Annotated in this window: 52 protein-coding genes and 12 pseudogenes (1 of these 64 only partly in view); 33 read left to right on the top strand and 31 right to left on the bottom strand. The window is 68.0% G+C overall.

Annotation, left to right across the window (positions count from 1 at the left end):
- Together ACIBL4_RS37875 and ACIBL4_RS37880 are read left to right on the top strand one after the other, a co-directional pair.
- Positions 1-561, top strand: a protein-coding gene (locus tag ACIBL4_RS37875) for an IS5 family transposase (protein WP_399416420.1) whose coding sequence is annotated in 2 segments (ribosomal slippage) — positions 1-100 and positions 103-561 — 795 coding nt in all (it extends 236 nt beyond the left edge of the window). Because the reading frame shifts where the segments join, the coding sequence is not laid out codon by codon here.
- 387 nt (positions 562-948) lie between these two features.
- Complete coding sequence (locus ACIBL4_RS37880; RefSeq protein ID WP_399416350.1) at positions 949-1230, top strand: hypothetical protein; 282 nt, start codon at positions 949-951, stop codon at positions 1228-1230.
- 109 nt (positions 1231-1339) lie between these two features.
- Here ACIBL4_RS37880 and ACIBL4_RS37885 read toward each other — a convergent pair whose 3' ends face one another.
- Both ACIBL4_RS37885 and ACIBL4_RS37890 read right to left on the bottom strand, forming a co-directional pair.
- On the bottom strand, positions 1340-1645 hold the full coding sequence (locus ACIBL4_RS37885) for a hypothetical protein (protein WP_399416351.1): 306 nt from the start codon (positions 1643-1645) through the stop codon (positions 1340-1342).
- A 518-nt stretch (positions 1646-2163) separates the two neighbouring features.
- Complete coding sequence (locus ACIBL4_RS37890; protein WP_399416352.1) at positions 2164-2337, bottom strand: hypothetical protein; 174 nt, start codon at positions 2335-2337, stop codon at positions 2164-2166.
- 91 nt (positions 2338-2428) lie between these two features.
- Here ACIBL4_RS37890 and ACIBL4_RS37895 point away from each other — a divergent pair, with 91 nt between their 5' ends.
- The 3 genes from ACIBL4_RS37895 (at position 2429) to ACIBL4_RS37905 (ending at position 5071) form a co-directional block, all read left to right on the top strand.
- Complete coding sequence (locus ACIBL4_RS37895; protein WP_399416353.1) at positions 2429-3913, top strand: PP2C family protein-serine/threonine phosphatase; 1485 nt, start codon at positions 2429-2431, stop codon at positions 3911-3913.
- Between the two features lie 8 nt (positions 3914-3921).
- Positions 3922-4299, top strand: a complete 378-nt coding sequence (locus ACIBL4_RS37900; RefSeq protein WP_399416354.1) for an STAS domain-containing protein — start codon at positions 3922-3924, stop codon at positions 4297-4299.
- Between the two features lie 292 nt (positions 4300-4591).
- Positions 4592-5071 (top strand): ATP-binding protein, encoded by a 480-nt coding sequence (locus ACIBL4_RS37905; protein WP_399416356.1) that lies wholly within the window; start codon positions 4592-4594, stop codon positions 5069-5071.
- A gap of 203 nt (positions 5072-5274) precedes the next feature.
- On the opposite strand, the pseudogene ACIBL4_RS37910 reads toward ACIBL4_RS37905, so the two are convergent.
- Positions 5275-5446: pseudogene (locus tag ACIBL4_RS37910) on the bottom strand (hydrophobic protein).
- A 2218-nt stretch (positions 5447-7664) separates the two neighbouring features.
- Between ACIBL4_RS37910 and ACIBL4_RS37915 the strand changes: the two are divergent.
- Positions 7665-7838 (top strand): CsbD family protein, encoded by a 174-nt coding sequence (locus tag ACIBL4_RS37915; protein WP_078937534.1) that lies wholly within the window; start codon positions 7665-7667, stop codon positions 7836-7838.
- 297 nt (positions 7839-8135) lie between these two features.
- On the opposite strand, the pseudogene ACIBL4_RS37920 reads toward ACIBL4_RS37915, so the two are convergent.
- Together ACIBL4_RS37920 and ACIBL4_RS37925 are read right to left on the bottom strand one after the other, a co-directional pair.
- A pseudogene (locus tag ACIBL4_RS37920) lies at positions 8136-8483 on the bottom strand (transposase); the annotation flags it as partial.
- Between the two features lie 255 nt (positions 8484-8738).
- The gene (locus ACIBL4_RS37925; protein ID WP_399416357.1) at positions 8739-9224 is read right to left on the bottom strand and encodes a hypothetical protein; all 486 of its coding nucleotides are present in this window, start codon (positions 9222-9224) and stop codon (positions 8739-8741) included.
- A gap of 418 nt (positions 9225-9642) precedes the next feature.
- Here ACIBL4_RS37925 and ACIBL4_RS37930 point away from each other — a divergent pair, with 418 nt between their 5' ends.
- Both ACIBL4_RS37930 and ACIBL4_RS37935 read left to right on the top strand, forming a co-directional pair.
- Positions 9643-10323, top strand: a complete 681-nt coding sequence (locus tag ACIBL4_RS37930) for a hypothetical protein (RefSeq protein WP_399416358.1) — start codon at positions 9643-9645, stop codon at positions 10321-10323.
- A 33-nt stretch (positions 10324-10356) separates the two neighbouring features.
- Positions 10357-10729, top strand: a pseudogene (locus ACIBL4_RS37935) (transposase family protein); the annotation flags it as partial.
- Between the two features lie 33 nt (positions 10730-10762).
- Here ACIBL4_RS37935 and ACIBL4_RS37940 read toward each other — a convergent pair.
- The 3 genes and pseudogenes from ACIBL4_RS37940 to ACIBL4_RS37950 form a co-directional block, all read right to left on the bottom strand.
- Positions 10763-11515, bottom strand: a pseudogene (locus ACIBL4_RS37940) (transposase); the annotation flags it as partial.
- Positions 11516-12517 (bottom strand): annotated as a pseudogene (locus ACIBL4_RS37945) (IS481 family transposase); the annotation flags it as partial.
- 71 nt (positions 12518-12588) lie between these two features.
- Positions 12589-12954 (bottom strand): VOC family protein, encoded by a 366-nt coding sequence (locus ACIBL4_RS37950; protein ID WP_399416359.1) that lies wholly within the window; start codon positions 12952-12954, stop codon positions 12589-12591.
- A 91-nt stretch (positions 12955-13045) separates the two neighbouring features.
- Here ACIBL4_RS37950 and ACIBL4_RS37955 point away from each other — a divergent pair, with 91 nt between their 5' ends.
- Positions 13046-14011 (top strand): helix-turn-helix transcriptional regulator, encoded by a 966-nt coding sequence (locus ACIBL4_RS37955; RefSeq protein ID WP_399416360.1) that lies wholly within the window; start codon positions 13046-13048, stop codon positions 14009-14011.
- A gap of 213 nt (positions 14012-14224) precedes the next feature.
- On the opposite strand, the pseudogene ACIBL4_RS37960 reads toward ACIBL4_RS37955, so the two are convergent.
- Positions 14225-15076, bottom strand: a pseudogene (locus ACIBL4_RS37960) (transposase family protein).
- 141 nt (positions 15077-15217) lie between these two features.
- Here ACIBL4_RS37960 and ACIBL4_RS37965 point away from each other — a divergent pair.
- Complete coding sequence (locus tag ACIBL4_RS37965) at positions 15218-15613, top strand: VOC family protein (RefSeq protein ID WP_399416361.1); 396 nt, start codon at positions 15218-15220, stop codon at positions 15611-15613.
- A 215-nt stretch (positions 15614-15828) separates the two neighbouring features.
- Here the strand turns inward: ACIBL4_RS37965 and ACIBL4_RS37970 are convergent, their stop codons facing one another.
- Entirely contained in the window at positions 15829-16215 is a 387-nt protein-coding gene (locus ACIBL4_RS37970) for a winged helix-turn-helix transcriptional regulator (RefSeq protein ID WP_399416362.1), read from the bottom strand.
- 113 nt (positions 16216-16328) lie between these two features.
- Here ACIBL4_RS37970 and ACIBL4_RS37975 point away from each other — a divergent pair, with 113 nt between their 5' ends.
- From ACIBL4_RS37975 to ACIBL4_RS37990, 4 genes are all read left to right on the top strand, one after another.
- Positions 16329-17264, top strand: a complete 936-nt coding sequence (locus tag ACIBL4_RS37975; RefSeq protein ID WP_399416363.1) for an NADP-dependent oxidoreductase — start codon at positions 16329-16331, stop codon at positions 17262-17264.
- A gap of 114 nt (positions 17265-17378) precedes the next feature.
- Positions 17379-18260 (top strand): ISL3 family transposase, encoded by an 882-nt coding sequence (locus tag ACIBL4_RS37980; RefSeq protein WP_399416421.1) that lies wholly within the window; start codon positions 17379-17381, stop codon positions 18258-18260.
- The gene (locus ACIBL4_RS37985) at positions 18257-18898 is read left to right on the top strand and encodes a transposase (RefSeq protein ID WP_399416364.1); all 642 of its coding nucleotides are present in this window, start codon (positions 18257-18259) and stop codon (positions 18896-18898) included. Before ACIBL4_RS37980 ends, ACIBL4_RS37985 begins: the two co-directional genes overlap by 4 nt.
- A 58-nt stretch (positions 18899-18956) precedes the next feature.
- Positions 18957-19391 (top strand): hypothetical protein, encoded by a 435-nt coding sequence (locus tag ACIBL4_RS37990; protein ID WP_399416365.1) that lies wholly within the window; start codon positions 18957-18959, stop codon positions 19389-19391.
- A 252-nt stretch (positions 19392-19643) separates the two neighbouring features.
- Here the strand turns inward: ACIBL4_RS37990 and ACIBL4_RS37995 are convergent, their stop codons facing one another.
- On the bottom strand, positions 19644-20120 hold the full coding sequence (locus tag ACIBL4_RS37995) for a hypothetical protein (RefSeq protein WP_399416366.1): 477 nt from the start codon (positions 20118-20120) through the stop codon (positions 19644-19646).
- A 645-nt stretch (positions 20121-20765) separates the two neighbouring features.
- Here ACIBL4_RS37995 and ACIBL4_RS38000 point away from each other — a divergent pair.
- On the top strand, positions 20766-21419 hold the full coding sequence (locus ACIBL4_RS38000) for an NAD(P)H-binding protein (protein WP_399416367.1): 654 nt from the start codon (positions 20766-20768) through the stop codon (positions 21417-21419).
- Between the two features lie 650 nt (positions 21420-22069).
- A pseudogene (locus tag ACIBL4_RS38005) lies at positions 22070-22470 on the top strand (RidA family protein).
- 439 nt (positions 22471-22909) lie between these two features.
- On the opposite strand, the gene ACIBL4_RS38010 reads toward ACIBL4_RS38005, so the two are convergent.
- Positions 22910-23671 (bottom strand): DeoR/GlpR family DNA-binding transcription regulator, encoded by a 762-nt coding sequence (locus ACIBL4_RS38010; RefSeq protein ID WP_399416368.1) that lies wholly within the window; start codon positions 23669-23671, stop codon positions 22910-22912.
- 148 nt (positions 23672-23819) lie between these two features.
- Here ACIBL4_RS38010 and ACIBL4_RS38015 point away from each other — a divergent pair, with 148 nt between their 5' ends.
- Positions 23820-24947: an MFS transporter gene (locus tag ACIBL4_RS38015; RefSeq protein ID WP_399416369.1), complete on the top strand. Its 1128-nt coding sequence runs from the start codon at positions 23820-23822 to the stop codon at positions 24945-24947.
- A 444-nt stretch (positions 24948-25391) separates the two neighbouring features.
- Here the strand turns inward: ACIBL4_RS38015 and ACIBL4_RS38020 are convergent, their stop codons facing one another.
- Entirely contained in the window at positions 25392-25643 is a 252-nt protein-coding gene (locus tag ACIBL4_RS38020; protein ID WP_399416370.1) for a hypothetical protein, read from the bottom strand.
- Between ACIBL4_RS38020 and ACIBL4_RS38025 the strand changes: the two genes are divergently transcribed.
- A complete protein-coding gene (locus ACIBL4_RS38025; protein WP_399416427.1) occupies positions 25642-25845 on the top strand; it encodes a hypothetical protein in 204 nt (67 codons plus the stop codon). The two genes, ACIBL4_RS38020 and ACIBL4_RS38025, sit on opposite strands and share 2 nt — an antisense overlap.
- A gap of 21 nt (positions 25846-25866) precedes the next feature.
- On the opposite strand, the pseudogene ACIBL4_RS38030 reads toward ACIBL4_RS38025, so the two are convergent.
- Positions 25867-26429: pseudogene (locus tag ACIBL4_RS38030) on the bottom strand (ABC transporter substrate-binding protein); the annotation flags it as partial.
- On the opposite strand from ACIBL4_RS38030, the pseudogene ACIBL4_RS38035 reads away from it, so the two are divergent.
- Together ACIBL4_RS38035 and ACIBL4_RS38040 are read left to right on the top strand one after the other, a co-directional pair.
- Positions 26429-26805: pseudogene (locus ACIBL4_RS38035) on the top strand (WYL domain-containing protein); the annotation flags it as partial. The pseudogenes ACIBL4_RS38030 and ACIBL4_RS38035 sit on opposite strands and share 1 nt — an antisense overlap.
- Before the next feature lie 436 nt (positions 26806-27241).
- The gene (locus ACIBL4_RS38040; protein ID WP_399416371.1) at positions 27242-27703 is read left to right on the top strand and encodes an acyl-CoA thioesterase; all 462 of its coding nucleotides are present in this window, start codon (positions 27242-27244) and stop codon (positions 27701-27703) included.
- Between the two features lie 210 nt (positions 27704-27913).
- Here ACIBL4_RS38040 and ACIBL4_RS38045 read toward each other — a convergent pair.
- Positions 27914-28271: pseudogene (locus tag ACIBL4_RS38045) on the bottom strand (DDE-type integrase/transposase/recombinase); the annotation flags it as partial.
- Between ACIBL4_RS38045 and ACIBL4_RS38050 the strand changes: the two are divergent.
- Positions 28267-28733 (top strand): annotated as a pseudogene (locus ACIBL4_RS38050) (IS5 family transposase); the annotation flags it as partial. The pseudogenes ACIBL4_RS38045 and ACIBL4_RS38050 overlap by 5 nt on opposite strands.
- A 57-nt stretch (positions 28734-28790) precedes the next feature.
- Here ACIBL4_RS38050 and aroQ read toward each other — a convergent pair.
- The 6 genes from aroQ to ACIBL4_RS38080 all read right to left on the bottom strand — a co-directional run bounded on the left by aroQ (position 28791) and on the right by ACIBL4_RS38080 (position 33987).
- Entirely contained in the window at positions 28791-29258 is a 468-nt protein-coding gene (aroQ, locus tag ACIBL4_RS38055; protein WP_399416372.1) for a gamma subclass chorismate mutase AroQ, read from the bottom strand.
- Between the two features lie 799 nt (positions 29259-30057).
- Positions 30058-30612: a carboxymuconolactone decarboxylase family protein gene (locus ACIBL4_RS38060; protein ID WP_399416374.1), complete on the bottom strand. Its 555-nt coding sequence runs from the start codon at positions 30610-30612 to the stop codon at positions 30058-30060.
- Between the two features lie 349 nt (positions 30613-30961).
- A complete protein-coding gene (locus ACIBL4_RS38065; protein ID WP_399416375.1) occupies positions 30962-31336 on the bottom strand; it encodes a nuclear transport factor 2 family protein in 375 nt (124 codons plus the stop codon).
- 57 nt (positions 31337-31393) lie between these two features.
- Positions 31394-32200, bottom strand: coding sequence for a DUF1684 domain-containing protein (locus ACIBL4_RS38070; RefSeq protein WP_399416376.1), 807 nt, complete (start codon positions 32198-32200; stop codon positions 31394-31396).
- A gap of 176 nt (positions 32201-32376) precedes the next feature.
- Entirely contained in the window at positions 32377-33249 is an 873-nt protein-coding gene (locus ACIBL4_RS38075; RefSeq protein ID WP_399416377.1) for a class I SAM-dependent methyltransferase, read from the bottom strand.
- Positions 33250-33381: 132 nt separating this feature from the next.
- On the bottom strand, positions 33382-33987 hold the full coding sequence (locus ACIBL4_RS38080) for a helix-turn-helix domain-containing protein (protein WP_399416378.1): 606 nt from the start codon (positions 33985-33987) through the stop codon (positions 33382-33384).
- A 91-nt stretch (positions 33988-34078) separates the two neighbouring features.
- On the opposite strand from ACIBL4_RS38080, the gene ACIBL4_RS38085 reads away from it, so the two are divergent.
- Positions 34079-35092, top strand: a complete 1014-nt coding sequence (locus ACIBL4_RS38085; protein ID WP_399416379.1) for an NAD(P)/FAD-dependent oxidoreductase — start codon at positions 34079-34081, stop codon at positions 35090-35092.
- A gap of 136 nt (positions 35093-35228) precedes the next feature.
- Positions 35229-36827, top strand: coding sequence for an MFS transporter (locus ACIBL4_RS38090; protein ID WP_399416380.1), 1599 nt, complete (start codon positions 35229-35231; stop codon positions 36825-36827).
- Between the two features lie 899 nt (positions 36828-37726).
- On the opposite strand, the gene ACIBL4_RS38095 is transcribed toward ACIBL4_RS38090, so the two are convergent.
- A complete protein-coding gene (locus tag ACIBL4_RS38095) occupies positions 37727-38230 on the bottom strand; it encodes a MarR family winged helix-turn-helix transcriptional regulator (protein ID WP_399416381.1) in 504 nt (167 codons plus the stop codon).
- A gap of 4 nt (positions 38231-38234) precedes the next feature.
- Here ACIBL4_RS38095 and ACIBL4_RS38100 point away from each other — a divergent pair, with 4 nt between their 5' ends.
- From ACIBL4_RS38100 to ACIBL4_RS38110, 3 genes are all read left to right on the top strand, one after another.
- On the top strand, positions 38235-39179 hold the full coding sequence (locus ACIBL4_RS38100) for an NAD-dependent epimerase/dehydratase family protein (protein ID WP_399416382.1): 945 nt from the start codon (positions 38235-38237) through the stop codon (positions 39177-39179).
- Between the two features lie 104 nt (positions 39180-39283).
- A protein-coding gene (locus ACIBL4_RS38105; protein WP_399416383.1) for an IS5 family transposase occupies positions 39284-40080 on the top strand; the annotation gives its coding sequence in 2 pieces (ribosomal slippage) (positions 39284-39619 and positions 39622-40080; 795 coding nt in all).
- 1039 nt (positions 40081-41119) lie between these two features.
- Complete coding sequence (locus tag ACIBL4_RS38110; protein ID WP_399416385.1) at positions 41120-41344, top strand: hypothetical protein; 225 nt, start codon at positions 41120-41122, stop codon at positions 41342-41344.
- Positions 41345-41516: 172 nt separating this feature from the next.
- Here ACIBL4_RS38110 and ACIBL4_RS38115 read toward each other — a convergent pair whose 3' ends face one another.
- The 3 genes and pseudogenes from ACIBL4_RS38115 to ACIBL4_RS38125 all read right to left on the bottom strand — a co-directional run bounded on the left by ACIBL4_RS38115 (position 41517) and on the right by ACIBL4_RS38125 (position 43787).
- Positions 41517-42143 (bottom strand): XdhC family protein, encoded by a 627-nt coding sequence (locus tag ACIBL4_RS38115; RefSeq protein WP_399416386.1) that lies wholly within the window; start codon positions 42141-42143, stop codon positions 41517-41519.
- A gap of 284 nt (positions 42144-42427) precedes the next feature.
- A pseudogene (locus tag ACIBL4_RS38120) lies at positions 42428-43287 on the bottom strand (ATP/GTP-binding protein).
- A gap of 74 nt (positions 43288-43361) precedes the next feature.
- Positions 43362-43787, bottom strand: coding sequence for a hypothetical protein (locus tag ACIBL4_RS38125; protein ID WP_399416387.1), 426 nt, complete (start codon positions 43785-43787; stop codon positions 43362-43364).
- Between the two features lie 183 nt (positions 43788-43970).
- Here ACIBL4_RS38125 and ACIBL4_RS38130 point away from each other — a divergent pair, with 183 nt between their 5' ends.
- From ACIBL4_RS38130 to ACIBL4_RS38140, 3 genes are read left to right on the top strand one after another with little or no spacing between them, the layout of a single operon-like run.
- Positions 43971-44354: a peptidase inhibitor family I36 protein gene (locus ACIBL4_RS38130; RefSeq protein ID WP_399416389.1), complete on the top strand. Its 384-nt coding sequence runs from the start codon at positions 43971-43973 to the stop codon at positions 44352-44354.
- Between the two features lie 17 nt (positions 44355-44371).
- Positions 44372-44758, top strand: coding sequence for a peptidase inhibitor family I36 protein (locus tag ACIBL4_RS38135; protein ID WP_399416390.1), 387 nt, complete (start codon positions 44372-44374; stop codon positions 44756-44758).
- Between the two features lie 5 nt (positions 44759-44763).
- Positions 44764-45264, top strand: a complete 501-nt coding sequence (locus ACIBL4_RS38140; RefSeq protein WP_399416391.1) for a ricin-type beta-trefoil lectin domain protein — start codon at positions 44764-44766, stop codon at positions 45262-45264.
- 1 nt (position 45265) lies between these two features.
- On the opposite strand, the gene ACIBL4_RS38145 is transcribed toward ACIBL4_RS38140, so the two are convergent.
- The 3 genes from ACIBL4_RS38145 to ACIBL4_RS38155 all read right to left on the bottom strand — a co-directional run bounded on the left by ACIBL4_RS38145 (position 45266) and on the right by ACIBL4_RS38155 (position 48778).
- Positions 45266-47434 carry an AAA family ATPase gene (locus ACIBL4_RS38145; RefSeq protein WP_399416392.1) on the bottom strand — a complete coding sequence of 723 codons (2169 nt, stop codon included), beginning with the start codon at positions 47432-47434 and terminating at the stop codon, positions 45266-45268.
- Between the two features lie 458 nt (positions 47435-47892).
- The gene (locus ACIBL4_RS38150) at positions 47893-48063 is read right to left on the bottom strand and encodes a hypothetical protein (protein WP_399416393.1); all 171 of its coding nucleotides are present in this window, start codon (positions 48061-48063) and stop codon (positions 47893-47895) included.
- A gap of 49 nt (positions 48064-48112) precedes the next feature.
- Entirely contained in the window at positions 48113-48778 is a 666-nt protein-coding gene (locus ACIBL4_RS38155) for a TetR/AcrR family transcriptional regulator (protein ID WP_399416394.1), read from the bottom strand.
- A gap of 181 nt (positions 48779-48959) precedes the next feature.
- On the opposite strand from ACIBL4_RS38155, the gene ACIBL4_RS38160 reads away from it, so the two are divergent.
- The 3 genes from ACIBL4_RS38160 to ACIBL4_RS38170 all read left to right on the top strand — a co-directional run bounded on the left by ACIBL4_RS38160 (position 48960) and on the right by ACIBL4_RS38170 (position 52162).
- The gene (locus ACIBL4_RS38160) at positions 48960-49991 is read left to right on the top strand and encodes a medium chain dehydrogenase/reductase family protein (RefSeq protein WP_399416395.1); all 1032 of its coding nucleotides are present in this window, start codon (positions 48960-48962) and stop codon (positions 49989-49991) included.
- Between the two features lie 91 nt (positions 49992-50082).
- Complete coding sequence (locus tag ACIBL4_RS38165; RefSeq protein ID WP_399416396.1) at positions 50083-51561, top strand: alpha/beta fold hydrolase; 1479 nt, start codon at positions 50083-50085, stop codon at positions 51559-51561.
- Positions 51562-51595: 34 nt separating this feature from the next.
- The gene (locus tag ACIBL4_RS38170; RefSeq protein WP_399416397.1) at positions 51596-52162 is read left to right on the top strand and encodes an ester cyclase; all 567 of its coding nucleotides are present in this window, start codon (positions 51596-51598) and stop codon (positions 52160-52162) included.
- A 130-nt stretch (positions 52163-52292) separates the two neighbouring features.
- Here ACIBL4_RS38170 and ACIBL4_RS38175 read toward each other — a convergent pair whose 3' ends face one another.
- Positions 52293-53399, bottom strand: a complete 1107-nt coding sequence (locus ACIBL4_RS38175) for a CU044_5270 family protein (RefSeq protein WP_399416398.1) — start codon at positions 53397-53399, stop codon at positions 52293-52295.
- A complete protein-coding gene (locus ACIBL4_RS38180; RefSeq protein WP_399416399.1) occupies positions 53396-53908 on the bottom strand; it encodes an RNA polymerase sigma factor in 513 nt (170 codons plus the stop codon). The genes ACIBL4_RS38175 and ACIBL4_RS38180 overlap by 4 nt, the downstream gene beginning before the upstream one ends.
- A 377-nt stretch (positions 53909-54285) precedes the next feature.
- Here ACIBL4_RS38180 and ACIBL4_RS38185 point away from each other — a divergent pair, with 377 nt between their 5' ends.
- Complete coding sequence (locus tag ACIBL4_RS38185) at positions 54286-54489, top strand: cold-shock protein (protein WP_399416400.1); 204 nt, start codon at positions 54286-54288, stop codon at positions 54487-54489.
- A 162-nt stretch (positions 54490-54651) separates the two neighbouring features.
- On the opposite strand, the gene ACIBL4_RS38190 is transcribed toward ACIBL4_RS38185, so the two are convergent.
- Positions 54652-54876: a hypothetical protein gene (locus tag ACIBL4_RS38190; RefSeq protein WP_399416401.1), complete on the bottom strand. Its 225-nt coding sequence runs from the start codon at positions 54874-54876 to the stop codon at positions 54652-54654.
- Between the last annotated feature and the right edge of the window lie 44 nt (positions 54877-54920).

The following is a 54920-nucleotide window of genomic DNA, read 5'->3' on the forward strand; positions in this document are numbered from 1 at the left end:
GGCGAAGCTGCACCGCCTCGTCCTTGACGAGTTGGGCTCGCGCGGAGAGCTGGACTGGTCGCGCTGCGCAATCGACTCGGTGAACATGCGGGCCCTGAAAGGGGGGAACTGACAGGTCCGAATCCTGTCGACCGGGGCAAGAAAGGCTCGAAGATCCACTTGATCACCGAGCGGACCGGTTTACCCTTCTCGATCGGGATCTCGGGCGCGAACCTGCACGACAGCCAGGCACTCGAGCCGCTCGTGCGCGGCATCCCGCCGATCCGCTCCCGTCGCGGCCCGCGCAGGCGACGGCCCGCCAAACTACACGCGGACAAGGGCTACGACTACGACCACCTGCGCCGATGGCTACGCAAGCGAGGCATCCGGCACCGCATCGCCCGCAAGGGCATCGAGTCCTCCACCCGGCTGGGCCGGCATCGCTGGACGATCGAGCGCACGATGTCCTGGCTGGGCGGATGCCGCCGCTTGCACCGCCGCTACGAACGCAAGGCCGAGCACTTCCTGGCCTTCACCGCCATCGCCAGCAGCCTCATCTGCTACCGCAGACTCACCAAATGAGACGACGTCTTAGAGCGTAGGCAGATGTCTCGCGCTTATCCCTATGAAAGGCGATAGGTTCACCTGAAAAACGGACGAGCTCCCGGATGCTGACACTCTGCCAGTTGCACCGTCTCCGTTTCTGATGCACGATGACGGCCGATTTGAGCGTAGATGCCCGGTGTCGATGGAGTCAGACCTGGAACTGACATCCCTGGCATACAGCGAGCCGCCGAACCACCACTGGTGTACCGCCAGCGCCCGATTGACACGGCGAATATTCCCGGCGCCCCCATGAGAGACTGAGCGCCTCCACCCCCAGGTCCCCATAGGCGTACGGGCGCAGACGGGCCCCTGTTATCCCCGCTCCGTCCTTTCGCCACGCCCTGCTGAAGTTGAGGGAGAGGGGTGGGCGGCGCGGCCGCAGCCGAGGGTCGGGGCGCGCTCGCAGCTTTGCGCGTCGGCTCCGCCGCCGCGGCAGACCCGGTGCTGGGGCCGCCGATGGTGCAGGGGCCGGGGGCAGAGTCGTCGGAGGCGGAGGCGGACTTCGGCCCTGCCCGCCCGAGGCTGAACAAGGAGATTCGGCGGCTTATCAAGCCGTCCGTTGCCACGGGCGCGTTCGACCTCGACGACCTCGCTGAAGACGGGGCGGCTGTCTTGGCCGCCAGCTTCGCCCTGACACGGGGCTGATCCAGCACTTCGCGTATCCGGAAACTCTGCAGTGTCACGCCCATTGCACGCCGAGTTCCCGCAGCGCGGTCAGCTGTCTCTGGTCGAGTTCGCCGCGACGCTGCTTGGATCAGTCCTCGAGTTCGAATTCCGGGACAAGGGTGACGTCCCTGCCTGTGCGTACGCGGTAAGAAATCTGGAGGCCCTCGGGCCCAAGGGCGCGGATTGTGCCCCAGGGGATGGTCTGAGCGGTCTTGAGGCCGGTGAAGTTGGGGTTGTCCTCGATGAGGTCGAGGTTAACGCCGTTCTTTCGGCGACTGAGCGTGAGGGTGTCGCGGGGCTGGCGGATCTCGACGGTGCATTGCTTCGCCACGGAGAGGTGAAGTTGCACGATGCCACTTCTGCCGATGGTGGCGCTTCTGTCGCGGACGGCCATGCTTGCACCTCACCTCTTGTGTGGCTTGTCGCCTGGGGGCGTGACAAGCTGCCTTCACGCAGTACCGTACGCGGCGCTTTGCGTCATCGGCTCGCGGATCGCCGACCGCAAACGAGGACCCTCCCATTGCCATCCGACCACCGGTCCGCAGCGGCCTTCCCCGCCCGTGGCTGGCCGCTGGAAGCGGCCCTTCGGCTGCCCGGTCGGACCCGTGGGCCGACGCGCTGCAGACGGCCGCCCAGAAGCATTCCCGGGTGGTCCGGGACGCTTCGGGCGTCACGTTCGCGGACTCGACATTCCTGAACCTGCTGCTGCACATCCACCCCTTGCGAGCCTGCGTGTGGCCGCGCCTACGCCACAGCTCAAGCGGGTGCTTGAGATCACCGGAGCCGACACTGTCCTGGACATCCGTGCCAGCGTCGCGGACGCCACCTCGGACTGAAGTCAGCGCTCGCACGACCGCTCTGGGCACCGGGCCGCCGACTGCTCGGCGTCGAAGGGCCGGAGTTCACCGACCGTTACACGCTGGCCTTGCGCAAGGCAGTTGCTCTGGCCGCGCTGTCACGGGGCATGATCTCGATCAGGGCCAAGGCCTCGTCGATCTCGCCCTCTTCTAGCCGAACGGGGCCGGGCGCCGCCTGGGTGGGATCACGGATTTCCTCTCGCCACAGCAGCCCGCGCAGTGCGAACACGTCCCCTGGCATTGGCTTTCGGACGTGTACTCGATCTAGGCTGCGTCGGTTCATGCCGCTCGCGGCGGCCCATCGACGGAGAGGAAAGCCGATGACCCAGCAGGCCTCGGCCACCGACCCGGCTTCCGGGCGTCGCCCCGAGCTGATCCCGGACCCGGATGTGGAGGCGGCCCGTATTGCGGCGGTACGCCGGTACGACATCCTCGATACTCCGCCCGACGGCGCGTTCGACCGGGTGGCGGCGATGGCCTCCCGCCTCTTCGATGTCCCCGTGGCCACGGTCACGATCGTGGACACCGACCGCATCTGGTTCAAGGCCGCACACGGCCTGGAGGGAGTCAAGGAGATCGGCCGCGATCCGGGCCTGTGCGGCTCGGCGATTCTGCGCGACGACGCGCTGGTCATCCCCGACACCCTCCGTGATCCCGTGGCGGCGGACAATCCCCTGGTCGCTGGGGAGATGGGTGTGCGCTTCTACGCTGCCGCACCGATCATCACCCCCGACGGCCACCGGCTGGGCACGGTCAATGTCCTGGACACCAAACCGCGATCCATCACCGAGGACGACACCGCCACACTGGCCGACCTCGCCGCGATCGTCCTGGACGAGATGGAGCTGCGGCTGTCGGCGCTGCGCGCACTACGCAATGAGCAGGAGCGGCGGGAGGCGGAGAGCCGTCAGGCCGAGACGGAACGAGCACGTGCCGAGGCGGAACGAGCGGCGCGGGAACAGGCGGAGAAGGACAAGACCGCCATCGCCGCGTTCGCTTCCACCCTCCAGCGCACCCTGCTGCCTCCGGCCCTTCCCGTGGTGCCCGGCCTTGAGCTGGCCTGCCACTACCGCACCGCCTCCGTCCACGATGTGGGCGGCGACTTCTACGATGTCTTCCCCGTCGGCGGCGGCCGGTGGGCGTTCTTCCTCGGTGACGTGTGCGGCAAGGGCCCCGAGGCGGCGACCGTCACCGCCCTGGCCCGCCACACCCTGCGCGCCGCGGCCCAGATCGACCCGGACCCGGTCACCGTCCTGAGCACGCTCAACTCCGTCCTGCTCACCGACGTCACCGCCGGAAGCCGCTTTTGCACCACCCTCTTCGGCCTCCTGGCACCCCGGGAGGACGGCGGCTTCACCGTCACCGTGGCCACCGGCGGCCACCCGCCGGCCTACCACGTGCGCCCCGACGACAGCGGCGCCGTATGGGTCAAGGCGGTACGCCCCAAGGGCGGCATGCTCGTCGGAGCCTTCCCCCAGGCACTCTTCGCCGAGTCCACCTTCTTGCTGGCCCCCGGGGAGGGTTTGTTCCTCTACACCGACGGGCTGACCGAAGCCCGCACCCCTCAGGGCACGATGCTCGGCGACGACGGCCTGACCGGCTTCCTCCACCAGCGCACCGGGCCCCTGACCGCCACCACCCTGGTCGAAGACACCGTCACGTTGCTGGCCTCGCTTCCCGAGGGAGCCAGCGACGACGTGGCCCTGCTGGTCCTGTCCGTGCCCGACGCCGAAACCGCACCCGACACGGGCGTCGCTGCCACCGCCCACACCACCGCCGTACCCGAACACTTCGGCCAGGAGTGATGACCGACGTGACCCACACACTTCACCTGACCGTCCAGCACCCCCACTCCGGCATCGCCATCGCCACGATCGTCGGGGATGTGGACGTGCACACCGCATCCACCCTGCGCTCCGGTGCCCTGGAGATCATTCAACAAGGACACCCGCGCTTGGCCCTGGACCTGACACAAGTCGGCTTCTGCGACTCCGCCGGTCTCAGCGCGATCATCGGCATCTGGCACGCGGCTCAGGAAGCGGGCGGCTCACTCAGCCTCGTCGCCGTCCCCGACCGCCTGATGCGCATGCTCAGCATGACCGGCGTCGACTCACTCCTGCCTGTCCATGCCGCAACCGCCGACGCGGTCGCCGCCTTGACCGACAGTCCACCCGCCTCCGCGAACAGGTAAGCAGCCTCTGGTCTGCCAGACCAGAGGCTTGTGCGGCGTTCCAAGGGCATGCACCAGAGACGCTGTCGCCTCGGCGCCGGGGCAGGCGTCACGGGCCCAAGAGAACAGGGCCAGGAGTCAGGCGGAATCGCCCTTTGCAGGGCAGCCGGCAGGCAGTCTGGCTCTCTACACGGCAGCGGACGCAATTCGACAGCGGTTTCAGGATGCGGATCGGCGCTGTCTGGCTGGCCGTGCAATCCTGCCGGGGCACAGCGTGGATTTCTTGTGACGGTCACGTGAGGCGGGGCGGGTTGTGGGGCAGGCAGCGGGGGATGAGGGGCAGAAGACCGGGGACAGTGATCCGCTGTCGGCGTCGGCCGCTTATGACGGCGACTCTTCCTGCATTGGTGCCGCGCGGCGTCTGGCCATCGGCTTCCTTACCGACGTGCAGGCCGTGCACGGGCTGCCGGTGTCCGAGCGAGCGCTGGGTATGACGCAGTTGGTGGTCAGCGAACTGGTTACCAACGCGGTGAAGTACGCGCCTGGGCCGCTCATGCTGGACCTGCAGATCGTCGGCGGTGCGGTACGCGTGTCGGTGTGGGACAGCGACCCGGTCCTGCCGGACGTCGCCGCCACCGACCCGCAGCGCGTGGGCCGGCACGGCCTGGAGATCACCCTCGCCGTCAGCCAAGGCTACGAAGTCCACCGCGAACCGGTCGGCAAACGCGTCACGGCGCTGATCGCGCTGGCCGATGACCCCGGCGGGAACATCGCCGGCCGCACTGCGCCATAGGGGCTATAGGGAGGCCGACAGGAGGGAGCTGGGGCCGATGGATGGAGGAGCAGGTCCCGCTGCTTCACCGGGCCCCTATGAGGCCTGATGCCCATGAAAGTGGCAATTACACCGTTTTCACGGGTGGGGCGTCCTGGTGCCGGACATGCCTGCGGCCCCGGGTGCACCAGGGGCCCGCAGTGTGGCGCGTTGCCGCTTGACGGCTACCAGCGATACCAGCGACCCTTGCGGCCGCTGGTATCCGCCGTCCGCACGACGAAGCCCAGCAGCCAGACCACCAGCACGATCACGGCGATCCACCACAGTGCCTTCAGCGCGAAACCCGCATCAAAAAGGATCAGGGCCAGCAGTAGAAACCAGAAGCAGGGGAACCATAGTTATCAACCTCCGACGCTCCGGATGTCCGGTCAATCGAAGAACGCACGGCCGATTTCCCTGGTTTCTTCACCGCTCTTGCGGACACTCGACGGACTTCCACCACCGCACACCTACCCTTTGCGTTCTCGTGGGAGGCTCGACACCACGCCGACGGCCCGCTGCCTCACGGACCGGGATGATGCCCCTGCATCCGCTGTGGGTGGCAGCCGGCCCGGGACCGGCCACGGCACACCTCGCGCCCGGTCTGGCAGGGCGACAGGGAAGCCAAGTCCGAGGCGTTGGCGCCGGCCCAGTAGCGGGCCGTGACCCGCACGAGTCGGAGCAGTTCATGTGGCTCCCACCTGCCGTCGACCTGGCAAGCGGCCTGGGTGCGGCGCACCGCATAACAGCGGCCTTCTCCTCGTCGAGGGCGATCACAGCGTTCGCGTTGAGGGCGCGTTCGAACCGCTGGCGTTGCCCTGTCCGGCCGCTGGGGTGCGGCCGACGCTGGAAGAAACCTGCGACCGGCTCCTTCACGACCTCCGGCACCCGACAACCACGACGACGCCGCGCTACTGATCGCCCGCGCACGCCCCTTCACACTGGGCCGAGGGGGAGCCTGACCAACCCAGGCAACGCGGGCCACACGTCAGCCTGCCCTGCGCCATTTTTTCCGCGAGGTAGTACCTCTCACGCCATGCCGAGCGGTCCCGTGTGACACATCGGCGCCGCGATGCGCTGGAGAAGGTGACCCGATCGCGATGGTCGAGGAGTCCGCCCTCTGCGAGGGGGCTGCGGGCTCCGAGTGCAGGGGCAGGCTGGTTCCCCCCCGTGACGGGTCTGCCCCTGCACGCGAAGGTCGCCGACGTGCCACCCGCGGTGTCGAGGGCATCCGAAGCGGTCCAGGCGGGCCGGCACCACGCCAGGGTCGGGCCGGAGAGAGCGGCGGCCCGGCGTGCGGGCCACGCGCGGCGGTTGCCGGCTCGTCCAGCAGCGGGAAGGGCCAGCTCTGGGCGGCGCGGGCCTTGGTCAGGCCGTCGCGAAGAGCGGCCTCCCTCGTGTTCGACGTACCCCGGCCACCCGGTGTGGCCGGGGTACTCGCCGGGGACCGGGACTTCCGGGAAGGCCCGGCAGGGCTTTCATGTTCCGGTTTGACCGGCTATACGATCCCGGCTGTGACGGCTCTCCCGGAAGGAACCATCGGTTGAGCGAGCGGATCAGGGCCAGGGTTCTGCTGCTGGTCGGCGACGAGGCGGAGTTGACGACCGAGTACCGCGGGGTCGAGGATCCGGAGCGCGTGCCCTTGGGTCGGCTCGTCGCGGCGCTATTGGCATGGCGCTTGTGCAGGTGGCCTACGACGTTGCCGACCAGTTCATCGTCCACCATCCGCAGCACGACCCTTGGAGGCGCTGGAAGCCGACCGGCCCCGGACAGCCGAAGCCGTGGGAGGGACAAACCCACTCTGCTCCTCAGTACATCCTCGAATATGACGTCTTCCCGCCCCATCAGAACATCGAGCGGCGCTGGACCGTCGAGCACCCACCACCTCGCTCACCAGCCGCATGAGGCGGCCTGGGGGACGCCAAGCAGGGACGCTCACGGTCAACTGAGAAGGCGAGGCCCGAGAGCATGTCAGCCGGCCGGGCCTGGTCGACGTCGCGAAGGGGCACAGACGTCTCGTCGCCTGGGGCGGCAAGGGGACGGATCCGGCGCTCGCGCCCGGACGGCAAGGGCAAGCGGACCTCATCGGCGTTTCACAGCGCCCCCGCCCGGCATCGCTTCCGGTCTGATGTCCGAGTTTCGGCACGTAGAGGTCCCGGTCCACCAGGGCCCGGCCCCGGCTGGTGGCGCATGCGGCAAAGAGCCCGATCTGGCAGTTGTCGATCTTTCCAGAGGTGCCGGTGTACTGCCTGGCGGATGTGGAGGCCGCCCGGCGGCCCCGTTCCGATGTGCTCAGTCCCGTCACGTCGTCGATCGCCGCGTAGCTGCTCCGCGGCGTCCAGCCCCTCGTCCGTGGCCGGCAGACGACCGGAACACGTGCGATCGCTAGCCAGCGACGCGGCTCGGTCGTTCCCATCGAACGGCATGATCGAGCTGCGCTATTCGGTGGTCCAGCAGCTTCGGCGCTTGTACCCGACTGGGGTGAGATGCTCAGACGCCTCGCTGTTTGCACCAACCGCAGGAGGTTACTCGACGTAGTAGCCCCAACGTCGAATGCGACTGGGAGTGATTAGCGGTGGCTCGAGAGCAGAAGGCAAAGGCCAAGGTGGAGCAGGCCAAGGGCAAGGCCAAGGGAGCCGTGGGCCGGGGGACTGGCGACGAAGGTCTTGCGGCCGAGGGTCAGACCAAGAAGTCGAAGGGTGACATGCGTCAGGCGAAGGAGAAGATCAAGGACGCCTTCCGGCGCTGACTAGCTGGACACGCTCGGTGGGTCCCGTTCACGGGACCCACCGGACAAACGCTGTTTCCTGTGCAGGAAGGCGTTTCAGGCCACCATGGATGCAAGAAGGCCCCACTTCGTACTGAGCCTCGCCCGCTCCCTCGCACCGCTCTGCGACCGCATCATCTTTGACAGCGCACCCGAAAACGACGCTCTTGAGAAGCTGGTGCTTGCCAGCGCACGGACCCTGATCGTGCCGACCCGCTAGTGCTGTGACCGCTTAGGTGCGCCGGGTTGGTGGTCGCGGCGGTTGGATGTGCGGTGACATCTGATCCGACCGCTGGAGGCGCGGTGGCCGAGCTTGGTCGGGCGGGCGGTGGCCGTCACGACGACGAAGTCCTCGTCGTCAGGGCTCAGTTGGCGGGGACGGCCTCCCGCCCACTGAGGGTCCAGGCAAGCCAGGCCGATCTCGTTGAACCGGTGGATGACGTCGCGCACGGTGTCCTCGTCGGCTTGGACGAGTTGGGCGATCACCGGCACGCGATTGCCGCCAGCCGAGGCCAGCAGCATCATCGCGCGCCGGTACCGGACCGAGTTGGTGCTGCCCCGGCGCACGATCTGCTGCAGCCGCTGCCCCTCCTGGTCGGACAGCCTGCTTTGCCACCGAGCCTCCACCTCTCGGACCGGATGTCACCCGACGTCCAAACGGCTCAGCAGCCCCGGCCGCGAGCATCAACCCGGTGAACCATTGCGGTCACAGCACTAGGCAGGTGCCCGCGGATCGTAGTCAAGTCGGATGGATCGGCCCGCATAGGCGTATCGCGTCCACCGTCGGCCACTGCTTGATGGGCACGGGCCGGCCCGATTGCGGCGGCCGGGGTCCAAGTGCCGCGCGGGCAGGCTTGTCGTTGCCCTCGGTCCGGGTGCGGGTCAGTGGTGCTTATCGATCGCCCGGAAGCTGCCTACGAGCGCGAATGGCACCGCGGCCCCGTCGAAGACCGTCGTGCCGGGGATTGCGCTGCTGGAGTTTCGGGGCCCAATAGTCGCAATTGCAGCGCCGTTGTCGCAGGTAATCCCGGTGAAGAATTCTACGGTCCTGTCGCTCTCGTTTCGGACGTTGAAGCTGGTGGCGGGACTGCTGATCACAGCGGTGCACACACCCGGCTTGGCTGAATAGCTTCGCTCGTTGACGTGGATCTGTCCAGCGTCGTCGTTCCTGTGGTCGAAGTGGGTCTGGCCGTCGCCCCCGAGGGGAACAGAGGCATCGGCCTCCTGCGCCAACGGGGCGGACTGCGGGACGGTACTCGAGGCCGAGGCGTAGTTCACACCCGTTGCGGCCATGGCCGTGATGCCCACCGACGCTGCGACCGCCACAACGATACGCCTACGCGTTCCGTTTCTCTTTCTCTCAGGCATTCCGGTTCTCCATCTCTCAGGGATGTCAGCTGAGCGGCCGACCGCGGCCGACCATCAATTAACCTACTCAGGCCTCTTTCTGTCGCCACCTCAGAATGGTCTGACGGGGTTCCGGAAAGGGGCCGATCGGGTGCTCGAAAGACCGGAATCGGTCTTCTGATGGTCCATCAAAAATATGAAGAACAACGCTCCTTGAGGGGGGATTGAGCCGCTCGGGGGACTGGGCTGACGCTCCTTCACGCTGCTGCTGGCGTGTCGTGCATTGATAACACTCCACGCAACGGCTAAGGGTTGTCCTGTAATCGATCTTGAGGTGGAGGGCGGCCTTGGCAGGACCTTTGGTGCCCTGGTCCTCGTGATCAGCGCGCTGGGGAGCACCTACCATGCCTTCGTGACGCGACCGTGGACGGTACGAAGGATGGCCGATCAGTTCGTTGAGCTGCTCGGAACGGCTCCTGCCAGCAGCGATGGTGGCGAGCTGATGTTCGTCCGGGGAAGTCTGTGCACCACGCTTTCGATCTGGAAGGACCGTTACGACCGATCGGCCTTCGGCTGGATGGTCCACACGGACTACACCGGTCTTCGTGACCGGATGGACGGCTTTGGCGGAGTGGGCATCCGGATCGACCACCCCTCGCCAACCGGTGACGCAGGTCCGTCTCACATTCCTCCCGCCGCCTGCTATCTCTGGCCGGCGGGCAGCGCTCTGTTCTCCTCCGAGGTCACCGCCGACGTCACTCGCTACGGACCGCCCTCCCTGCACTTCGTCCGCGACTCCCACGACCTGGGGTTGCTGCTCCTGGCGGACACCCATGTCCGCCGAAACGGCGTCTGGTCGTTCACGCCGGTCAACAGCGAGCCGGCACGGCTTGCGAAGGCCATGATCTTGGCTCGTCAGCGCGGTGATCAGCAGCTGGAGCGGGCGGCTGTCACCAAGCTGCGGAACCGCGGAGAGGAACCGGTGGCTCGTCGCCCTGACTACCTGTTCCGGCAGGCCGTCGCCGACTGGTCCAGGCAGTACGCCAAGGCCTCGGGCATCGATCTCGGTGACCTGGCCAAGCTCAAGGGGAGGTGCCCTCAGTACCCCGAGATCCCGTAGCCCACGGCTTCTCGGGTTCGGGAGATGATCTCCGTGACCGGTGTGATTACAGCATCGGAGCCCCGCTGGATAGGCCCGTTCAGCGGGCTGAGTCCGCAACAGTTCGGCAGGCTCCTCACCGCTCTGCGGAAGGAAGAAGCGGCTCCGACGCGCAAGGGGTGACCATGGGGTCTGCCGCTGGAGGACCGCGTGCTGCTCGTCATTGCCTACTGGCGAACCAACCTGACGCTACGGGCAGCTCGCTCCGCTGTTCGGGATCTCGAAGTCGGCTGCCGACCGCATCATCGACCGCCTCGGGCCGTCCCTCGCTCTGCGCCAGCGTCGGCGGTTCCGCAAGGATGCCGGGCTGATCGTGGACGGCACCTTGGTTCCCACCCGCGACCACAGCATCGCCGAGCGTTCGAAGACATCTCATGTCGCTGGTGAGTCAAGTAGGTGCTCAGGCGGCGAGGTCCAGAGTCGCTGCGAAGGCGCGATCGGGGTCGAACAGCGTGCGGCGCTGTAGGCAGTGGTAGAGGCAGCCGAGCAATTTGTTGAACAGGTTCCTGAGAGCTGCAGTATGGCGCTCTCCGCCGGCTCGTCGTCGGTCGTAGTGGGCGCGTGGAGCCTGGGTGCGGAGGGCTGCGAAGGCCCACATGTGCCCTGCAGCGGCCAGCCGCTGGTTCTTGACTGTCCGGGCCACGACAACGTGGCTGCGGCCGGAGGCCCGCGTGACGGGGGCCGCGCCCGCGTATGCCTTCATGGCTCGGGCGTCCGCGAAGCGTTCGCGGTCGTCTCCGATCTCGGCAAGGACGCGTGCTCCAGACAGCACGGACAGACCCGGGAAACTAGTGATGATGTCGGCATCTCGGTGCGCGAGGAATGCTTCCTCCGTCGTCACCGCGAGCTGGGCGACGCTGGTGCAGGTGGCGTCGACCTGCCGGACGAGCGCCACTGCTTGGTGTCCCAGGGCCTGTTCGACCTTGGGCAGCTGGCGGAGGTGGTCCGCGCGAAAGATATCCCGAAGCCTCTCGACCTCGGCTCCGATTCCGCAGCGGGGACGCTCGCCGCGCTTGAGTAGCGCGCGCAACTGGCTGCGGGTGAGTTTGGCGGCATCGGCTGGCGTGGGCGCGGCAGCCAGGATCACGCGGGCGCGTGGCGAGTCGAGTCCGGGTTTTCCGGGGCCGTGGAAGGCCGCGAGGGCGGCCGGGTAGTTGTATGAGGGCTCGACGTTGGTGACGCTCTCGCGGAGGCGTGCTGCTGGCGGCTTTCCGGCGGCAGCACTATGCGGCCGATGGTAGTTGTAGTGGATGTTCCACACTGCGATCGCGGCTGTCCGGGCATCCTCGCTGGTGAACTCGCGGGCGTAGAGGACTTCCTCGGCCATGATGCGCTGGTAGCGCTCCACTTTCCCGTTGTGCCGAGGTGTGTATGGCTTGGTTCTCTGATGCCGGGTGCCTTGCCCGACGATGCGGGCGAAGTCGCCGGAGCGGTAGCAAGCGCCATTGTCGGTGACGACCCGGTGGATGTGGCTGATGCCGTGGGCGGCGAACCAGACCTTCGCTCGGGCAAGGAACGCAGCAGCTGTAGCGCCCTTCTCATCACCCAGCGGTTCTGTGTAGGCGAGCCGTGAGAAACCGTCGACGACGGAGTGCAAGTAGACGTACCCACGCTTCGCCCCGGTCGACTTCGCCCGACCGACGACCTTGGCCTGATCGCTGTCCCGGCCGTGGATCCGCCACCCGCCGCCATCAGGGATCCGGCCGACCTTCTTCACATCCAGGTGCACCATGTGTCCGGGCCAGCGGGCGGTGATCTTTCCCGGCTTCCGGTTGTTCTCGCCGCATGGGTCGATGAAGCGGCGTTTGCCGAGGCCGAGCCGGGTCAGGTGTCGGCTGACGGTTCGCCGGTTGATCACAAACCCGGTGCTCACAAGTTCGTCGGTGATCCGTTGCGCGGACCACTTGTGCTCGCGGCGCCAGGACTCGATCTGCTCGATGACCCATGCTGGAGTCGCGTTTGGACTCCGGTGCGGGCTCGACGGCCGGTCTTGCAATCCCGCATCACCGTGTAGCCGCCAGCGATTTACCCACTTGCTGGCGCATGCGCGGGAGATGCCCATCTCATCGGCGACGTGGGCGATGGGACGTGTCTGGCACCGCTTCACGAGCCGCCTACGGCCCTCGACGCTCAGGGGCGCATTCGCGTGGAGCACTCGTCGTCCTCTCGAAGTCAGACAACGGCAGGCGCGCACGACAGGTGTCGCGCCTGCCGCATTCTGGCCTTTCAGCCCCGCGGTGCGACACGGATACGGTTCCCGTCAGGATCGGCTGCGAGGAAGGTCAGCCCGAACCCCGCATCATGTGGCTCCTGCAGGATCGTGACGCCCATGGACTGCCACTGCTTGAAGATCGCCTTGATCTCGTCGGGCCCATCGTTGCTGGCCAGACACACCTCACTGGTACGCGGGACGTCCGCTGACAGATCCTCGAACTGGCCAGACCACAGAGCGAGGTCAGCGCCTGGCCCGAGGTCGAAGGTGATGTATCCCGGAGACTCGAACGAGGGGCTCATGCCGAGGAGGTCGCCGTAGAAGCGCGCTGCGGCGGGAGCGTCGTTCACATAGACGATGGACACAACGGATGTGGTCACGGTTGTTCCTTCTCACAGGTCTAGGTACGCATCCACCAGCCTCACCGGGATATGCGCCGCTCCCTGTCGCAATTCCTGAAAAAATTGGTGTGTGACCCCAGACCGCTTCTTCACCCTGATGCTGCTCCTCGCATCGAGGGATGCCGTAACCACACAGGAACTCGCCTCAGCGCTCGGGGTGTCCCTTCGAACCATCACCCGAGATCTGAACTGGCTCCGCGACGCCGGTCTGCCGGTGACCGCACACCGGGGCCGCCTCGGAGGCGTGACCATGCTGCCCGGGTCCGGGCTCGACCTCACGCGACTCACACCGGACGAGCGTGATCATCTGTCGCTCACCGGGCTGGATGAGAAGCAACGTGCGGAGCTCAACGCATCCGTCGAAAGCCAGCGCGCGCTCTCCAAGATCGGCGCTACACAGCCACGTCGAGCTCATGAGCTCCTGCCCCTCACCGACGTAGTGCACGTGGACAGCCGTCCCTGGCTCCAGGCACGAGATCCCGACACGACTCCGGCTTCACTGATCGGCCCACTGCGGCGCGGTCGTCGGCTACGGATCGAGTACGACAGTCCCCACGAGTCATGCTCACGCATCCTGGTCGTGGACCCCTACGGGCTGTTCGCCAAGGCCGGCATCTGGTATCTCGTCGCCGATTGTGCCCGAGTGCCACGGATGTACCGACTCGAACGGATCACGGCCTGGACAGCAGTCGACCAGCCACGACGGATCCGCGAGAACCAGACCCTGGCCACCGTCGCTGCAGCGCTCGTTGATCAGTGGGAACACAACCATGCGATAGAGGTCAGCGCCACCATCGACCAGACCCAGATCGAGCGAGCGCAACGGATCTTTGGCCAACGACTCGTCCAGGACGACCATGAAAAATCCGCCACCGGCCACAAGGTAACGATCCGCTTCCTGCATCTGGAGGACGTGCGAGCACTCCTGCAGTTCGGAAGCGCCATCACTGTGCACGGCCCCACCGAAGCCAGGGCTCACCTCAGCAACCTCGCCACCAACCTTGCCCACCACTATGCGCCGTCACCAACGTCCTGACCCGCAACAGGTAGTACTCGCGCAGGTGCGAGCGGAGTCGGTTGGGCCTATCGATTCAGCAAGAACCAGCACTAGTGATCCACGCTGCCGATACGACCCGGAGCGCCTTCTGACTTCTGGTCATGCGCCGCCATTTGAGGTAGGGGAGCAGAGCAGTCCAGCTGCCCAGTGAGCCCTTCTCGGTAACATCTCGTGACGGTTCGTGATCTTTGTTCAGGTGGTGCGGCCGTGCTCCAGCTGGAGCAGGACGAGGGCGGCTCGGGCGATCCGGGTGATGCCGCTTGGGTCGAGGCTGACGCGGCGCAGGGCCCTGAAGGTGACCTTGAGTAAGGCGTTGGCCCGCTCGGCGACCGCGTGGACGCCTCGGATGAAGAGTTGAACGTCTGCTGCGCGTCGTCGAGTTCGCCTACCTCGGGCTTCTTGACCGGGTGGCGGAAGCCGTCGCCGGCGTTCTCATAGCCGAGGTCGGTCAGGGTGGGAATGTCGAGGGTGGAAGCGAGCCGGTTGAGGGCGTCGACCAGGCCGTGGGTGCGGGCGCAGGTGGTGTCATGATCGCGGCCGGGGCGGACCGGGGAGACCCAGATCGGCCAGCCGTCGGGGGCGGAGATGACCTGGACGTTGCCGCCGTGGTGCTTGTGCTTCCCGGACCACCAGAGGTCGGCGCCGTTGGGGCCGGGGGCAGCGACGCGGTCGGTACGGAGGACGGTGCCGTCCAGGTTGAGATGGGTATGGCCGGCGGCCACCGCCCGTTCCAGCGCAGTGGACAGATCCGGGGCGTGGTCGGCGAGTACGGTCAGCCCCTCGTGCAAGTAGCGGTACGCGGTGGGTACTGAAACCCCGTTGCGCCGGGCGAGTTGGGCCAGCCGGTACCATCGATGAACCACCGCAGTACCAGGACACCCTGCTTGAAGACGCCCAGGGACGCTTGCCCTTGCGGGTGCTGAGCCGTTCGCGGTGCTCGCGCAAGAACCGGGCGAGAGTCTCGGCGGTCTCCCTGCCGGCGTCGAGTGTTGCGGTGTGGTGATACCGGTCAACGCGTGAAGCCTCTGGGTTCCGGAACGTGATCTTCGCAGACCTATTCCTACCAGGGGCTTCTCGCGTATCTGATGCGGGGTCAAGCCCGCCTGATGTCCTTGGTCAGGAAGATCGCGGATCTGTCGGACGGGCGGCATACTCTGAACCTCGTCCGCACTATCTGGGAGAGTCATGGCAAGTAGGTTCACCGAGCTGGCCGTTGACTGCCACGATCCGGAGAGGCTCGCGGCCTTCTGGTGCGAGGTCCTGGACTTCAAGGTGATCGACCGGAGCGAGGGCAAGGTCGAGATCGGCTCCTGGGTGCCGACCGTCGAAGATGTTCGTGCCCGCCAGATGCCGCCCACCTTGCTGTTCATCCAGGTGCCCGAGGGCAAGTCTGTGAAGAACCGGCTTCACCTCGACGTCAGCCCGATCGACGGCAGCACCGAGGACGAGGTGACCAGATTACTCGACCTCGGCGCCACCAAGACGGATGTGGGCCAGGGGTCAGACCGAAACTGGGTGGTCATGGCAGACCCCGAGGGCAACGAGTTCTGCCTCCTGCGCGCCCTGGCACCGCAGAACTAGGCCACGAGCGGGCACCCGCATCCCATCACACACTGCAACCATCACGTTGCCGAGAAGACCTCACTGCCCCACTGGCCACAGAAGTCGAGCCAGAACCCGAGATCCGGCAGCGGTTATTCAGCCGCGCGGGAGGCACCCGGTTCGGGCCGATGTTCATGTCCACGAGAACGGACAGCACCCGCTCGGCCCGATAAGGCCTTCGAAGCGGAGAGGTGTCAGTCGGCGGCGTCGATGTCATAGCGTTCGCGGGCGGCCAGAACCTCGTCCATGTTCTCTTCCGCCCAGCTCTTGATCGCCTGCATGACGGGGATCAAGCCCTCCCCCAACGGCGTCAGGGCGTAGTCCACGCGAACGGGCACTGAGGGTGTGACAGTGCGTTCGATGAGACCGTCACGTTCGAGGTTCCGCAGCGTCTGCGTCAGCATCTTCTGGCTGACGCTCGCGAGCCGTCGGGAGAGGTCGCTGTGGCGCTGCGGACCTGCGGAGAGCGCGTTGACGATCAGGCTGACCCACTTGTTGCTGATCCGGTCCAGCAACTGCCGTGCGGGGCACTCGGCCAGGTACGCGTCGTAAGCGGCACGGGCGTCGGGCAGTGTCGCCATGGCTCTCCTTCAGGTGTGGTGCGCACTTTGAAGTGCCTGCTTCCCAGCGGAGAGTAGCTCTCCCTAGGGTCGTCATGCACACAGTCCCTGTGGATCACGGTGAGGAGTCGGCGATGCGTGCCGTTGTGGTGAGGTCCTTCGGCGGGCCGGACGTTCTGGAGGTCAGCGAGGTGCCGGTGCCCGCGACTGGCCCGGGACAAGTGCGGATCCGGGTCGACGCCGCTTCCGTCAATCCCGTCGATGCAGCGACGCGTTCCGGTGCGCTCGCCTCTGCGGGGCTGATGCCGCCGCGCGACGTCATCGGCATCGGATGGGATGTCGCCGGACACGTCGACGAGGTGGGCGCAGGTGTCACAACGTTCGCTCCTGGTGACAGGGTGATCGGCCTACGGGATCGACTCGACGTCTCGCTGGGCACGTACGCCGAGTTCGTCGTCCTCGACGCTGAAGCGGTCGCGCCCGCCCCCGCGGGTATCTCCGCCACCGAGGCGGCCACGCTGCCCCTGAACGGGCTCACCGCCTTCCAGGCGCTGGACCTGCTGGCTCTGGAACCGGGCGCTACGCTGCTGGTCACCGGCGCAGCAGGTGCGGTGGGCGGCTTCGCGGTGGAACTGGCCGCGCTGCGCGGGCTGCAGGTGGTGGCCGCTGCCGGTGCCGAAGACGAAACATTCGTCCGGGCAGCGGGCGCGCGGTGGTTCGTCCCTCGCTCCGCCGACCTCGCCGAAGCCGTCCGCGACCTCGTCCCCGGAGGCGTCGACGGGGCTCTCGACGCCGCTGTGCTCGGCGTGCGGGCACTTGGCGCCGTACGCAACCGGGGGGCCTTCGTCTCGGTCGTCGCCGGCGCGGCTCCGTTGCCGCTGCGCGGCATCACCGTCTCCGAGCAGTGGGTCGCCGCGGACGGCTCCGCCCTCGCGTGGCTGTCCTCGCTGGCTGAACGCGGCCAGGTGTCCCTCCGCGTCGCCGACACCTTGCCGCTGCACCATGCCATCCAGGCACACGAGGCGCTCGCCAAGGGCGGCCTGCGGGGGAGACTGGTCCTCACCCCGTGACATCGCCGGCCGCCTCCGGACACTCCCGGTGCAGCGGCCGACAACGGTCTCAGCGTCCCACTGGAGGAGTTGCTGTTCCCGTCGATCGCGGACGTGTCCGTGGTGTCGGTGGACGTGAGCAGCGAGACGATACGAGTCGAGGCCCGCAGCACAACGACCGGTTCAGCGTGTTCGGGCTGCGGGAACTGGTCGATCCGGGTTCATAGCCCCTACCTGCGGTTTCCTGCGGATGTCCCCAGCGCAGGGCGCCGGGTGGTGCTTTGCCTTCGGGTCCGTCGCTTCGCATGCCCCGTCGCTTCATGCGGGAGACGGACGTTCGTTGAGCAGGTGCCGGGATTGACCCGGAGATACGGCCGGTGGACCGAGCGTCTGCGTTCGACGCTGGCGTCGATCGGCCTCGCCCTGGCCGGCCGGGCGGGAGCTCGGATGGCTGGAGTCTTTGGGGTGTCCGTCAGCCGCAGCACGGTGCTGCGGCTCGTCGAGGCGCTGCCCGAACCGGATCTGCCAGCCCCGAGAGTGGTCGGCGTCGACGAGTACGCGACGCGCAAAGGCCGGCACTACGGCACGGTGCTCGGCGACGTCGAAACGCGACGGCCGGTGGATTTGCTGCCAGACCGGGAGGCATCGAGTCTGGCCGCCTGGCTGGCCAAGAGGCCAGGGATCGAGGTCGTCTGCCGGGACCGGGCTCCCTTCTTCGCCGAAGGCGCCACCGTCGGGGCACCGCAGGCAGTGCAGGTCGCGGACCGCTGGCACCTGTGGCACAACTCAGCGAAGCCGCCGAACGGTGCGTCGCCGACGATCGGGGCTGCCTGCGAGGCATGGCACCCGAGCCATCCCAACGGGTCAAAGAACCAGAAAAACCAGCTGACCCCACTGGCTCACCGTGGCCCACCGGCCACCGGTTCCCCGACAGAACCCGGTCCAACCATGCCGCCGTCCACGCCCTGCTGGCGGCCGGCCACAGCCGACGCGCGATCCAACGCCAGCTCGGGATGACCTACCGCACGGTCAAGCTCCTCGCCGACGCCACCACCCCGGAAGACCTCTTCCACGGCCAGTGGCAGGCCCGCCCCCTCAGTCCTCGACGAGTACGGGCCCTACCTGGACGACCGTTGGAACCAGGGCTGCACCAAGGCCTGGAGGGCATGGGAGGAGATCGTGCCACTCGGCTACAAGGGCTGCTACCAGCGAGTTCGCGCCTACTTCCGCACCAAACGCCTTTCGGCCGATCCGGGCACCGCACCCCCGCCCGCACGGTCGCCGGCTGGATCCTGCGCCACCCCGACTCCCTCTCCGAGGTCGATCAGCTCCGGCTCAAGGCCGTCATGGCCCACTGTCCCGAACTGAAAGCCCTCGCCGGACATGTCCGCTCCTTCGCCCAGATCCTCACGGAGCGACAGGGCCAACGGCTGCCCGAGTGGCTCGACGCAGTCCGCCAGGACGACCTGCCCGGTCTCCACACCCTCGTCGTCGGCATCGATCGCGACCGGGCCGCGGTCACCGCCGGGCTCACCCTGCCCTGGCACTCGGGTGTCGTGGAAGGGCACGTCAACCGCATCAAGATGCTCAAACGCCAGATGTTCGGCCGAGCCGGCTTCGCGCTCCTGAGGAAACGAGTGCTCCTCGCTCCATGACGGCTGCCAACACGTGAAACGCTTTCGACAACGATCAAACCCACCGCAGGAGCCGTGAATGTCCAGGACCGCCGACATCGATCTCGTGTTCGCACGCGCCGTCACCGTAGACGCCGTGGTGCGAGCTCTGGCCGGTGAGGGGTGGTCGCTGCAGGAACCGCTTGGTATCTCCTACGTGGTCAACAACGACGACCTGTTCGACTGGCAGTCGACTTCAACCGACCAGGCAGCTGAGGTCCTGACCTTGGTTGATTCGCCGGCCAACGTCGACCACCACGTCGGTGTCTGCATCTATCACTCAACTGCGGAAACCGGTGGCCAACTACTTTTTCATGCTGGCCGATCGCACTGTTCCTTCATCCCGACGATCGACCGGCGGAGCCTCTCCGGAGCACCAGCCCTCACGGACATGGCCTGGTATCTGAACACGCTAGTGCCGCCCCTGCTTGCCCTGGGGCTGGCCAGCTACGAAGCGAGAGACCTTGCTGACTGAGACTCGTTCGTCAGCAGCTCTCGGTCGACATCCGGGCAGCACGCGCATACGGAGAAGCCCTCGCTGCCTACCCAGCCGGTGTCACTCACAGCCACGCGATCACGGAAATTGAGCCAGAGCCCATACTCGCGAACAGAGCCAACCTCCCTCACCCTCGCACGGCAACCGTGACGGCGGAACACCCCCGCGTCGGCGGGGAGGACCTCAGCGCCTACGCCGAAGCGTTCAACACCAGGTCAAGTACCCGACGACTCACGTCTGAGCGCCCTCGTCGGTGAACTGTCCGTGCAGGATCCGCACGTCCCCGAAGTGGGCATGCCCTCGCAGGACGGACTGCGCTTCCTCGCCTCGCAGCGACCAGCACCTGATGGCTCCAGCACAGAACGCTGACACACTGGTCACGCCATGCTGCTCCGTGCGGATCGGTTCTGGTCGGTGATCCAGGACGCCAGGAGGCGTAGGCCGTCGTCGTTGCGGGTCGCCGGGGTTGCGGGCGTTGTGCATGCGCAGTTGGGCGATGGCCAGGCGGGTGACCTCCTCCCAGTCGGCGTAGAGCTCGCGCATCGCGAGGTCGGTGAACAGCAGCCTGATGTAGGTGCGGTCCTTCTCCGGGATCTTCCCGAAGTCGGTGATCAACGCCGCGCCCATGGCATTCCAAGCGAGGACGTCGGTACGGCGGCCGATAACGAACGCGGGCGTGTGGGCGAGATCGTCGAGCAGGGTCTGCAACTGCGGCTCGACCTGCTGCCGGGCGCGTACGCGCGGCTGGTGGGGATCCTCCTTGCCGGCGAGCCCGCCAGCAGTGCGACCTCCTCGCGGCGCAGGCCGGACACCCTCCGCAGCTGGCCGCCGCCGGGGAGGCCGACGTCGGCGGGGTTGGCGGCTCGGCGGGCCCTGAGGAATTCCCCCGGCTCGTCGCGGTGTTGACATCGATGTGCGTGCTATGAGGGGGACAGTTCTTCCCCAGGATGATTCTGCGACCAGGGGGCACATGTACTTCTTCGCGGGACGTGCTGTGCAGGTCCTCGCGGTCAGGAGGTAATCGGCGAGGGGTGACTTCCCGTGGCGTCGACAGTGGTTGGCGGTGCCGCGGGCTCGTTGGCACACCAGGGTGAGGATTTTGGTCGGGGCCAGCCGCTCGGCCGACAGCCGCGCGAGGTCGGTGTCGCCGGAGCCTCCATCGGGCGTCGGGCGTCCGGGGAGTAGAAGGCGTCGTAGAGGACCGGCTTGGTGCCCTCGATCGGCATCGGGGGCGCCGACTCAGTCGCGGCGGTCAGCACGGCTTCACTTTCGCCGTGCTGACGGGCCCGCTCGCTCAGGCATCGCTCTGACGACGGAGCCGAAGAGTCACATCGAGAGAACGGAGCATCTAAGGTGGACGTCTTCATCATCGGCATCACCGGCGGTATCGGAGGTCGGCTCGCGCAGAAACTGCGCTCGCGGGGAGACGCCGTCCACGGGCTCGTACGCCGAGAAGACCAGCAGGCTGAACTGGCAACGCGAGGAGTGAACGCACACGTCGGCGATCTCTCCAGTATGACGGCGGAACAACTCGCGGCAGCATTCGGTGACGTCGACGTGATCGTCTTCAGCGCCGGATCGAACGGCGGCAGCAAGGAGGTCACGACAGCGATCGACGGCGATGGGGTCGTCAGAGCGATCAAGGCGGCACGCCTCGCCGGTGTGGAGCGCTTCGTGCTGGTGTCGGTGCTTCCGGAATCTTGGCGGGAACGCGACCTCGGGGAGGAGGTCGAGTACTACTTCGCCGTGAAGAAGCAGGCAGACGTCGAGCTCAGCCGCAGCGATCTGAACTGGCTGATCCTGCGCCCCTCACTCCTCCTCGACGGCCCGGGAACCGGCACCGTATCCCTCGGGCCGGCAGAGCTCCACGGCCAGATCGCTCGCGACGACGTCGCCACCACCCTCGCTGAACTGCTCCACGAGCCCCGGATCGGCCGGCAGATCCTTGAACTCAACACGGGGTCGACACCCATCGAAGAGGCGGTCCGAGCGAACGTGCGCTCTTGACTTGTCTTCCGCGAGAGCGCCCGCCGGATGCCGCCGCAGCCTTGGAGGCCGAAGTCAACCAGTACATAGCCGAGTCGGCGGCCGAGACCGACGAGCGGCCATGCCGGCGTCTGGTGGTCCGCAACGGCCACCACCGACCGCGGACTGTGGCCATGGCGGCCGGGCCGGTCGAGGTCACCGTGGTCAGGGTGAGGGACCGCCGCGTCGATGAGCCCGCTGGCGAGCGCAAGCGGTTCTCGTCCAACGCCCTGCCGCCCTGCTGCCGCAAGTCGCCGAAGGCCTCGGAGGCGCTGCCGCTGCCTGGCCCTGCTTGGCGGCCGCTTCGACGGCACGAAGGAGCGCTGAACGCAGGTGTGCGCGCTTCTTGGCCGACGCCACGGCACGCCGCGACCTCTCCTACGACAGTGACCTCACCGGCCAGATCACCATTCCTGTCCTCACCCTGCATGCAATCGAGGACCCGCTGAGCCTCGATGGTCAGGAACGCCCACTTGTTGGCGACGTCCGCTCTCGCGCCAGAGAGTCCGCGCGCCTCAGGTCCGCGTCTTCGGGCGAGCCCGTGAACTGCTCCGAGTAGCCACAAGAGAGCACGTGCGTCTTGGTTCCGCGGAAGCGAACCCGCGGGCTCTCATGGCAAGGAGGCAGGCAGCATGACCACCATCGACGTCTTCAACCACAACGTGCCGGCCGAGAGCGACTTCGGATACTCGCAGGCGATCAAGTCCGACGACCTGGTCCACGTCTCCGGACAGCTCTCGCTCGACGAGGCGGGCACTTCCTCCATGCGGACGACTTCGCCGCCCAGCTCAAGCAGACCTACGCCAACTTCGACAAGGTCCTGAACCACTACGGCGCCACGCGCAACCAAATCATCTCGCAGACCCTGTATGTGGTGAACCTGCAGCAGAACGCCCGGGCGACGTCAGAAGGCAACCTGACGTACTTCGGCGACCACCGCCCGGTCAGCACAGTCCTCGGCGTCACTGAACTGACCTTCCCCGGCCAGGTCATCGAGACCAGCTTCATCATCGACACCAAGCTGACCGCCTGAGCCCGATCAGGTCCGGCAGGAGGTGATCACCGACGGTCCCCAGGGCGCTGCCGCCCTGGGGACCGTCGATGGTGAAAACCTGTGCCTTCGCGCGCTTTACCAGCTCCCGCCCCCCCCGGCACCGGCTGGGCCGGCCACACGCCTACCCGGGAACCCGGCCCACCGCCGGATGCACGACCGGAGAAAACGGAAGACGCGACCGCTACATGGAGCCAACGAGCATCACAACCGACCAGCAACGCAATTGGCCAGCAGGATCGGCCGTAGGCGCAAACAAGCCGGAAGCCCCGGGGAAGGCGTCCGGCGGAAGGCCCGATGTCACGCCGGGGAGTATTCCTGTCCGGATCGCGTACGACGCGCCATCGAGCCGGCTGCCCACAGAGGCTTGGACGATGCGTGAAGTCGCGGCGTTCGGTGCGGCGAAGGCGTACAGGACGGGTCAGACGATCCTGAGAGTGGTGCCGTTGTTCTCGAGCGCGGTGGTCTCGTCGGCGGGTGCAGTGGTGTCGGTGACAAGGGTGTGCACCAGGGTGGAGGGCCCGACGTAGGCGTGGGTGGTGCGGCCGAGTTTGCTGCCGTCGGCGGCGGCGATGATACGGCGCGCTGAGGAGATGACCGCCTTTTTCACCGCTGCCTCGTCGAGGTCGTAGGCAGTCATGCCGTCGCCGGCGGTCAAGCCGCAGCAGCCCAGGACGGCGGTGTCGCAGCGCAGCGCCGACAGGGAGGCGAGGGTGAGGGGTCCGGTGAGGGCTCCCTCGCCGGCGCGGGGCCGGCCCCCGGGGACCAACAGTGAGGTCGGTTCGGGGGCGTCACTGAGGATGTGAATCGCCTGTAGTGACAGGGGCATCACGGTGACGTGCCGTCCGCGCAGCAGGCGCGCGACTTCCAGACAGGTCGTGCCGCTGTCGAGCAGGACGGTTTCGCCGTCGGTGATGAGTGAGGCCACCTCCGCCGCGATCCGGCGCTTGGCATCGATGGCTTCGTGGGCGCGCAGCGCGAAGGGAGGTTCGTCTCCTCGCAGGAGGAGGGTTCGCGCGCCGCCGCGGAACCGTTCGAGGACGCCTTGCGAGGCCAAGTGGTCCAGATCGCGACGGATGGTCATCTCCGAGGAGCCCGTCAGGTGCGCGAGTTCGGTGACTGTGGCCGTTCCTGCCTCCTGGACGGCCTGGATGATCAGTCGGTGACGTTCCACGGTGCTCATACCGTGATTCAACACCACCCGCTTCGAACATCACAGATGGTTGAGGCGCCGGGTTTCGAACAGATCGGTTGTTCGTTATGGTGTCCGCATGGAAAGAGCCCTGCGCGCATCTCGCATCGTGACATTTGTCTATTTCGTACTCAATGGCATGTTGCTGGGTATGTGGGTCGTGCAGATTCCGGCCATCGAGGAACGCGTGGGCATCAGCCATGCGGCCCTGGGCGGGTTCCTTGTGCTGTTGGGGGCCGGGGCCTTCGCCGGCATGCAGTTCGGCGGGCGGCTGTCCGACCGGCTCGGTACACGCACCGTCGTTCCCGTGGCCGGAGTGCTGTGCAGCGCGACCCTGGTACTGCCCGGTCTCGCCCAGGAACCGTGGGCCCTCGGAGCTGCCCTACTGCTCTTCGGATTCGGGAACGGCACCCTCGACGTCAGCATGAACGCGCATGCGGTGCAGGTGGAGAGGGCGTACGAGCGGCCTGTCATGTCGGCCTTCCACGCCACGTTCTCCGTCGGCGGTGTCCTGGCCGCGCTCGCCGGTGCCGCGGCCATCGGCATCGGCTGGGACCCGGCCACGACGTTGGGCACCGCCGCAGGCGCCGGCGTCATCATCGCTCTGGCGTCAGCTCGTGGTCTTCTGCCCACCGGGTCGACCGTCCCCGCACCCGATGCGGAGGGTGAGCCTGAGGTGAAGAAGCGCGCTGTTCCCGCCCGGATCTGGCTCCTGGCCGTCCTGGCTCTGCTGGTCATGCTGTGTGAGGGAGCCGCCAACGACTGGAGCGTCCTGCACCTCAAGACCGTCTTGGACGCGCCGGAGAGCACCGCCGCTTTCGCCTATGGGACCTACGCGGCCACCATGACCATCGGCCGGCTCCTGGCGGACCGGATATCCGCGCGGTTCGGTCCGGTCGCCGTCCTGAGGTACGGCGCGGCCCTGGCCGCCGTCGGCATCACGGTCGTAGCCCTCTCGCCCTGGATCTGGGCGGCGCTGACCGGCTGGGCGCTGTTCGGTCTGGGCCTGTCCGGCTGCATCCCGCAACTGTTCAGCGCCGCCGGACACGCCGACCCCACAGCCGCGGGCACCAACGTCTCCCGAGTCGCCGGACTCGGCTACATCGGCATGCTCGCGGGCCCCGCCGTCATCGGCTGGATGACCCATCTCATGGCTCTCAATCACACCTTCCTGCTGCTCACCCTGTTCTGCGCGACCGCCGCGGTCGCGGCCGGCATCCTGCGCCCCTCTCCAGACCGGCCGCGCACCGTCGAGCTGACCTCCTGACCTCCTGACCGCCTGCGGGCGCGGCCTGACCATGCGCCGCGCATTCGGCGAAGGTAGGAGCGGCTTTGGAGCCCGAGTGGCCGGGTCCTTGCGCGGACGACGGCCTTTGTGCCGAGCAGTCGTAGGCGAGTAGGTCCTTCACGGCTCGCAGTCCGCCTCGGGGCCGCAGTCCCTGGGCGGCCGGACCGTGCCGCCGAGGGAACGCGGCCCTTCGGAAGCAGGCCGAAGCCAGCGGCCGTAGGGCAGCACATCACCGACGACTTCTCGGTCACCAGATTCGGCTACAGCACATATGCCGACCCCGCCATCACCTCCATGCACAGCCCGGGGTTCGAACACGGCGTACTGGTGTGGAAGTTCTTCCATACGCTGGACGGTGCATCAGCCAACTACACTCACGAACACGCCCCTGACCAGCAGAAATAGCGAACTGCAACTGGTGTACTAGGCACGCCCTCGATCGTCCTGGCGCGGCTTCAGCCCGTCGACGACGACGGTGAGCATGCGGTCGAGTTGGGCGCGCTGCTCGGGCGCGCCGGCCACGGAGAGCACGCCGGTGAGGATCCCGCCGACGTCGACCGGATCGATGTCGCTGCGCAGTTCTCCTGCTTCAGCACCGGCCTGGAGCACCATCCCCAGGATTTGCTGGATCTCATCGCAGACGGGTCCGGTGCCGAAGCGTCCGGAAGCGCTCATGGCGACCAGGGCTTCGCAGATGCCGCGCCGTTCACCGGCCGAGGTCGGCCATTTCCTCGGGCACGGTCATGTCACCCGCCCCGGCCCCGGCAAGCCGGCTCCCGCGATGATGCAGCAGATCAAGGACATGCACGGCTGCGTGCCCAACGTCTGGCCGTACGACGACGAGGGACGGTACGTCACCGGCCCCGCCGTTCCCTGAGCTGAGGGCTCAGCGCTGGTGCGGGACCATCGCGTACTTGCCGCCGAAGAAGCCGGGCAGGGTGTCCGAGCCGCCGCTGCCGAGGGTGGTGGGCGAGGCGCTGTGGTCGGTGTTCGCCTGGTCGTGGATGGTGCGCGGCACGGTGTGGTCGGCCGCCTCGAACCGGATCGTCACCTTGCCGTCCTCGCCGCGGTGGAAGAGCTGTCCGCCCGCCGACAGCGACAGGTTGAGGGTCGCGGACACGGGCTCCTTGAGCGGCCAGGCCACGCCGTACTTCCCGTCGCCGCTGAGTTGATCGGTGAGCGCCGGAACTCCCCACAGCTCCAAGGCCGTTCGGGTGTCGGGACGCGTACGCCGGAGTCCTTCAGCCATTTCTTGTTGGCGATGAGCACGCGCGGCTTCTGGAGGAACGGCACACCGTAGATGCCGTCACCGAAGATCGCCGTGTCCCAACCGCGTTGCGGGATGTCCGACCTGAGCCGCTCGGGCAGCAGTTCGGTCAGGTCGGCGAGGTAGCCGCCGTACGCGAAGTCCGCGAGGTCGTCGGAGGCGTCGTGGATGATGTCAGGTGCCTCACCGCCCTCGCATCACAGACGCACGGACCCCGCCCGGCTCATTCGAGGCGCCCGTGGGTCCCGATCCGGCACGGCGCGTGTTGTCAGGGTTCGTCACGGCTGAGTACCGACACGAGGTGACCTTACGGATCCACGGGACAGTTCAGCAGATCCGCGCCCACCTTGCCGCCGGCGTCGCGAGCCTGGAGGAGCACGCGCCCATGGCAGACAAAGACCGGGCGACCGAGCGCCGGCTGCGCGTCCAGCTACGGTCGGAGCGGCTCGACTGGTTGCCTCCGCTACTCGCCTCACTCGACCGTCCGTTCGTCATCGAGCGCCCGATGAACTGCGCAACCTCGTCATCGCGCTCGCCCAACGCCTGGCGTCCTACGCCCGCCAAGCCTGACAGCGAGGAACCAATGTCATGAGATGGCACACTTAGGTGATCGTCTCCACAAGCCGCTCGAGCAGGAGCCGGCAGGAGCCGGACTTGGTCATCGTTGGCGCAGGCTGCGGACCAAGGACTGCCCGACTGCAAGCCGCCGTCCTCGAGTTGGCCGAGAACGGTCACCCTCTGCCTGCATCGCGCCAGCTTAGAGAAGAGATGCAAGGACTCAATGAACCGTTTCTCGGCTGGTATCGTTGTAACGGGACGGGTTGGTCGCGCGTCGTCGGCAACTGCATCGCTCCCCGCCGACACCGAGCCGACGGGGACAGGATCGCGGCCCTCATACAGAGTGTGCGTAACGAGCGCCAGATCCACTCAACGATTTGTCAGAATCGGATCCAGGATGACTTCGGCCAACAGCAAGGCTCCCGTGGGTACGTACGAAGCGGTTTCCGTGCACTTCGAAGACCTTGATGCGTACGGCATGGTCCATCACAACAAGTATCCCTTCCTCTTCGAACGGGCCTTCAATAGTTACCTGACTCGCAAGGGTTTCCCCTTTGGCCGTGCGTCGGGATCTCCCATCGAGATGATTCAGGTCGTCCGGTCCATGCAACTGACCTATGACGCCCCCATCACCAGGCTCGGGGAGATCCAGGTGCAGTTCTGGCTCGAGCACGTGGGGCGCACAAGTTTCACGTATAAGTTCGTCATTCTGTCTGCCGACCGCGCGACCGTCCATGCCAGCGGAACGCGAGGAATGGTGAACCTCGATGCCGGCACGCTGCGGCCGACTCCGCTGACCCAGGACCTATTGGACTTCAGCCGACCGCTGATGTCGGACGAACTCTTGGCGACGCTGGAGGCGAGGGAAGCACAGTCCGCCCCACCGGGTGGAGACGTCCCTGGCATTTGAGCGGGCTTCGCTGGGCCAGCGCCTCCCAGGTCGTCCGGCCCGCGTGTACGGTGACCGGTTTCAGTACGTCCGATCCGGGTGCTGTTCCGATGTCGGCGAAGTGCCGCAACACCGCGTGGCGCACTTGCGGGAGCGATGCGCGGAGTGGCCGTACACGACGAGGTGCACCTTGTGGTCGAAGTGGCCTGCGAGACGGTTCAGGAAGCGGCAACTCTCGGCCAGGGCGTTGTCACAGCTCGAGTCGACCCTGCCCATGCTCCTGCGGACGCCGTACCGGTCGCAGACTTGGGCGAACGCGGCGGAGGTGTATTGCGATCCGCGGTCCGCGTGGCAGATCACCCCCGCGGCATTTCCGCCACGGGCCGCGACCGCGTTCTGGATCGCGTCGATGACGAGTTCGGCCCGCATGCCGCGGGGCCATCGACCAGCCGAGCACTCGGCGGGAACGGATGTCGATGACGCAGGCGAGGTAGAGCCACGTGGCTCCGACCTGCACGTATGTGATGTCTCCGCACCACTTATCGTCCAGAGCGTCGGCGGTGAAGTCCCGCCGGACCAGGTCCGGCACCGGCACAGGCCCGAGCCCCGTGGACCGGGGCAAGCCGGGTTCCAAGATGCACATCCTGTCGGACGCGAACGGACTGCCCCTGGTCGTCGGAGTCTCGGCCGCCAACGTCCACGACAGCGAAGGGCTGAAGCCCATGGTGGCGGTCACCAAACGAAACACGACCCTCACCGCGGCCGGTACTTCAAGCCTCAGCGCCTGCATGCGGACGAGGCATACGACCGTCCTGATCTGCGCAAATGGCTGCGCGGCAAGCGGATTGGCGTGCGCATCGCCCGCAAGGGCATCGAGTCCAGTCAGCGATTAGGGCGTCGGAGGTGGGTGATCGAGCGGACCATCTCCTGGCTGTCCGGCTATCGCAGACTCAGCCCGCGTTACGAGTGCCATTCCCGCAACTACCTCGCATTTCTCGGACTCGCCGCGGCACTGTGCTGCTACAAGCGGCTCGTCCGCCTCACCACGTAGGACACGGTCTAAAGGGACGCGAGTCACTTGAAGTTTAGCGAGGCGATCACAAGGGGATCAAGCGCATACCGGCTTGATTGCTCCCCACAGGGCACGGTCATGCAACCGGTCGAGCCCGTATTGGCGGTTGGCTTTCTCCTTGGCAAGGATCAGCAAGGCCTTGCAGCGCAGAGTGGAGTTGCGCAGATCCTCCGTGCCGGCCAGTTGATCGATGAACTCGACGGTGATCCGGTCTAGCGCGGGACGCACCTCAGTGGCCAGATCGGGCCGCTGAGTTGGCGCCAGTTCCGTGTGTTCAGTCCAAAGGTTGTGGAGTCTCTGCTGTACTACCTTGCTCATTTCTATCTGCGCTCGAAAGAAGTCCACAGTTTTTTCGGGGTCGATACCGGCGTCGGCGGCGAGTGCTGCGGCCTGGTCTAGTACCTGCTGTTCCCGTACTGGATCTTCAATTGGCGCGGCGGTGCCGAACTTGGCGGCGGCAACCTTGTCAGCGAGCAGGATCCGCTCGGCAGCGAGACTGACCAATGAGGTAAGCACACCCCTCGGTATTACGCGTGCAGGGGCTGCTGTTGCTGGCATCGCGCCGACGGACAACAGCCGGGTCAACATCAAAGCTGAGAGCCCGGCACGCAGGGACTGGGAGACGGAAGCCTTTGTGGACACTCGAATTTTCCTTTCTCGCACAGCAGTCGGTGTCGATGGAGATTTCACAATTCCGATCCGCCGAGTGCGCGCTTAACGCTGGGCGGGCGGCCGGGGTGGCGGCCTCGGCCGAGCTCACTGCATGGCGTATGCCTGGGGGCACGACGTTGACGCGGCATCATTTAGTGTCGCAGGAGCACCACGCCACGCAAGGTCCCCACTTTGGCTGAATGTTTACGCGCTAAGCGATGCGTGTGGCGCGGCGAAGGTCGATGCAGAAAGGTGTCGTGATGAGGGTAGGTATCAGTACGGTTCGGGATCGGTGTCAGACCAGATGGTGGGTCACAGTGCGCTAGCGGAATCCGGTGAGCATTCCATGCAGAAGGCTACAATTGTTAACCGGTCAGCTGGGAGCGTATCGGGCTTGCTATCGAAAATCGTCAAGGAATCGTCAAGTACTGGGGCCAATCGCACCCTCGTGTTGTAGCCGGTGCTGGATGGTGCCGAAAGTGTCCAGCGTGACCCCTTGAGAAGTACTACTCGCCGCCGTTTTCGACCCACTGGCCCGTTCTGCCGCCATGCTGCTGCATTGGCCCACCTGGCGCAGACACCACCAGGCAACAGCCCGACGCAGCGCCTACCAACGAGGTCCGCCGACCGTACCGGCGGGTCCTACAGGTCCTCAGTCGGCCCGGCGGGAGGCGAGGAGTTCCGCCACTGCCTGTGATGCCTGGATCGCGCGAGGGAAGCCGCCGGGAATGGTGGTGAGGTAGACGACCTCCTTCGGCTCGTCCTCGGTGGCCCCCGCGTTGAGGGCGTACCCTCCATGGATCTTGATGAAGTCGCCGAGGCCGAGGGCCGCGAAGGCTGCGAGGAGCGCGAGCTGGCGAGTGCGGACGTCGAGGACATCCCGGGCCAAGAGCTCACCCACCGCGGAGGCGTTGACAGCGTTGGCCAGGAAGGGGAAGTCGCGGTCGAGTGCGTCCAGCGAGGGGGCGCCGCCCCCTCTCAGTGTCTCCACGATATCCTCGCCGCGCTTGCGGCGGACGGCCGTGGTCTCGTTGGGGTCGGCGGTGTACGCAGGTATGTGCTGTTCCTCTCTCAGGTGTCGGTGTGTGCTCGACGTGGTCAGGTTCGGGACGAGGGCTTGTCCGATGCCGGGCGGGGGCCGGTCGAGATAGTCGTGTGCGTCGATGACGTGGCCATCGCGGACCCGTCCGGCGAAGCAGGCGGCCATCTCGAGGCGCTCGTCGGGGTCAGGGCCCGCCCCGTCCTGGACGAACTTGGCAACGACGACCTCGGGATCCGTTGTGTCGTGCTAGATGTATTGATCGCGAGCGTTGTTGACACTGGGAACTGCCAATGTGCCGAGTGCCTGCCCTCACGCAGGACTGCGCGCGGTGACGTCGTTGGATCATCGACGTATCAAGTTGCAGTTCCTCGCCCGAACTCGCAGCAGTGCTGGCCGCGGCTGAGAACGAAAGGTGCCTCTCGCCAGCTACTTCCCTCACCGGGCGGCGGGCCCCTCTCCGTCAGCCGGCCCGTCCACGGGTCTGCCGGCGGTGAGCAGGGCCCGCCCTCGGCTCTCAGCTGTCCTGGCCGACGGGGATGAAGTTGGCGTACTCCTCGATGCGGGTGATCGCTCCGGCGTCGTTGAAGCCGAAGAAGACGGCGGCGTGCACCTCGCCGCGCATCCCGTTCTTTGTGGCGACGTGCACCAAGTGCTGCTGAAGAACTTCGCCGCGCTGAGAGAGCTGGCGGAGGATCTCATAGCGCATCGACTCGATGGACTCGATCTGGCCCTCCATTCCCGCGACGTTCTCCTCGATGGACTGCTCGCCCTTGCCATCGTTGTGCCACACGGTGGCGGTTTCGGCGCAGAGCGCACGGGCGGCCTTCCAGTCGCGCGACTCGAGTGCGCGGAGGTAGGCGACGGCCTTGTCCTTGAGGTCCTGACTCATGCTGGTCTTCTTCCTGTACGGGCTACGGGTAACAGTGGAAAAGGGGGTTGGGGCAGGTCAGCTCTGGCCGGTGGCGGAGTGGATCAGGGCGCGCTCGCCGACCTCGATGCGCATGGGCAGGTGGTTGCCGGGTGGCGAGAGGGGGCAGACAAAGACGTCCGGGTTCAGGTGGTGGTGCGAGAGCGTGGCCTGGTTGAAGTCCACGGTCACGGCGCTGCCGGGCTCCAGCAGCGGCAGCACCAGCCAGCGGCCGATCTGCGGGGTGGAGTCCCCGCTGGTCTCGTCGGTGAAGATCACCAGGCGCTGCCCGGGAGACTCCTCAAGAACGGCGAGGACGTATTCGGTGCCGTGCACGGTCACGACCAGGTCGAGGGGAGCGAGGATGGCCTCCGTGCTCCGCGGGGCGGTCAGTCGTTCCACCTCGATACGCCGCCCTTCCGGCGCAGCCCGGTAGTGGCCTTCGAAAACCCAATCCGGGTTATACGGGAAGCGGTCGATGCCGCTGAGGCCGGAGCGTTCGACCCGGCTTTGATCCATGACGATGACGCCATAGAACCCATCGGCGCCGCCCGCGAAGCCGTTCAGGTTGCCGGGGAATTCCAGAACGCTGCCGGAGGGCACTTCCGTGGTTCCGTCGACGGCCTCGCCGTTGGCGCGCACGCCGTCCTCGGCCTTGGCGGCCACTGTCAGCGCACCCGTTTCTGTGGTGGTCCACTGGCCGGGCAGGCCGGGCAAGGTGTGCGGATCGCGGCCGTTGATCTTGGCCTTGGCGATGACCGTGCCCTTCCCGTTCGTTCCGGCGATCTCTTCCCACCGGCCCCGGCGCCAGGCTTCGTGGTCGGCGGGAACCTGAGGTGCAGTCATGGAGGTACTCCCATCCTCTCCACCGCGCCGTGGGTGCGCGGCGGTAGCGCCGCGCGAGGCGTGCGCCGGCATGGTTGCTCAGCCGACGACACGCACGCGGGTGCGCGGCAGTGGTTGCGTATGAGGCAAGTAACTGGCTGTCGGCGCTGCCCGACAGACAACAGGGCGGCCCGGGTTCAGGCGCGGCGGGCTGCCCAGACGGTGCGCTCGGTGCGGACCGCGAGGTCGCTTCGGCGCAGGATGCTGTGTGGGCTGTCGACATCCAGGAGTTCGTCGAGTGCGACGAGGTCTTCCGGGCTCAGGGCAGGTGCGGCGGCGCCGCGGATGCGCTGCAGGCTGGCGTGGGCGTAGAGGCCGATGGCCTGACTGCGGTTGCCTTCGACGCTCACGGTGATGGTGCGCTCGTCCTCGACGGTGAACCCTGCGGCGGTCAGCATCGGCCCCCAGTCGGCACCGCGGTGGGGTACGTGTTCGGCGTGAAAGCTGTCGGTTGCGGCATGGGCGCGCTCTTCGAGCCCAGGCCGGCCCTCGGGCGCGTGTGCGGGCAGGAAGCGGGGGAAACCGTCCAATTCCACGACGGCGAACAGGCCGCCCGGCGCGAGCAGTTCGTGGACGTCGGCCAGTGCGCGGTCGGGGCGGGCCATGTGATGCATGGAAGCGGAGGCCCACACCAGGCCTGGTGTGCCGAGGTCGGGCCAGTGGTCGGTGTTGAGGTCGGCCTGCACGGTGCGCACACGGTCCTGCATGCCGCGGGCGTATGCCTTCTCGCGCAGGAGCTGCAGGTGGCCGGCGGAGGCGTCGACGGCGGTGACGAGTGCGTCGGGGAAGCGTTCAAGGAGGGCAAAGGTGCCCGCACCGGTGCCGCAGCCCAGGTCCACGATCTGGCGCGGCTCGGACTTCAGCGGGAGCCAGGCGGTGATGGACGCGATGTGCTCGGCGAGCACCTCGGCGTCCAGGTCAAGGATCTCCGCCTGGCCGCTGTCGTCGTGCTCTGGGTGGTGGCCGTGCGAGCCGCCATGGTGAGGGGTGTGGCCGTGAGCTGGGGTCATGGCACCACCGTAAGCACCTCATGCGCGAATCGCACGACTGCTTGCGCAATACGCAAAGAGGTCGCTCGGTGTGCTGCCTGCCACGCAAAATCCCCTCTCTTCTGGCAGCACACCACCGTTCTCACACGGGCGCTACTCGCAGGGGCCCTGTGCGCTGTCGCAGTCGCCGGACTCGTCGGTGTCGCGTTGGTGGCCGCGGCGAGCGTCGCGGTCGAAGATGCCCATGATCTCGCACGGCCCGCCCTCGGCGCCGATCGCGTGCGGCATCATGGTGGGGAACTCGGCGGCCTGATTGGTCTCGATGCGGAACCGGCGGTGGCCGAGCATCAGGATTGCCGTACCGGACAGGACCACCAGCCATTCGCGGCCGGGGTGGGCGCGCATGCGGGCGGGATTGTCGGGTGGCGGTTCGGTCATCCGTTGACGCATGACGCTCATGCCGGGGACGCCCTTTATGGGCCAGCGCATCAGGCCGTGGGTGCCGTCGATCATCGGGCTGATGACGACGTCGTCGGCGGCGTTCTCCACGAGCTGGTCCAGGGTGGTGTCCAGGGCGCGGGCGAGGGTGACGAGCTGGTCGAGGGCGAGGCGGCGCTGACCGTTCTCGATGCGGCTGAGCGAGGACTGACTGAGGTTGGCGCGGGTGGCCAGTTCCTCCAGGGACCAGCCCTGTGCGACCCGCAGGGCGCGGATCCGTTTGCGTACGAGGCTGTCCAGCTGCCCATCTTCTTGCGTCATAGGCAATATGTTATGCCTTCACTGCAATGCGGGCTTAACGTCGAATACAGATGGTCCAGCACGGGGGCCACGTACGACGAAAGGGCGCGACATGTCTGCGCAGACTTCCCGCTACGAGAGCGACACCCTGCCCGCCGAGACCGTGGACGTGGTGGTGATCGGCGGCGGCGCCGCGGGCCTGAACGGCGCGCTCATGCTCGCCCGCTCGCGCCGCTCGGTCGTCGTGATCGACAACGGCACCCCGCGCAACGCGCCCGCCGCAGCGATGCACGGCTTCATCGTCCTGGACGGCACCCCGCCGCCCGAGATCCTCAAGCGCGGACGCCAGCAGGTACGCCAGTACGGCGGCCAGATCGTCTTCGGCGAAGTGGCCGCCACCGAGCCCGCCGCCCCCACGGCCGACGGTGATCTGCGGTTCACCGTCACCCTGGCCGACGGCCGCACGCTCACCGCGCGCCGCGTCCTGGTGGCCACCGGCCTGCGCGACGTCCTGCCCGAGGTTCCGGGCCTGGCCGAGCACTGGGGCCGCAGCGTTGTGCACTGCCCCTACTGCCACGGCTGGGAGGTCCGTGACAAGCCCATCGGCCTCCTCGCAACCGGCCCCGCCTCCCTCCACCACGCACTGCTGTTCCGTCAGCTCACCGACGACCTGGTCTACTTCACCAACGGCACCGTCCTGGACGAGGACGCGCGCGCCCGGTTCGCCGCCCGCAACATCCGCAACGTCGAGATCGAGGTGCAGGAAGTCGTCAACGACGAGGGCGGCGCTCTGGCCGGCCTGCGCCTGGTCGACGGCACATTCGTGGAACGGCGGGTCATCGCGGTGGCGACGCAGCTGCAGGCCCGCACCGAGGGCCTGGACGGGCTGAAGCTGCCGATGGAAGACCTGCCCGACAACACGGGCCGCCGCTTCGCCTCCGCAATGGCCGGCACCACCGACGTTCCGGGCGTGTGGGTGGCCGGAAACGCCACCGACCTCACCGCGCAGGTCGGTGCGTCCGCCGCGGCCGGTGCCCTGGCCGGATCCCACATCAACGCCCTCCTGGCCACCGCCGACACCGACGCGGCCCTCGCCGCAGCACAGGCCGAGAACGCCCCCGCCTGACACCCCAGCCGCCGTGGCTGAACCGCGCGACCGCACACCTGCAGTCCGCGCGGTGAACAGACCTCCTGCTTCACCACCCCTTGGCGACCGGCCCTGCTCCGGCGCTGATTCCGCATGCCCCTCTTGAGAGGAAACAATGAGTAGCAACCTGCCTCCCCAGGCGGCGGCCGCACCAGTAAGCGGCGAGGGTACGCCGGATGCGCGTCAGCTCCGCGCGATCCTAATCACCGTCTCGATCGCGCTGATGGCCGTCATCGCCTCGGTGTCCGGCCTGAACGTCGCCCAGACCCATATGGCCGTCGAGTTCAGTGCCTCGCAGACCACCGTCCTGTGGATCATCAATATCTACACCCTGGCCCTGGCCGCCCTGCTGCTGCCGCTCGGCGCGATCGGTGACCGGCTGGGCCGAAAGCCCATGCTGATCACCGGACTGATCATCTTCGGCGCGGCCAGCGTCGTCGCGGGCCTCGCCCCGTCGGCCGCGGTGATGATCGGCGCCCGCGTTGCCGCGGGCATCAGCGCCGCGATGATCATGCCGATCACGCTGGCCGTCATCACCTCCACGTTCCCCGAGGAGGAACGAGGCAAAGCGATCGGCGTATGGACCGGCGTCGCCGGAGGCGGCGGCATCCTGGGCATGTTCCTCTCCGCCCTGCTGGTCGACGTCGCGGACTGGCGCTGGCTGTTCGTGCTGCCCGTGGTCCTGGTCGTCGTCGCGCTGGCGATGACGCTGAAGTCGGTGCCCAACTCCCGCGAACGCTCCACCCATTCCTTCGACACCATCGGTGCACTGGTGTCCACCATCGCCGTCATCGGCGTCATCTTCGTCCTGCAGGAAGGCCCCGAGCGCGGCTGGACCGACCCCGTCACCCTGATCAGCCTGGCCGTCGGCGTCGTCGCCGCCATCGCCTTCGTGGCCTGGGAACTGCACCGCCGCGACGCATCCCTGCTGGACGTACGTCTCTTCCGTGAGCGCGGCCTGGCCAGCGGCTCGATCACCCTGCTCGTCGTCTTCGGCGTCCAGGCCGGCATCGCCGTCCTGCTCTTCCCGTTCTTCCAGGCCGTGCTGGGCTGGTCGGGTCTGCTGTCCACCGTGGCGATGATGCCGATGGCCGTCATGATGATGATGACCTCCGGCCTGGCCCCCAAGATCGCCGCCAAGATCGGCGCCCGCTCCACCATGACCGTGGGCGTCGCCCTGTCCACCCTCGGCCTGGCACTGATGGCCCTGTTCGTCTCCGTCGACGGCGGCTACCTGTCCATCCTCTCCGGCATGTTCGCCATGGGCATCGGAATGGGCCTGTCCATGACGCCCTCCACCGAGGCCATCACCAGCTCCCTGCCACGCGCCAAGCAGGGCGTGGCCTCCGCCCTCAACGACGTCACCCGCGAATTCGGCACCGCCCTGGGCGTCGCGATGCTCGGCGCGCTCCTGGCCAACGGATACCGCAGCGCCATCGACGACAAGCTCGACGGCATCCCCCCGGGAGCTGCGGACACCGCACGCGAAGGCATCGCCAACGCCATCGAGGTAGTCCCGGGCACTGGCAGCCACGCGCAGGACCTGATCCACACCGCGCAGCAGTCCTTCGTCGACGGCTGGCAGCAGGCCATGTGGGCAGGCGTCGCCGTCATGGCCGGCCTGTTCCTCTACATCCTCGCCCGCGGCCCGAAGAACACCACCCCGACACCGAATCACGACGCAGGAGCCCCAGAAGCTGTGTCCGCGCGGTAACCGGGCTATTCAGCACCCTTTACTGACTTCGGCTCGTCGGGTGAATCTCCGCGAAGTCCCTGAAGGAATTGGGGTGGTGACTGTATTCCGTGGTGTGTGAGGTATGCGGATGGGGGCGGTCTGACCGCTGCGGGACGTCGGCGCAGGGAGTCGGTACGGCTGCAGGCGAGCCGCAGGTCCCCGTGCGGCGGGTCGCCGAGCGTGACGAGCAGGCCGTCACCGCGTAAGTCTCCCTGGTGAACGGGCAGTTCGACCGGAGGAGCGCGCGATGGCCTTGTCCCAGTCTGACCTCATGCGGCTGCTGGAGTCACTACATACGGCCGACGGAGTTGAGACGATCAGGGTGCTGTGCGAGCGCATCCTGCAGGAACTCATCAAGGCCGAGGCCACCGAGATCATCGGCGCCGCCCCCGGGCGAACACTCCGAGAAACGCACCACCTGGCGCAACGGCCGCCGGGACAGGCTGCTGACCACGCAGGCCGGCGACCTGGACCTGTAGACCCCCAAGGTGCGGGCCGGGTCGTTCTTCCCTTCTCTGCTGGAGCGGCGCCGGCGGGTCGACCGGGCCCTGTTCGCGTGGTGATGGAGGCATACGTCGCAGGGGGAGGATCTCACGCTTTCGCCTGGACAACAGCGGAGCCGCTCTTGAGTTGACTGCTCGTCGCGCGTTCGCCGTGACGGCCGGAGCGGTTTCAGGACCACGACGAGACCGCCGCGCAGGACCGCCTCCATCGCTCCGGTGAGTTGTGCGGCTGTGATGTCGGGAGCAAGAACTGCCACGGCACCCGCCCTCAAACAGACGTCCGCTTCCTGAGCATTGAGGACACCGAAGACAAGGGTGCGGGCGACTGCAGCACGTGAATCCGGCGGGGTCGCCGGTGACCGTGCAGAGCCTGGTTCAGTTCTCCACCAGGGTCCGCAGCGTGCGGCGGAGTTGATCCGCCGCACTGGGACTGATCCCTGCGAGGAACGCGCTCTCGGCTTCCCCATGCGCTACCTGTGCGGCGTCGTAGGCCTGCAACCCCTGGTCAGTGAGCTCAACGACGTTCCGGCGCCGGTCTGCCGGATCCGGTCGTCGCGTGACGATGCCCTTCCGTTCCAGCACGTCCAACAACGCCACCATCGTGGTGCGGTCGATGCCGAGCGTCTGCGCTACCTGCAGCTGCGATGCCGGTTCACGGTGGGCCAGGACTCGAAGCGCGCCGAAGTCCTTGCTGTCGATCCCGAACGGTTCGAGCGCTGCATCCGTCAGCGCCGTGAGCTTGAGGGCGGCGTGCTTGAGGAGGTAACCCAGGACGTCGTGCGGGTCAGCGGTGGCGCTCGCTTCGGTGGACATGAGTCCCAGCTTACGCTTAAGCTGATCGTCAGTACTGCTGACGATCAGCACCACGACGAATGGCATCGGCATGATTCTTGTCACCGGAGGGGTCGGCTTCATCGGCTCCCACACCGTCCGCGCACTCGCTGAGGCGGGTGAGGAGTGCGTCCCCCTCCAGCGCCGCAGCCCGCAGGTTCCGCGCCACCTCGCAGACCTGCCCGTGCACGTCGTCCAAGCCGATGTCGCCGACCTCGACGCCCTGCTCGCCGCCGGCCGGCAGTACCCAATCACTGGGATCGTGCACCTCGCCGTCGCCCTCCCGTGGCCGGTCAGGAACGACGCCCCGATCGACGCATCCGGGCGGGCGCTGGAAGCATTCCTCAACATCGTCCGCGCCGCGCAGGCATGGGGCGTGCGCCGCATCGTGACCGCGAGCACCATCGGCGTCTACGGCTTCACATCCCAGGGTGCACTCACCGAGGACATGCCGATCTCCCTGGAGCACTTCCAGCCCATCCCGACGTTCAAGAAGATCACCGAGCTGCTCGCCGGCCACCTGTCGGAGGAGACCGACGTAGACATCGTCAACGCACGCATCTCCGGCACCTGGGGGCCCGGCGGGCACCTGCCCGACCCGTTCTTCGCCGCCCCATCGCTCGCACACGCTGCAGCGCAGCAAAGCGAACCCGACCTGGCCGGACTCATCGCGCCGCCGCACGCCGAGGACGCGCTCGACCTGCTCTACGTCAAGGACACCGGTCGCGCGCTTGCGCTGCTGCAGCTCGCCGATGAACTGCACCATTCGACGTACAACGTCGCCTCCGGTCGTGCTACCAGCAACGTCGACGTCATCACCGCGATCGAGTCCGTCGCCCCCAGCTTCCAATGTGAACTCCCCTCGGCCGGAGCTCGCCCCGTAAGCTGGCTCGACATCAGGCGTCTGCGCGAGGACACCGGATTCGAGCCCCAGTACGACACCGCCGCCGCTGCCGCTGACTACATCGCCTGGCTTCGCGCTGGAAACAAGCGGTAACCCGCGGCCGCGGCTGACGCAAACTCATTCCTGCCTACCGGAGGACCATCCATTGTTTAGACGTCGTCTCATTTGGAGTGCTGGGTAGTCTGCACTGTGTGGTGATGGTCGAGCGCATGGTGCCGGATGAGTTGTGGGAGCTGTTTCAGCGGGTGGTCCCACCCGCTCCATCGCGGCCACAGGGCGGCGGTCGGCGCCGGTACGGGGATCGCGAGGTGCTGGCCGCGATCATCTTCGTGGCCGTGACGGGCTGCACCTGGCGGCAGTTGCCGCCGGTCTTCGGCCCCTCGGGGCCGACCGCGCACCGGCGTTTCACCGAGTGGTCCGCCGCCCGGGTCTGGGCGAAGCTGCACCGGCTCATCCTTGACGAGCTGGGTTCGCGTGGCGAGCTGGACTGGTCGCGGTGCGCGATCGACTCGGTGAACATGCGTGCCCTGAAAGGGGGGACCTGACAGGTCCGAATCCTGTAGACCGGGGCAAGAAGGGATCGAAGATCCACTTGATCACCGAGCGGACCGGTTTACCCCTCTCGATCGGGATCTCCGGCGCGAACCTGCACGACAGCCAGGCACTCGAACCGCTCGTGCGCGGCATCCCGCCGATCCGCTCCCGCCGCGGCCCGCGCAGGCGACGACCCACCAAGCTGCACGCGGACAAGGGCTACGACTACGACCACCTGCGCCGATGGCTACGCAAGCGAGGCATCCACCACCGCATCGCCCGCAAGGGCATCGAGTCCTCCACCCGCCTGGGCCGCCACCGCTGGACGATCGAGCGCACGATGTCCTGGCTGGGCGGCTGCCGCAGGCTGCACCGCCGCTACGAACGCAAGGCCGAGCACTTCCTGGCCTTCACCGCCATCGCCTGCAGCCTCATCTGCTACCGCAGGCTCACCAAATGAGACGATGTCTTAGGGCACTTGCCCCCCAGGGCAGGGCTGCGGCGTCGCGTGACGCCCGGTTCCTGATCATTCCGAGGCCGAGGAGTGCGAGGGGCGGCGAGAGTCGCGGGCGTTACGGCGGAGGCCGGCCGCGATGTTGTTCACTCCGGCCGTGCGGAGGGCTCCGATGGCGAGGCTGCGCCAGCTGGTGCGCGGGGAGCGTTGCCGGTCCGCAGCTGGAGGCGTCCTCGGCGAAGGTGGTGTAGCGGACGTGGTGCAGGACCTCGATCTTCCAGTAGTCGCGGAGGAGTCGGTGAGCTGGCCGCAGAGGCCTGCTCGGCGTCAGGCTGGTGACGGCGTGGATCGTCTTGACGGTGGTCTTGCCGCTTTGCGGTCGGTGCGCCGGCGCTTGATCTGGACGGCCTGGCGGGCCCCGGGGAAGAGCAGGCTGTTCACGGTGGCGACCTTGATCCGGCTGATCCCCGAGCGGCCGTGGGCGATGCCCCGGGCGCGTCCCTGAAGCAGGATCTCCTCCCAGGGAAGGGACTTGAGTTAGCGGCGCCGCTTCTTCGTAGGGTCGGCCACGCGAGACACCGAGCACTGTGTCAGCGCTCTGCATTTCGCGTACCTCCCCGGTGTCGCCGGTGTCTGTACCACCTGTGCTCCTTCGCCCTGCGAGCGGCTTTCCCGCTCCCCTCGGCCGGGCGTGACTCCGGCGACTACTACGGGCACTCCGTCACCGCCAGCCGTACTGGGACGGTGATCCCACGTTCGTCTCTGACACACGATCAGCGCGGCCCAGGCGCCCCATTCATCTCCTTCAATGCCCTCGTTGGGCATCGCTCCCGCCGCGAAGGTCGACGAGGGCGAACCAGTACGTCCCCGGTTACGACGGGCACCGGTTTCAGATGAGCCGGCTTCTCGGCGTGGCCGATCCGCAGCGAGTCGTTGCCGAACAGCAGGGTGATCAGCTCGAGCCGGTGCTCGGGGGTGGTTTCGATCGCTGTGGGAGGAGACCCGCGGCACTGGCCTGCGCGTCCTGGCCGTGTGCCCCGGCGCGGTGCAGACCGAGTTCTACGCCGGCAGCCAGTCGGCCGACTACGGATCGAAACGGGCCACCGTCGACCACGTCGTGAGGACAGCCCTCGACACCCTCGACCGCCGCTCCGCACCGCCATCAGTCATCACCAACGCCCGCCCCCTCGCCCTCGCCAGCAAGTTCCTGCCACGGCGCCTGGTCGTCCGCATGATGGCCTGCATGGCACGACGCGCCATGCAGGCGTAGCTTCGCTCACCGCCGGACCGCACCCACAACCGCCTTCTCGTCACTGGGCGAATCCAGCAGCCGGACTCGCAACGGTGTCGCTGTTCTTCCGCCGCACGCCATCACGCCGAAAGACCACCCGCACCGGCACAGTCCACGGCTGAGACTTGGCAAAGACCCGCTGGACCGCCGGTCACCCGGCTGCCCGCATGGTGTGGACCGGGCCGTCGCGGTCGGACAGGCGCACTCCGCGGCCTCCGTGCCGGGTGGCGATGATCTCGGCGGCGATGGACACGGCGGTCTCCGCGGCGGAGCGCCCGCCGAGGTCGAGCCCTACCGGGGAGGACAGCCGCCCCAGCGCGGGCGAGGTGACGCCGGCCTCGCGCAGGGCCGCGGTGCGGCGTTGGTGGGTGCGACGCGAACCCAGCGCGCCCACATACTCGACATCCAGCCCGAGCGCGGTCTCCAGCAGGGGGATGTCGAACTTCGGGTCATGGCTGAAGGACACGATCACTGACCGCGCGTCCACCCTCCCGGCCGCCGCCTCTTCGGCCAGGTAGGCGTCGGGCCGGGCCACGACGACTTCGTCGGCGTCCGGGAAGCGGTCGGCTGTGGTGAACACCTGGCGGGCGTCGCACACGGTGACCTGGTAGCCCAGCGTCCGTCCGATCGAGGTGAGGGCTGCGGCGAAGTCTCCCGCGCCGAACAGCAGCATCCGCGGGGGCGGCGTCAGCGAGCGTACGAAGATGCGGATGTCCTCGGTGTCGTAGCTCAGCAGCGCGCTGTCACCGTTGCGCAGCAGTGCCCGTGCGTCGCCCATCAGGTCCGGTGGGGTGTGCGGCGGACGCAGGCTGCCGTAGTGGTCGTGGGCGCGTGACGCTCGGAGGGGGGTTTGTTGGTGTGCGGGGTGCTTGCTGGCCTGGTGTGTTGTGGGTTTGTTGAGAGAGGCCGGGTGCACAGGTCCAGCGGGCAGTTCGGGGTGTGAGCTGGGGTTGTGTCATGTGCGCTGAGTGGGACCGGGCTCGTTGTGGGTTTCGCCAGCGTGTAATGGCTCGGTTGGTGTTTGTGCTGGTCAGGGCTGTTTTTCCTGGTCGGTGGGCGGGGTTAGCGGCTGCGGGTGGGGCGCCTGTGTTGTTCGGCGAGGTGGTCGAGTTGTACCGCGTCGAGGGCAGCTTTTGTGATGCGTTCGGTGCCGTCGTGGATGGCGGTGATGGCTGTTTGGCGGATGAGGCGGGTGAGGGATCCGATGCCGCCGGCGGTGCGCTGGTGGAGGTAAGCAGCGTGGCGGGGGAGGGTGCCGGGTTTGTGGTGGTGGAGGTCGAGGGCGTTTTCGATGTCGGTGATGACGTCGCGGAAGGGTTGGCGGGTGCCGTGGCGGGCGGGGAGGGGGCCGCAGGTGATGAGGGTGGCGCGTCCGGCGAGTTGAGCGCCCCGTGTCCCGCTGAAGAGGGGGGTGTCGGTGACGTTGATGCCGGCGTAGACGAAGGTGGCGGCCAGGCGTTCGGTGAGGTCTTTGAGCAGGTCGGCGGCTTGGGCGCCGGTGGTGGTGCGGGGGTTGAGGCGGTGGATCTCGTCGATGTGATGAGGGTTTTCGCGGTGGCGCCGGGCGGGACCAGGACGTACGCCACGGGTGCAGCGGGGCGGGCTGAGCCGGGCGGGGGCGGGTTTTTGCGGGTGTGGGCGAGGTGGCAGGTGCGGCCGACGTTCAGCAAGGCGGTGGGTTTCCCGGCTGCGGCGGGTCCGGTGACGATGAGGGAGGGCCGTGCGGTGGTCTGCTGGTGGCGGCCGAGGATCATCAGGGTGCGGACCTGGGTGGCGAGCTGGCTGATGGCGGGGGTGCGGATGGTGACGAAGGCGGAGTGGTAGGCCAGGCGTTCTTCGGTGCTGCGGGGCGGGTCGTCGGGCTGGGGCGGGGCGGGCGGGTCGGTGGTGGCGAAGCGCTGCCAGCCCTGCCAGGTGGTCAGGGGCCAGGACGGCTCGGCCGCATCACTGTCGCCGGCGCCGACTGGTGTGCTGCCCGCACTCTGCGGGTTCGGGTTCACCATCTGTCGGCTTCCTCGTGTGCGTCGTAGAGCCCGAATCCGGTGGCAGGGGCGGGGCTGAAGTCGCCGTCGGGCGCGTCGTCGAGATCGTCGATGCTGTCGTCCTCGCCGTGCTGCGCCGACTCGCCGGTGGTGGGGTCGTCGGTGTCGTGTTGCGGATGTCGGGCGGCGGGGATCGGCGCTGTGGTGGCGCGGGCGACGAGAGCTTGTTCCGCCTTGGTGGCGTGACCGGTGGTCACGCGGCGCATGAGCTGGTCGAGGGTGTCGGCGAGGTCGGCTTCGTAGTGCTCGACATCATCGTGGGTGCCGTGTATGGCGAGGGTGCCGATGTGCTGCCCGCGTCTCGGGCGCGGCCCGGAGACGCGGTCACAACGGGCGTTCGGCTTCTCGGCAGCCAGCTCCCGATATGAGGGGGCTCCCACCCCTGCGCAAGACCTTGCACGGCCTGGAGCAGCAGCGCCGACGCGTCCGGATCGGCGCGGGTGGTCAGGACTGAGCACCAGTGAGCAGTGAACGGGCTGCCGGATGAGCAGCCGCCGCGGACATGATCTCTTCCAGGAGCCCGGGAGACCGAACGCCCCGGGCCGGGAAGGAGTCACACCACTATGCGCGGCCCTCGTCTCTTCAGACCACTCTCCACCGCCGCGGCGGCCGCCCTGGCTACCGTCGCCGTCGCCGCTCTGGGCGTGCAGCCGGCCGTCGCCGCGAGCAGCGACTGCCTGCCGAACTCTTTCTGCGCCTGGCAGCACTCCAGCTACGGCGGCCAGTACCTCGTCTCACCCGCAGGCGAGAACGTGTCCAACGTCGGCCGGCAGATGAACGACTCGATGACGTCGTACTGGAACCGGACCGGTGACTGGATCAGCATCTACTACGACTCGGGGTACCGGGGCTGTCTGTTCGCCATCCCGCCGGGTGGTTCGGACGCGGCTGTCGATCCTGAGTTCAACGACCGCATGACCTCGTTCGCCGTCGGCAAATGGTGCTGAAGGGACCTGTGACCGCCATGAACAAGACGAAGAAGACGCGGGCGGGGCTCCGGTCCCTGGTCGCCGGTGTCCTCACCCTGGGCGCGGCGTTCGCCCTGACGGCCGTCACCGGTACGCCGGCCGCCGCGCATTACAGCCAGTGTCCGGACAAGGAGTTCTGCATCTGGCAGCACACCAATTACGAGGGACTCTTCGCATATTCCAGCAAACCCCGACCCGACCTCGGCGACATGAGCGGCCGGGCCTCGTCGTACTGGAACCGCACCGACAACTGGGTGTCCCTCTATGTGGTGGAGGACTTCCAGGCCTGCTTCGAATCCGTCCCGCCGGGAGGCTCGATCTCCAACATGGGCTCCATCTGGAACGACGAACTCCGCAGCTTCCGGCCCGGGAAGTTCTGCTGATGCCGATGAACACACGCATCCGCCCCCGCGCCACCCGGCCTGCGGCCCGCGCTCTCGGCGCCCTGGCGGCCGGTGCCGCCCTGACCCTGGGCCTCGCCCCGCAGGCACAGGCGGAGTCCGGCGCCTGGGTCACCCTGCAGAACCCGTACACGAACGCATGTCTGGGCATCAACACGGCCATCGCCGGGACCAAACCGGTCACACAGGTCACCTGCAAGGTCACCAATTTCAACTCGTGGCACCTGAGCACGGACGGCTGGCTGCGCAACGGCTACCAGAGCGACTCGTGCCTGGACACCAACGGCACCCGGCTGTACCTGTCGAAGTGCAACACCACCGACCCGGGCCAGCTGTGGGAACGACTTCCCGGCACCAAGGTCGGCATCGTCAACCGCGCCGATCCGGGCAAGGTGCTCGTCGGCTGGGCCGACGGATCGCTCGGCCTGGTCGCGCCCGGCGCCGTCGACAACGCCGCCAAGTACCAGTGGGTGTGGAACTGGCAGTAGGTCACTCCCCGTCCCCGGTCACCACCGGCCCGGTCAGCTCCTGCTCCCACAACAGGTCGGTGATCCGGTCCACCGCCTCCTTAAGGTGGCGGCGGTAGGTGCTGAACGGAAGACCGAGCCGGGCGGCCGCGGCCTGCTGTGCGGCAGGCCGGTCGCCGTAGGCGGCGGTGAACGCACGGAGACGCCGTTCACCGCCCCGCTCGGCCGGCAGCCGCTGCGCCGCGTCCCGCAGGAGACGGGCCAGGTCACCGCCGTGGGCCACGGCCACACGGCTGCGTGCCAGCGGATTGCACCGCAGTTCGTTCGGTGAGCCGAGGGAACGCAGGGCGTCCCGTACCGCGGCGCCGAACGCGTCCCGGGACAGAACGGCCTGTCCGGCCCCTTCGCCGCTCGCGCCCCGCGGGCTCAGCGCGGTGGCGCGGGGCGCGCCGTCGGCCAGCATGGCGTCGGTGTTGGCGGCGAGGTAGGCCGCGAGCGGTTCGGTGCGGTAGTCCCGCGCGAAGAGCCGGTACGCGTGCGCCCCGACACGGACGGGATCCGCGACGGGCGGTGTGGCGTAGTGGGTCATGTGGCTGTTCCAGTAACCGTCGTCCCGGTACACCGCGATGTGGTGGGAGAGGCGGTCGGCGCCCCGCCACACCTCTCCCATGGCCCGCCAGTGGGCGAGGGTCATGGGAGCCGAGGGGCGGTGGTAGCGGTCGGGGTGGACGAGGTACCGGGTCACCGCGATCCGCTCGCCGTCCCGTACGGGGCCGTGCCAGCGGGCGTACCTCCAGACGGCGGCGAGCACCGGGTCGAAGGAGGAACCGGTCCCCTCCTCGTCGGCGCCCAGCCACAGGGTGGCGGTGAAGGAGACGGTGCGTCCGGTACGGGTGGAGCGGTGCAGGCGGAACGCGGCGGGCTGCAACTCCAGCCACCGGCGGGCGATCTCGGCGGACTCGGGACCTTCGGCACGGGCGGTGAGGTCCAGGACGTCTGCCTCGGCGCCCGGTGTGTACGGGTACTCCTGCACCAGCCCGGGCGCCTGCCATTCGTGCACTTCCGGCATGTGACCGTCGGTACGGTACATGTACATGAGTGCGGCAACGGCGTCCATGAGCAGGTGGGCGGGGCCCCGGCGAAGCCGGTCCAGCAGGTGGTCGTGCATGCGCTTGTGCAGGGCGACGAACCCTTCGGGATCACGCCAGCGCAGGTCCGCCTCCAAGGCCTCCCGCACCACGTCGTGAGGGAACACTCCGGTGGCGGCCGTCTCCACGTACGGCGCAGCCAGGCGAACAGCTCCGGTGCCTGCTCCCCGAACATCGCGCGAATCAGGTCCTCGCTGGTCACGTACGCGTGCGCACACACCTCCAGGGCCTGCCGGTGCAGCGGGGAGGGCGGATTGCCGGTGAGGCGCGAGAGCAGGACCGCAATCACGTCCTGGTCCGGTTTCCAGCGGGTGCGCGAGCGGTCGCCGACCCCGGGTCCCACCCCGCTGCCCCTGGTTCGTCTGGAGCCCTGCACCGTTCCCCGGCCGCCGCCTGCGGCCGGGCTCGGGTTCCACCGTCCCGGCCGCCGCCAGGGAAAGAGCCAGCGGGTTGCCGCCCGTGAAGTCCCATACATCGCCTTGCACGTGTGCCGGAACACCCTGCCGGTTCAGGAACGTCACGGCGTCGTCCCACGACAGCGCCTCCAAACGTACCAGCGCGAGGTGATCCGCCCAGCCCGAGTCCGCGGTCCACCGGGAGTCCGGGGGTGTACGGCCGGCCAGCACGGCGACCGCCCCTTGCGGCAGTCCGGGCAAGAACCGCTCCCACAACCAGCCTTCCAGCCCTTGGCACATCTCGAACGTGTCGACGAGCAGGACGGCGTCCGGCACGTCGAGCACATCGGCAGTGGCCCGCTGGAAGGCCTCGGGTGTCGGGGCGGTCGTCCGGGCGTCCACCTGGAAGACCGGCCGTCCCGACGCGGCCGCCTCTCGGGCGAACCGGCGCAGCAGGGTTGACTTCCCGATCCCGCCGGGGCCGTGCACGAAGAGCACCGGCGCGGCGTCCGGTTCTCCGGCCAGCATGGCGCGGAACAGCGCCGTCTCGGCCGCCCGTCCCACGAACGCCCGGTCCCGCGCCGCCCCGAGCCGACTGCCTAACCGGCCACCGCCGCCGCGCACCCCACCGGTACTGGTCAGCTCCATGTCACCCTCCCCACCGCGCCCGCCCGGCACCTGCGTGAGCCCGTCGGCCGAGGTGGTGGCAGGCGCGGACGAGCACCCCTGCCCGTCCTTCAAAGATCGACAAGGATACGTGCAGTGGGTGAACGGTTTGTTTCAGGGCGCGGCGGCCAACGCCGGTCGCTGTCCGATCGCCGTGGTCGCGGCATGCGAGTGGCCGACGTGCTCGGTGACGAAAGGCGGCGCCAGACCTGCGACGTCACGCGATCGCCGACCTGAACGCGCCAATTGCGCCGGTCTACGCGGTCCGCCTGATCCTGCTGCGGGAACCGTCGGGGTCACGGTCAGGCGAGCCGGCCTCCAGGAACGCCTGACCGTGTCGCTCCAGGGCATCCTGCCGGGCCGTGCCCAGCCGCTCAGGGCGAAGACGAGCCATGGGCCGGTTACGACGTCGTGGAATCGCGCGGAATCACCACACGGCTTCAGGACGCCTGCTCGGAGGAGACCAGACCCGCCGGGTGCGGGAGCAGGAACAGCGTCACTGGCAGCGCTACGGGGTCATCGCCGCAGCCCCGGGCCCGGCTCTCCTCCAAGCGGTAGTCCTCGAAGTTGTCGCGCATGTCCCCCGGTACCAGCTGACCATCCTGGATCACCTGGAGAGTTCTGCGAGCACCCGAAGAATCGGGAGAGCGAGCAAGCCGCTTACGGGGTCAGATGGCGTAGTTCGTTTTCGTACAGCTGGGCCGGGTCGAGGCCCATGCCGGTGAAGTGGCCTGCCAGTTCCAGGGAGAGGATGCCGTGCAGGCGGGTCCAGAAGCGCAGGGCGCGGCGCAGGGCGGCTGGCGGTGCGGGGTGGTCGGCGGCCCACTGCCGGTGTTCGGCGAGGTGGGCTTCCAGGGGGGTGTCGGGGTGGCCGGCGTCCGGGGTGTCCGCGGCTGTGCCGGCCGGCTGGGCGGCGTCGAGGAGAGCGCCCATGATCTCTGAGGCGATCGCGGTGACGTCGTCGGGTGCGCTGTAGCCGGGGACGGGTGTGCCGTAGATGAGGAAGTAGCGCTGGGGGTCGTCCAGTGCCCATGTGCGCAGCGCGCGTCCCAGTCCGGCCAGGTCCGCACCCGACGCGGCGGCGGCGCTGACGGTGTCGGCGAGGCTGCGGTAGGCGTCGCGGATCAGTTCAGTGATCAGCTCGTCGCGGCTGGCGAAGTACCGGTAGAGCGCGGGGCCGCTCATGCCCATCTGCTTGGCGATGGCGTTCAGGGACAGCCCCGGCGCCCCGGCGGCGGCGATCTGCTCCCAGGCGCGCTCCTTGATCTCGGCCCGCAGCTGGGCCCGGTAGCGCTCGCGTGGTGTCTCCTTGCCCGCGACGGTCACGTGCTCGTCCCTTCACTCATCTGGGCGCCGGCTCCTGGGAGCCGGGCGGAGCTGCTCTGCCCACCGCCTCGGAGTTAGAGCCTATTACGAACGCTCTTGACTGTCACTCCGATAGAGAGTTATAACTTCTAACGAAAGCGCCAAGCACTAACCGTGCTCGTGAGAGTCGAGGGAGGTCGTCATGAACGCCGGAGAAATGATCGAGGTCGTGCTGCCGGGCAAGGTCGAGCCGGAGGGCCTGCAGGTGCGCCAGGGGGCCGTTCCGACCGCCGGTCCGGGCCAGGTCGTCGTCCGTATGGAAGCCACCGGTGTCTCGTTCGCCGAGCAGCAGATGCGCCGCGGTCGTTACTACGACCAGCCGCCCTTCCCGTTCGTCCCCGGCTACGACCTGGTCGGCACCGTTGTGACGGCCGGCGAAAGTGTCGGTCCCGGTCTCGTCGGCACCCGGGTGGCCGCGCTGCTGAAGGTCGGCGGTTGGGCCAGCCACGTGGTCGTCGACGCCGCCGACGTGGTGCCGGTCCCTGACGGGATCGGCGCGGCGGAGGCGGAGACCGTGGTGATCAACGGCATCACCGCCTGGCAGATGCTGCACCGCAAGGCCCGCGTCCGCGCAGGGCAGACCGTCCTGGTGCACGGCGCCAACGGGGGAGTCGGCTCCGTCCTGGTCCAGCTCGCCCAGGCCGCCGGGGCGAAGGTGATCGGCACCGCCTCCGCGCGCCACCACGCAGCCCTACGGGAACGAGGAGTGACCCCCATCGACTACCGCACCGAAAACATCCCCGCCCGCGTCCGTGAACTCGCCCCGCTCGGCGTGGACGCCGTCTTCGACCACGTCGGCGGCCGCAGCATCGTCGACTCCTGGAACCTGCTCGCGCCCGGCGGCACGCTCGTCTCCTACGGCAGCGCCTCCACCCGCGACGACGAGGGCTCCAAGCAGTGGCCCGTCCTCAAGCTGCTGGGCCGGGTGTGGCTGTGGAACGCCCTGCCCAACCGCCGCCGCGCCTACTTCTTCAACGTCTGGGCCGGCCGCGCCCTGAGCCGCAGCCGCTTCCAGGCCCGGCTGCGCGCCGACCTCACCGAGGTGTTCGAAACGCTGAGGCGCGGTGAGATCACCGCCCAGATCGCCGCCGAGCTGCCCCTGACCCAGGCCGCCGAGGCGATGCGGCTGGCCGAGTCCGGCACCGTCGCCGGAAAGATCGTCCTGCACGCCTGACCGCCACGCAGAAACCGGCGAACACCCGCCTCACCGTCCCCGCACTTCCTCTGCGCCGTCACGGCGCGAAGACGTTCAGGAGATCCCCGCCATGTCCAGACTCCACACGTATGCCCGGCGCGCCTTCACCGCCGCCGTCGTCGCCACGGCCACCCTCGCCACCCCGGCGGTCGCCGCCCCCGCTCGCACCCAGCCGACCACCCCCGCGAGCCGGATCAGCTGGAGCGCCTGCTCCGACGCGGAGTTCGAGGGCATGCAGTGCGGCACGCTGCGGGTCCCGGTCGACTACACCCACCCCCGCTCCGGCAGCCTCACCCTCGCCCTGGTCCGCCGCCCCGCCGACGACCAGGCCCGTCGCCAGGGCACCCTGCTGCTCAACGACGGCGCGGGCGGGTCGTCGATCGAACAGCTCCGGCTGGCGATGCGGATCGGCTTCCCGTCGTTCGCCGGCGACATGAGCCGGAACTTCGACCTGGTCGCCGTCGACCCGCGCGGAGTGGGCCACAGCACGCCGATCCGCTGCACCACGCCCCTCAAGCCCGCCGGCGTCAGCCACTTCCCGCGCAACCAGGCGCAGTTCGACAGGCTCGTGGCCCACAACCGCGCCTTCGCGAAGGACTGCCTGCGCCGCAACGGCCCCCTGGTCGCCCACGTCGACCTGACCAGCACCGCGCGGGACTTCGAAGCCGTGAGAACCGGTCTCGGCGAGATGCAGCTCAACTGGTACGGCATCCACTACAGCACGCTGCTCGGGCGTACCTACGCCGACCTCTACCCCGGCCGACTGCGCACCATGGTCCTCGACACGGCGCTGGACGACACCATCGCGCCCGCCGAGCGAATCCGCAGGGAAGCAGCCACAGCGGAAGAGGCGTTCCGCCGCTTCACCACATGGTGCGCCACCTCGACGGACTGCGCCCTGCACGGCAAGGACGCCGCAGCCGAGTACGACACCCTCGTCGCACGCGCCGACCGCAGCCCGATCCCCACCGCCGGCGGCGGCCGACCACTGACCGGCGAGGACATCCGCAGCGCCACCCAGGACTACCTGACCCTCTCCGGCGTCACCTGGCCCGCCCTCGCCCGGGCCGTGGTCAAGGCCCAGGCCGACGACGCCACCGACTTCACCTACGAACCCGACGACACCCTCGACCCCGTCCAGGTCCAGGTCCCCGCCTGCCTGGACACCGCGCGCCCGGTGACCACGTTCGACCAGCTCACCCGGTTGCGCAAGGACCTGGCGCGGATCTCCCCGCACCTGGGTGGTGCCGTGCGCTCATGGACCGCGCTCACCGGCTGCCTCGGCTGGCCCGTCCCCGCCCACCCCGTGGCGGCCGGCGCCCCTGTACACGGGGCGCCGCCCGCGCTCGTCCTGCAGTCGACCCATCAGGCTCTCGCTCCGCACAGCGCGGGTTTCGCCATGGCGGCTCAGCTGCCCGGCAGCGTCGTCCTCAGCCGTGAAGGCGACGACTACAGCATGTTCCTGCTCTCGCAGTGCGTGCGCGGCGCCACGAACCGCTACCTCACCACCCGCGCGCTGCCCGCTCCCGGCACCACCTGCACCGACTGACCTCGTCCCACTGACCAGACATGCGAGAGCCATCATGACCACCACCGCACGCCACCGGATACGCCTCCTCTTCCCTGCCGCCATGGCCGCCCTGGCCGTCAGCGCAACGACGGCTGCCGCACCCACCTCGTCCGCCACCACAGCCGAACATGCAGTCACGGCACACAGGCACCAGGCCCCCGCCAAGGGACCCAAGGCGATGCTCGATGCGTGGCTTCGCCTCTGGAACGGCGACTTCACCCAGGCGGCGGGCATCATCTCGCCGGACTTCAAGGTCCACGCCGCCCTCTTGGACGGAGGGGACGGCAGCAGCATCCGAGGCGCGGACGGCCTGGTGGCCTGGATCGCCCAGACCCGCGCCGCCTTCCCCGACCTGCGCTTCTCACTGCAGATCGGTCCCTTGATCGCCGGACACCAGGCGTCCGTGCGCTGGACGGCCACCGGCACCTACGTCGGCGGCTTCCCCGGCGCCAAGGCCCAGCCCGGCACGACCGTCACCTTCAGCGGCACCGACACCCTGCGCATCAAGGACGGCAAGTTCGTGGAGTACTGGCTGAACTCCGACACCCTCCAGCTCCTCACCCAGCTCCACGCCCTGTAAGGCACCACCCGCCCGCTGCTCCGCCGCCCTCACCGACCGCATGGTCGGTGAGGGCGGCGGAGCACGCCTGGCAGGCTTCCTCGGCCGTGGGACGGCGCTGCGGCGGCGGCAGCGAGGCTCTGAGAGTGTGTCAGCTGACCTGGACCGGGACCTGCTTGATGGCGTCGACGATGGTCCGCTGGGTGACGGCGCTGGTGAACAAGACGGTGCCGGGCTTGATGATTGCCTCGGGGCCGCCGGCCTTGCTCACCTGGACGGTGCGCTTGCCGAGGAAAACGTGGGTGTCTCTCTCGAAGATCCATTCCTCGCGCTGGCCGCTCTTGTCGTCCAGCCGGGCGACCGCCACGCCGCGCCGGCCGATCGCGTCGACGGCGTCATCGACGGTGACGACGCCGGGGATCTTCGCGGCGGCCTTGAACAGGGCCTTGGTCAGGGCGGGTGGCGGGTAGCTCTCGCCCAGCAGGTCGCCGATCGTCGTGAAGGCCTCCTGGTCCGGGGAGTTGCCGTGTCCCTCGGTCTCTTTGTAGATCTTGGCCAGGAGGGCATCGGGGTCGGTGGGCAGCTTGGCCAGGTATTCGTAGGACGGGTGGTTGAGGCCGACGACGGGGGTGTTGCCCTGCTCGTCGGGAAGGCTGAGGGTTTCCCCTTCCGGACTGTTGTTGACGGCGGGGTCGATCAGCCAGCCCCTGGTCCCGTCGGCCGAGGACCACACCTGGCGCTTGTGCAGCTCGTGGCTGGCGAGGCTGCTCTTGTCGCCCACGGTCTTCACGAACGTGTCGGCCGTCTCGGACTCGATGTAGATGTACTGGCCCGGCTTGAGAACCGGGTGGTTGTCCTGTGCCGCGGCAAGGGAGGCCTGGTCGAGCAGCTGGGTGACTCCGCGCGGGCTTGTGGCGCCGATCTGTGTGGTCAGGGCCGGCCCGGTGGCGATGACAGGGCCGTTCCCGTTCCCGCCGCCGGTCATCGCCGTTCCGGCGATGACCGCAGCGGCCACGGCGGCGGCCAGGGCGGGCAGTGCGACAGCCGGACGGGGCAGCCGGAGCCTGCGCACCTTCGGGATGCCGGGGGTGCCGGGGGACGACTCGGGCGTGCGCTGTGCCTGCTCGATGCGTGCCATCAAACGCTCCTTGTGATACTCGTGGCGGCCCGTCGGCAGGTCACGCGCAGTGTGGGACAGCAACCGTGCGACGGCTTCCTCCCGAGCGCCCGGGCTCTGCCGGGGCGTGTTCGCGCTCATCGGTTTCCTTCCTGTGCGGGCCGGACGCTGTTGATGTGGTCACCTGGTATCTGTCGGCCGGCCACCCCCGCTTCCCGCCTGCTCCGAACTTTTTCGGATCCCCCCACGCTTCGGGTCCGCTGCGCAGGCCGGACGGGGCCGCTCGTCACGTGCCGGCCTGCTGTCGCGGCACCGCCGTGCTGTGCGAGCTCGACCTCTGTGAGGGAGCGGAGCTTCCTGCGGGCCCGGGAGAGCCGGGACGCGACGGTGCCCACGGGGATCCCCAGCGCCTTCGCCGCAGCCTCGTAGTCGAGCCCTTCCCCCAGGCAGAGCGCGACGACCTCGCGCTCCTGTCTGCGCAACGCGCCGAGTGCCCGAAGGGTCGCCGCCAGCTTGCGCTGGTCGTCGATCTGAGTGGTGACCTCGTCGGCGTGGTCGGGCACGGGCAGTTCGGCCGCGGGGAGTCGTCGCTTGAGGAGTCGGCGCCATGGTCGAAGCCGCGCAGGATGGGCGTGGGTTCGTGAGCGCATCCGCACAGCGTGGACAGCCGCGTCGCCGGGCTCTCCGCGACGTCCAGGGCGTGTTCCAGATCCAGCAGCGGCGCGCCCAATCACGAAGGCCAGCGCTCCCCGAGCACCTCGTGGACGACTGACTGCTGCGGCGGTTTCAGGCGCTCGGCAAGGCTCTGCATCCCGGCGCAGTGCCGATACTGCCCACCGGGCGAGGCAGCAGGAGAAGGACCAGAAGCAGCAGGTACTCCCGCGCGTGGGCTTGGCCTGGGGTGTGTCGTCGGTCGGATAAGCAGGGCGGTCAGGGGTACAACGGCTTCAGGCTCGTGCGGTTGCAGGAGCCGGAGCACGCCCCGTCTTGAAGGGCTGTTCCCAGGCATGAACGAAGGATCGACGGTATGGCCAGCGGCACCGTGAAGTGGTTCAACTCCGAGAAGGGCTTCGGCTTCATCCAGCAGGACGGCGGGGGTCCGGATGTCTTCGCGCACTACTCCGAGATCAAGGGCAGCGGGTACCGCGAGCTGACCGAGGGTGAGCATGTGACGTTCGACATCGGCCAGGGGCAGAAGGGGCCGCAGGCGCAGAACATCGTCCGCGGCTGAGCAGGCAGCAAAAGCGCAGAATGATGCGGCGCAAGGCGGTGGGTCGAACCTTTCCCGGCCCTCTACCGCGTCGGCGACCTCACACGCTGGGCACGCAACAGGCCCCGCGCCGCCGTCGGCACCACCGACCTGGACTAACCCCCTCTCGCGCGGCTTGGTCGCTCACCCGTGGTAGCCATCCCACTGGTGAGGGCCGACTCCGCGCCACTCCACCCACAAGGGATCATCCAGTTCGTCATGGGGCAGCCCGGCCTCGTGCAGAAACGCCACCAGGTCGTCGTCCGAGCGGGCCACGCCGATGCACCGCTCGGCCTCTGGGCAATGCGCGATCACTGGGCGGCCTCCCCCAGGCAGCGGTTCTTCAACGATGATCAGCGCACGCACCATAACCGCATCCTGCGAGTTCCCGGTCCCGACCGCAGCCCGGGACG

The sequence above is a fragment of the Streptomyces sp. NPDC050416 genome, assembly GCF_044458845.1.
Taxonomy (GTDB): Bacteria; Actinomycetota; Actinomycetes; order Streptomycetales; family Streptomycetaceae; genus Streptomyces.

Excerpts from the sequence above, each read along its gene's own strand:
- ACIBL4_RS37885 (WP_399416351.1), bottom strand. The coding sequence starts at position 1,645 with ATGGCCGTCCGCGACAGAAGCGCCACCATCGGCAGAAGTGGCATCGTG.
- ACIBL4_RS37895 (WP_399416353.1), top strand. The coding sequence starts at position 2,429 with ATGACCCAGCAGGCCTCGGCCACCGACCCGGCTTCCGGGCGTCGCCCC.
- ACIBL4_RS37925 (WP_399416357.1), bottom strand. The coding sequence starts at position 9,224 with ATGCCTGAGAGAAAGAGAAACGGAACGCGTAGGCGTATCGTTGTGGCG.
- ACIBL4_RS37930 (WP_399416358.1), top strand. The coding sequence starts at position 9,643 with ATGGCCGATCAGTTCGTTGAGCTGCTCGGAACGGCTCCTGCCAGCAGC.
- ACIBL4_RS37965 (WP_399416361.1), top strand. The coding sequence starts at position 15,218 with ATGGCAAGTAGGTTCACCGAGCTGGCCGTTGACTGCCACGATCCGGAG.
- ACIBL4_RS37970 (WP_399416362.1), bottom strand. The coding sequence starts at position 16,215 with ATGGCGACACTGCCCGACGCCCGTGCCGCTTACGACGCGTACCTGGCC.
- ACIBL4_RS37975 (WP_399416363.1), top strand. The coding sequence starts at position 16,329 with ATGCGTGCCGTTGTGGTGAGGTCCTTCGGCGGGCCGGACGTTCTGGAG.
- ACIBL4_RS37985 (WP_399416364.1), top strand. The coding sequence starts at position 18,257 with ATGACCTACCGCACGGTCAAGCTCCTCGCCGACGCCACCACCCCGGAA.
- ACIBL4_RS37990 (WP_399416365.1), top strand. The coding sequence starts at position 18,957 with ATGTCCAGGACCGCCGACATCGATCTCGTGTTCGCACGCGCCGTCACC.
- ACIBL4_RS38010 (WP_399416368.1), bottom strand. The coding sequence starts at position 23,671 with ATGAGCACCGTGGAACGTCACCGACTGATCATCCAGGCCGTCCAGGAG.
- ACIBL4_RS38015 (WP_399416369.1), top strand. The coding sequence starts at position 23,820 with ATGTTGCTGGGTATGTGGGTCGTGCAGATTCCGGCCATCGAGGAACGC.
- ACIBL4_RS38025 (WP_399416427.1), top strand. The coding sequence starts at position 25,642 with ATGGCGACCAGGGCTTCGCAGATGCCGCGCCGTTCACCGGCCGAGGTC.
- ACIBL4_RS38020 (WP_399416370.1), bottom strand. The coding sequence starts at position 25,643 with ATGAGCGCTTCCGGACGCTTCGGCACCGGACCCGTCTGCGATGAGATC.
- ACIBL4_RS38060 (WP_399416374.1), bottom strand. The coding sequence starts at position 30,612 with ATGGCCGCCTGCTTCGCCGGACGGGTCCGCGATGGCCACGTCATCGAC.
- ACIBL4_RS38065 (WP_399416375.1), bottom strand. The coding sequence starts at position 31,336 with ATGAGTCAGGACCTCAAGGACAAGGCCGTCGCCTACCTCCGCGCACTC.
- ACIBL4_RS38070 (WP_399416376.1), bottom strand. The coding sequence starts at position 32,200 with ATGACTGCACCTCAGGTTCCCGCCGACCACGAAGCCTGGCGCCGGGGC.
- ACIBL4_RS38075 (WP_399416377.1), bottom strand. The coding sequence starts at position 33,249 with ATGACCCCAGCTCACGGCCACACCCCTCACCATGGCGGCTCGCACGGC.
- ACIBL4_RS38080 (WP_399416378.1), bottom strand. The coding sequence starts at position 33,987 with ATGACGCAAGAAGATGGGCAGCTGGACAGCCTCGTACGCAAACGGATC.
- ACIBL4_RS38085 (WP_399416379.1), top strand. The coding sequence starts at position 34,079 with ATGTCTGCGCAGACTTCCCGCTACGAGAGCGACACCCTGCCCGCCGAG.
- ACIBL4_RS38090 (WP_399416380.1), top strand. The coding sequence starts at position 35,229 with ATGAGTAGCAACCTGCCTCCCCAGGCGGCGGCCGCACCAGTAAGCGGC.
- ACIBL4_RS38095 (WP_399416381.1), bottom strand. The coding sequence starts at position 38,230 with ATGCCATTCGTCGTGGTGCTGATCGTCAGCAGTACTGACGATCAGCTT.
- ACIBL4_RS38100 (WP_399416382.1), top strand. The coding sequence starts at position 38,235 with ATGATTCTTGTCACCGGAGGGGTCGGCTTCATCGGCTCCCACACCGTC.
- ACIBL4_RS38115 (WP_399416386.1), bottom strand. The coding sequence starts at position 42,143 with ATGGGCGACGCACGGGCACTGCTGCGCAACGGTGACAGCGCGCTGCTG.
- ACIBL4_RS38130 (WP_399416389.1), top strand. The coding sequence starts at position 43,971 with ATGCGCGGCCCTCGTCTCTTCAGACCACTCTCCACCGCCGCGGCGGCC.
- ACIBL4_RS38135 (WP_399416390.1), top strand. The coding sequence starts at position 44,372 with ATGAACAAGACGAAGAAGACGCGGGCGGGGCTCCGGTCCCTGGTCGCC.
- ACIBL4_RS38140 (WP_399416391.1), top strand. The coding sequence starts at position 44,764 with ATGAACACACGCATCCGCCCCCGCGCCACCCGGCCTGCGGCCCGCGCT.
- ACIBL4_RS38145 (WP_399416392.1), bottom strand. The coding sequence starts at position 47,434 with ATGGAGCTGACCAGTACCGGTGGGGTGCGCGGCGGCGGTGGCCGGTTA.
- ACIBL4_RS38160 (WP_399416395.1), top strand. The coding sequence starts at position 48,960 with ATGAACGCCGGAGAAATGATCGAGGTCGTGCTGCCGGGCAAGGTCGAG.
- ACIBL4_RS38165 (WP_399416396.1), top strand. The coding sequence starts at position 50,083 with ATGTCCAGACTCCACACGTATGCCCGGCGCGCCTTCACCGCCGCCGTC.
- ACIBL4_RS38170 (WP_399416397.1), top strand. The coding sequence starts at position 51,596 with ATGACCACCACCGCACGCCACCGGATACGCCTCCTCTTCCCTGCCGCC.
- ACIBL4_RS38175 (WP_399416398.1), bottom strand. The coding sequence starts at position 53,399 with ATGAGCGCGAACACGCCCCGGCAGAGCCCGGGCGCTCGGGAGGAAGCC.
- ACIBL4_RS38180 (WP_399416399.1), bottom strand. The coding sequence starts at position 53,908 with ATGCGCTCACGAACCCACGCCCATCCTGCGCGGCTTCGACCATGGCGC.
- ACIBL4_RS38185 (WP_399416400.1), top strand. The coding sequence starts at position 54,286 with ATGGCCAGCGGCACCGTGAAGTGGTTCAACTCCGAGAAGGGCTTCGGC.
- ACIBL4_RS38190 (WP_399416401.1), bottom strand. The coding sequence starts at position 54,876 with ATGGTGCGTGCGCTGATCATCGTTGAAGAACCGCTGCCTGGGGGAGGC.